The 57671-nt window shown below is 65.3% G+C and carries 45 protein-coding genes (1 of these 45 running past the window's edge); 27 read left to right on the top strand and 18 right to left on the bottom strand.

Going from position 1 to position 57671, the window contains the following annotated elements:
• The 3 genes in view from HOP58_RS15735 to HOP58_RS15725 are tightly spaced (at most 11 nt apart) and all read right to left on the bottom strand, a layout consistent with a single transcriptional unit that may run on beyond the window.
• Positions 1 to 646 carry the 5' portion of an ABC transporter permease gene (locus HOP58_RS15735; protein WP_010629431.1) on the bottom strand. Its footprint begins 194 nt before the window's first position, so the window shows 646 of its 840 coding nt (coding positions 1-646); the start codon lies at positions 644 to 646; its stop codon lies off the left edge, out of view.
• Entirely contained in the window at positions 646 to 1665 is a 1020-nt protein-coding gene (locus HOP58_RS15730) for an ABC transporter substrate-binding protein (protein WP_234260835.1), read from the bottom strand. Before HOP58_RS15730 ends, HOP58_RS15735 begins: the two co-directional genes overlap by 1 nt.
• Positions 1666 to 1676: 11 nt before the next feature.
• Positions 1677 to 2705, bottom strand: a complete 1029-nt coding sequence (locus HOP58_RS15725; RefSeq protein ID WP_234260834.1) for a substrate-binding domain-containing protein — start codon at positions 2703 to 2705, stop codon at positions 1677 to 1679.
• Between the two features lie 509 nt (positions 2706 to 3214).
• On the opposite strand from HOP58_RS15725, the gene HOP58_RS15720 reads away from it, so the two are divergent.
• Positions 3215 to 4930, top strand: a complete 1716-nt coding sequence (locus tag HOP58_RS15720; protein ID WP_010629428.1) for a DEAD/DEAH box helicase — start codon at positions 3215 to 3217, stop codon at positions 4928 to 4930.
• 121 nt (positions 4931 to 5051) lie between these two features.
• Here the strand turns inward: HOP58_RS15720 and araD1 are convergent, their stop codons facing one another.
• Entirely contained in the window at positions 5052 to 6038 is a 987-nt protein-coding gene (gene araD1 / locus HOP58_RS15715; protein ID WP_234260833.1) for an AraD1 family protein, read from the bottom strand.
• Between the two features lie 160 nt (positions 6039 to 6198).
• Between araD1 and HOP58_RS15710 the strand changes: the two genes are divergently transcribed.
• Positions 6199 to 7125: a Gfo/Idh/MocA family oxidoreductase gene (locus HOP58_RS15710; RefSeq protein WP_234260832.1), complete on the top strand. Its 927-nt coding sequence runs from the start codon at positions 6199 to 6201 to the stop codon at positions 7123 to 7125.
• A 1-nt stretch (position 7126) separates the two neighbouring features.
• Here the strand turns inward: HOP58_RS15710 and HOP58_RS15705 are convergent, their stop codons facing one another.
• Entirely contained in the window at positions 7127 to 8083 is a 957-nt protein-coding gene (locus HOP58_RS15705) for a LysR substrate-binding domain-containing protein (protein ID WP_234260831.1), read from the bottom strand.
• Between the two features lie 157 nt (positions 8084 to 8240).
• Between HOP58_RS15705 and HOP58_RS15700 the strand changes: the two genes are divergently transcribed.
• Genes HOP58_RS15700 through HOP58_RS15680 form a run of 5 tightly spaced genes read left to right on the top strand, consistent with a single transcriptional unit; the run spans position 8241 to position 14397 of the window.
• The gene (locus tag HOP58_RS15700; RefSeq protein WP_010629424.1) at positions 8241 to 9233 is read left to right on the top strand and encodes an arabinose ABC transporter substrate-binding protein; all 993 of its coding nucleotides are present in this window, start codon (positions 8241 to 8243) and stop codon (positions 9231 to 9233) included.
• 31 nt (positions 9234 to 9264) lie between these two features.
• The gene (gene araG / locus HOP58_RS15695) at positions 9265 to 10758 is read left to right on the top strand and encodes an L-arabinose ABC transporter ATP-binding protein AraG (RefSeq protein WP_010629423.1); all 1494 of its coding nucleotides are present in this window, start codon (positions 9265 to 9267) and stop codon (positions 10756 to 10758) included.
• Between the two features lie 37 nt (positions 10759 to 10795).
• Entirely contained in the window at positions 10796 to 11806 is a 1011-nt protein-coding gene (araH, locus tag HOP58_RS15690) for an L-arabinose ABC transporter permease AraH (protein WP_010629422.1), read from the top strand.
• A gap of 24 nt (positions 11807 to 11830) precedes the next feature.
• The gene (locus HOP58_RS15685; protein WP_234260830.1) at positions 11831 to 13576 is read left to right on the top strand and encodes an IlvD/Edd family dehydratase; all 1746 of its coding nucleotides are present in this window, start codon (positions 11831 to 11833) and stop codon (positions 13574 to 13576) included.
• Between the two features lie 38 nt (positions 13577 to 13614).
• The gene (locus HOP58_RS15680; protein WP_234260829.1) at positions 13615 to 14397 is read left to right on the top strand and encodes an SMP-30/gluconolactonase/LRE family protein; all 783 of its coding nucleotides are present in this window, start codon (positions 13615 to 13617) and stop codon (positions 14395 to 14397) included.
• On the opposite strand, the gene HOP58_RS15675 is transcribed toward HOP58_RS15680, so the two are convergent.
• The 4 genes from HOP58_RS15675 to HOP58_RS15660 form a co-directional block, all read right to left on the bottom strand.
• Positions 14394 to 15164: an FCD domain-containing protein gene (locus tag HOP58_RS15675; RefSeq protein ID WP_234260828.1), complete on the bottom strand. Its 771-nt coding sequence runs from the start codon at positions 15162 to 15164 to the stop codon at positions 14394 to 14396. The genes HOP58_RS15680 and HOP58_RS15675 overlap by 4 nt on opposite strands.
• Before the next feature lie 127 nt (positions 15165 to 15291).
• Positions 15292 to 16443: a fumarylacetoacetate hydrolase family protein gene (locus HOP58_RS15670; RefSeq protein WP_234260827.1), complete on the bottom strand. Its 1152-nt coding sequence runs from the start codon at positions 16441 to 16443 to the stop codon at positions 15292 to 15294.
• 3 nt (positions 16444 to 16446) lie between these two features.
• Positions 16447 to 18024, bottom strand: coding sequence for an aldehyde dehydrogenase (NADP(+)) (locus tag HOP58_RS15665; RefSeq protein WP_234260826.1), 1578 nt, complete (start codon positions 18022 to 18024; stop codon positions 16447 to 16449).
• 154 nt (positions 18025 to 18178) lie between these two features.
• Positions 18179 to 19393: an ROK family protein gene (locus tag HOP58_RS15660; RefSeq protein WP_010629416.1), complete on the bottom strand. Its 1215-nt coding sequence runs from the start codon at positions 19391 to 19393 to the stop codon at positions 18179 to 18181.
• A 291-nt stretch (positions 19394 to 19684) separates the two neighbouring features.
• Between HOP58_RS15660 and HOP58_RS15655 the strand changes: the two genes are divergently transcribed.
• The 13 genes from HOP58_RS15655 (at position 19685) to HOP58_RS15595 (ending at position 35454) form a co-directional block, all read left to right on the top strand.
• Positions 19685 to 20455 (top strand): SDR family oxidoreductase, encoded by a 771-nt coding sequence (locus tag HOP58_RS15655; RefSeq protein WP_010629415.1) that lies wholly within the window; start codon positions 19685 to 19687, stop codon positions 20453 to 20455.
• 40 nt (positions 20456 to 20495) lie between these two features.
• Positions 20496 to 21818, top strand: a complete 1323-nt coding sequence (locus tag HOP58_RS15650) for an extracellular solute-binding protein (protein WP_234260825.1) — start codon at positions 20496 to 20498, stop codon at positions 21816 to 21818.
• An 89-nt stretch (positions 21819 to 21907) separates the two neighbouring features.
• Entirely contained in the window at positions 21908 to 22840 is a 933-nt protein-coding gene (locus tag HOP58_RS15645; protein WP_010629413.1) for a sugar ABC transporter permease, read from the top strand.
• On the top strand, positions 22837 to 23664 hold the full coding sequence (locus HOP58_RS15640; RefSeq protein ID WP_010629412.1) for a carbohydrate ABC transporter permease: 828 nt from the start codon (positions 22837 to 22839) through the stop codon (positions 23662 to 23664). The genes HOP58_RS15645 and HOP58_RS15640 overlap by 4 nt, the downstream gene beginning before the upstream one ends.
• A gap of 5 nt (positions 23665 to 23669) precedes the next feature.
• A complete protein-coding gene (locus tag HOP58_RS15635; RefSeq protein WP_010629411.1) occupies positions 23670 to 25286 on the top strand; it encodes a glycoside hydrolase family 43 protein in 1617 nt (538 codons plus the stop codon).
• 51 nt (positions 25287 to 25337) lie between these two features.
• Positions 25338 to 26378 carry a sn-glycerol-3-phosphate ABC transporter ATP-binding protein UgpC gene (ugpC, locus tag HOP58_RS15630; RefSeq protein ID WP_010629410.1) on the top strand — a complete coding sequence of 347 codons (1041 nt, stop codon included), beginning with the start codon at positions 25338 to 25340 and terminating at the stop codon, positions 26376 to 26378.
• A gap of 19 nt (positions 26379 to 26397) precedes the next feature.
• Positions 26398 to 27276, top strand: coding sequence for an aldose 1-epimerase (locus HOP58_RS15625; RefSeq protein ID WP_010629409.1), 879 nt, complete (start codon positions 26398 to 26400; stop codon positions 27274 to 27276).
• Positions 27277 to 27389: 113 nt separating this feature from the next.
• A complete protein-coding gene (locus tag HOP58_RS15620) occupies positions 27390 to 28712 on the top strand; it encodes a maltoporin (protein WP_010629408.1) in 1323 nt (440 codons plus the stop codon).
• Between the two features lie 79 nt (positions 28713 to 28791).
• Entirely contained in the window at positions 28792 to 30198 is a 1407-nt protein-coding gene (locus tag HOP58_RS15615) for a sugar porter family MFS transporter (RefSeq protein WP_010629407.1), read from the top strand.
• A 48-nt stretch (positions 30199 to 30246) separates the two neighbouring features.
• Entirely contained in the window at positions 30247 to 31386 is a 1140-nt protein-coding gene (locus tag HOP58_RS15610) for an endo-1,4-beta-xylanase (RefSeq protein WP_010629406.1), read from the top strand.
• Between the two features lie 73 nt (positions 31387 to 31459).
• Positions 31460 to 33259: an IlvD/Edd family dehydratase gene (locus tag HOP58_RS15605; RefSeq protein WP_234260824.1), complete on the top strand. Its 1800-nt coding sequence runs from the start codon at positions 31460 to 31462 to the stop codon at positions 33257 to 33259.
• A gap of 38 nt (positions 33260 to 33297) precedes the next feature.
• Positions 33298 to 34197, top strand: a complete 900-nt coding sequence (locus HOP58_RS15600) for an SMP-30/gluconolactonase/LRE family protein (RefSeq protein ID WP_234260823.1) — start codon at positions 33298 to 33300, stop codon at positions 34195 to 34197.
• Between the two features lie 138 nt (positions 34198 to 34335).
• Entirely contained in the window at positions 34336 to 35454 is a 1119-nt protein-coding gene (locus HOP58_RS15595) for an alkene reductase (protein ID WP_234260822.1), read from the top strand.
• Positions 35455 to 35478: 24 nt separating this feature from the next.
• On the opposite strand, the gene argE is transcribed toward HOP58_RS15595, so the two are convergent.
• Together argE and HOP58_RS15585 are read right to left on the bottom strand one after the other, a co-directional pair.
• Entirely contained in the window at positions 35479 to 36630 is a 1152-nt protein-coding gene (argE, locus tag HOP58_RS15590) for an acetylornithine deacetylase (protein WP_234260821.1), read from the bottom strand.
• 80 nt (positions 36631 to 36710) lie between these two features.
• Entirely contained in the window at positions 36711 to 37289 is a 579-nt protein-coding gene (locus tag HOP58_RS15585) for an antibiotic biosynthesis monooxygenase (protein ID WP_010629401.1), read from the bottom strand.
• Between the two features lie 442 nt (positions 37290 to 37731).
• Here HOP58_RS15585 and katG point away from each other — a divergent pair, with 442 nt between their 5' ends.
• Both katG and HOP58_RS15575 read left to right on the top strand, forming a co-directional pair.
• The gene (katG, locus tag HOP58_RS15580; RefSeq protein ID WP_267963469.1) at positions 37732 to 39957 is read left to right on the top strand and encodes a catalase/peroxidase HPI; all 2226 of its coding nucleotides are present in this window, start codon (positions 37732 to 37734) and stop codon (positions 39955 to 39957) included.
• A gap of 139 nt (positions 39958 to 40096) precedes the next feature.
• Complete coding sequence (locus HOP58_RS15575; RefSeq protein WP_234252945.1) at positions 40097 to 42601, top strand: EAL domain-containing protein; 2505 nt, start codon at positions 40097 to 40099, stop codon at positions 42599 to 42601.
• Positions 42602 to 42604: 3 nt separating this feature from the next.
• Here the strand turns inward: HOP58_RS15575 and HOP58_RS15570 are convergent, their stop codons facing one another.
• The 4 genes from HOP58_RS15570 to HOP58_RS15555 form a co-directional block, all read right to left on the bottom strand.
• The gene (locus HOP58_RS15570) at positions 42605 to 43483 is read right to left on the bottom strand and encodes an alpha/beta hydrolase (RefSeq protein WP_234260820.1); all 879 of its coding nucleotides are present in this window, start codon (positions 43481 to 43483) and stop codon (positions 42605 to 42607) included.
• A gap of 98 nt (positions 43484 to 43581) precedes the next feature.
• Positions 43582 to 43950, bottom strand: a complete 369-nt coding sequence (locus HOP58_RS15565; RefSeq protein ID WP_234260819.1) for a YciI family protein — start codon at positions 43948 to 43950, stop codon at positions 43582 to 43584.
• A gap of 81 nt (positions 43951 to 44031) precedes the next feature.
• Positions 44032 to 47328, bottom strand: coding sequence for an AAA family ATPase (locus tag HOP58_RS15560; protein WP_234260818.1), 3297 nt, complete (start codon positions 47326 to 47328; stop codon positions 44032 to 44034).
• Complete coding sequence (locus HOP58_RS15555; protein WP_234260817.1) at positions 47325 to 48620, bottom strand: exonuclease SbcCD subunit D C-terminal domain-containing protein; 1296 nt, start codon at positions 48618 to 48620, stop codon at positions 47325 to 47327. The genes HOP58_RS15560 and HOP58_RS15555 overlap by 4 nt, the downstream gene beginning before the upstream one ends.
• Positions 48621 to 48751: 131 nt before the next feature.
• On the opposite strand from HOP58_RS15555, the gene nfi reads away from it, so the two are divergent.
• Positions 48752 to 49447, top strand: coding sequence for a deoxyribonuclease V (gene nfi / locus HOP58_RS15550; RefSeq protein ID WP_234260816.1), 696 nt, complete (start codon positions 48752 to 48754; stop codon positions 49445 to 49447).
• A gap of 60 nt (positions 49448 to 49507) precedes the next feature.
• Positions 49508 to 50074 carry a DUF1415 domain-containing protein gene (locus tag HOP58_RS15545; protein WP_234260815.1) on the top strand — a complete coding sequence of 189 codons (567 nt, stop codon included), beginning with the start codon at positions 49508 to 49510 and terminating at the stop codon, positions 50072 to 50074.
• Here HOP58_RS15545 and HOP58_RS15540 read toward each other — a convergent pair.
• On the bottom strand, positions 50071 to 50961 hold the full coding sequence (locus HOP58_RS15540; protein ID WP_234260814.1) for an aldo/keto reductase: 891 nt from the start codon (positions 50959 to 50961) through the stop codon (positions 50071 to 50073). The two genes, HOP58_RS15545 and HOP58_RS15540, sit on opposite strands and share 4 nt — an antisense overlap.
• Positions 50962 to 51118: 157 nt before the next feature.
• Between HOP58_RS15540 and HOP58_RS15535 the strand changes: the two genes are divergently transcribed.
• Entirely contained in the window at positions 51119 to 51550 is a 432-nt protein-coding gene (locus HOP58_RS15535) for an OsmC family protein (RefSeq protein WP_035591632.1), read from the top strand.
• Positions 51551 to 51599: 49 nt separating this feature from the next.
• Here HOP58_RS15535 and HOP58_RS15530 read toward each other — a convergent pair whose 3' ends face one another.
• Together HOP58_RS15530 and HOP58_RS15525 are read right to left on the bottom strand one after the other, a co-directional pair.
• Positions 51600 to 52271, bottom strand: coding sequence for a type 1 glutamine amidotransferase (locus tag HOP58_RS15530; protein WP_234260813.1), 672 nt, complete (start codon positions 52269 to 52271; stop codon positions 51600 to 51602).
• Positions 52268 to 53287, bottom strand: a complete 1020-nt coding sequence (locus HOP58_RS15525) for an amidoligase family protein (protein WP_010629385.1) — start codon at positions 53285 to 53287, stop codon at positions 52268 to 52270. The genes HOP58_RS15530 and HOP58_RS15525 overlap by 4 nt, the downstream gene beginning before the upstream one ends.
• Positions 53288 to 53429: 142 nt before the next feature.
• On the opposite strand from HOP58_RS15525, the gene HOP58_RS15520 reads away from it, so the two are divergent.
• Positions 53430 to 55778 (top strand): mechanosensitive ion channel domain-containing protein, encoded by a 2349-nt coding sequence (locus HOP58_RS15520; RefSeq protein ID WP_234260812.1) that lies wholly within the window; start codon positions 53430 to 53432, stop codon positions 55776 to 55778.
• A 118-nt stretch (positions 55779 to 55896) separates the two neighbouring features.
• Entirely contained in the window at positions 55897 to 57423 is a 1527-nt protein-coding gene (locus HOP58_RS15515) for a hypothetical protein (protein ID WP_234260811.1), read from the top strand.
• The last annotated feature ends 248 nt before the right edge of the window (positions 57424 to 57671 follow it).

Below are 57671 nucleotides of genomic sequence, written 5' to 3'. Positions count from 1 at the left end.
TGCTGGTGGCGAAGCAGATCGCCGCAGTGGAGAGCAGGGCCGGAGCGATGCCGGGTACTATCACGTCTCGAGTGACCCGCCAAGGGCTGGCGCCCAGTGAGCGTGCGGCCTCCTCCAAGCTACGGTCCAGGGTTTCACAGGCGGCCATGACGGTCGTGATGACGCGAGGGATGGAGAAGTAGAGATAGCCGACGAATAACCCTGTGAGGGAGTAGGCGAACATCCATCGCTCGTCGAACAGCCACATGCTGAATTGCGCCAAGGCGCCCTGACGACCGCCCAGCATGATGACGAGAAAACCCACCACCACACCGGGAAAGGCCAATGGGAAGGTGAGAATAGCGACTAATACCGCCTTGCCGGGAAAGTGGTGGCGGGCAAGGAAGAAACCCGCCACACCCGCAATCAGTACTGCCAGGGCCGAAACGGTCAGCGAGATGCCTAGAGTGGTACCCAGGCTGATGAGGTACTGGCGCTGGGTGAGGATGGCGAAGTAAGCGCTCATGCCGCTGGCCCGGTCAAGTTCCGTGCCCATTGCCACCAAGCGAGTGAAGGGCAGTAGCCAGAAGGCGCCGAACACTGCCATTGCCGGGGCCAGGGTGAAAAGCGCCAGCTTTTGCTGGCGCCGGTTTACCTGCTGGAGCATCAGCGCACCTCGGCCTGATAACGCTCGGAGAAGCTTCGCTGCGCAGCGGCCATGGCGTCGTAATCCACGGTCTTGGCACGGGCATAGTCGCTGTCGGGAAGGAAGACTTCGCGAGCCTCTTCGGAGATGGCGCTTTCGCGCACCGGGCGTAGATAGGCGTTCGCCCACACTGCCTGCCCCTGATCGGAGAGCACGAAGTCCAGTACCGCACGGCCGTTGTCGGGGTTGGGGCCGTTCTTCACCAGACTCATCACGTAGGGCACTACCACGCTGCCTTCCTCGGGAATCACGAACTCCACGTTAGCGCCGTCGCTGTGGCGTGCTCGGTAGGCGTTGAAATCGTAGTCGAGCAGGATGGGAATCTCACCGGAGAGCACCCGTGCGTAACTGGTCTGCTGCGGCACGATGGGCTGGTTGGCGGCGAGTTCGTTGAAATAGTCGATGGCCGGAGAGAAGTCATCCATGTCGCCGCCCAAGGCCAGGTTGATTGCCACTGCGCCGACATAGCCAACGAAGGCACTGGCAGGATCGAGGTAGCCGACCATGCCGCGATACTCTGGCTTGAGCAGGTCGGACCAGGAGGTAGGAACTGGAGCGCCATCCAGGGCGTCGACGTTGACCATCAGCCCCATGGTGCCGGAGTGGATGGTGAACCAATGGCCTTCGGGATCCTTGAGCCCCTCGGGGATCTCGTCCCAGTGCGCAGGTTGGTAGGGCTCGATGACGTTCTCATCCGCAGCCTGGATGCCAAAGCTGACACCGTAGTAGACGACATCCGCCACGGGATTGCTGCGCTCGGCGACGAGTTGAGCCAGTGACTGGCCGGAGTTCTTGTTGTCCTGCGGCACGTTGATGCCGGTTTCCTGTTGGATTAGACGCAGTTGGGAACCCCAGTCGGCCCACTCCGGGGGACAGTTGTAGCAGATCGCATTGCCGCTGGCCTGTGCGGCGGATGCAACCCCGCTGATACCTAGCAAGGCGGCAGCCAGCAGAGTCTGACGAAGACGCGGGAAGGGCATGGTGTGTTCCTCTATGGGGCGGATGGTTCCGGGGCTTGGTAGGGTGCCGGAGGTGATCCGGCGCTTTCGCCCTCACGCAAGACGTGGGGCAGGGGGCGAGGCTGTGGATCCTCTCCCCGTATCAGGGCAAGCAATGTTTCTACCGCCACGCGACCGAACTCGGCGCGGGGCTGTACTACCGTGGAAAGCGAAGGGTAGAGATGACGACCAAGCTCGATACCGTCGAAGCCCATCACCGACAGGTCTCCCGGCACTGAGCGTCCGCTGCGTCGTAACTCGCCGATCAGACTGATGGCGAGCAAGTCGTTGGTGCAGAGTACGGCCGTCAGCCCGTCTGCCCCACCCAAGGCGGGTTCCAGTTGGGAGAGGGCGACCTGGGTGTGGCGGGGCATTTCAATCAGTGCAAGGGGAGTGAGGCCTGCGGCCTGCATGGCCTCGCGGTAGCCCTCATGGCGCAGGCGGGCGCGATCCGACTGCAGTAACGGGCCACCAATCATGCCGATGCGCCGATGACCCTGAGCGATGAGGTAGTGGGTCGCATCGGCCATGGCGGCGTGATTATCCACTCCCACAGAAGGAAAACACGGGGCGACGGGGGGGTTGTGCACCAGCAGGCAAGGCGTGTTCTCCCGGCGTAGCTTGTCGAGTATCGTGCTGCGCTCTGCCTCTGCCACGGTTAGGGCCAGCCCGTCGACCCGCTGACGCAGCATCTCCTCGACGATGGCTTCCTCGCGACCAGGGTTGTAACCGCTCGTGGTGACAAGCAAGGAATAGCCAGCGGCCCGGGCCGCCTGCTCCATTGCCTGCAACTGCTCGGCGAACACAGGGTTGTCGAGACTGGGAACCATCACACCTAGCATCAGGGTGGCTCGGGTGCGAAGCTGTTGTGCCACCTTGTTGGGGCGAAACCCAAGATCGCGGGCCGCTTTCATCACCCGCCGGTGGGTTTCGGGGCGCAGGCTTTCCGGTGAGGAAAACGCTCGGGCTGCCGTGGCCCGGGAGACTCCCGCCAGTCTTGCCACGCTGAGTAGGTTTGCCACTCACCACCTCGACTTGTTCGTGAACGCAATGAGATCGATCTCATTGCGTCACTCTAGGTGTGCTCAATGACGGAATGATGATGTTCGGGTGGCAGTTCGGTGGCAGCCATAGCGACGGTGATAATGCTGGCAAGGCGGCATGCAGCGTGATAGCATGCGCGCTCCTCGCATGTGTTGACCCCGCCATCATGACGATTCGCTCCGAGCGCCGCGCGTTCGAGAGGCAATCACCGAGACCGACAGCGATCCGCTGCAACGTCCGAGATGTGAAGATGGAGCGCTACAGGATGCCGCCAACCGGGCGACATCGGCGCAAAAAGGTCGCCACAGCGGTTCCCGCCGATGGCGCGAACCGGATGCCAGGTGCGACCGGCATCCCACGATAACGTGATCCGCTCTGTCCAGGCCCTATCGGCCAGTGAAGACAGAGCCACCGACCTGCCAAGAGCGGTGTCGGGGATGCCTCAATGTGATTTGCCGGCGAGTGCCGGCCTACCAAGGTGTGATTGATGACCTCGACTTCTGTCGCCTCGCCGAGCTTCGGCGATCTTGCTCTGCTGCCTGCCGTTCTCGCCGCTGTCGAAACACTGGGTTACGAAACTCCTTCACCGATTCAAACACAGACCATTCCTGCGCTGCTGGAAGGTCGTGACATGCTGGGCCAGGCGCAGACCGGCACCGGCAAGACCGCTGCCTTCGCGCTGCCCCTGCTGTCGCGGCTTGAGCTGACTCGCCGCGAGCCCCAGGTGCTGGTGCTGGCACCGACCCGTGAGCTGGCCCAGCAGGTGGCCGTCTCCTTCACCAAGTACGGCCAGAACCTGCAGGGTCTGGAAGTGGCCACCCTGTGCGGTGGCCAGGAATATCGTGAACAGCTGGGTGCTCTGAAGCGCGGCGCCCAGGTAGTCGTGGGTACCCCGGGCCGGGTGATCGATCACCTCGACCGCGGAAGCCTCAAGCTCGACGGCCTCTCCGCCCTGGTGCTGGACGAAGCCGACGAGATGCTGCGCATGGGCTTCATCGACGACGTCAAGCGCGTGGTCGCCGATACCCCCAAGGACGCTCAGCGCGTGTTCTTCTCCGCCACCCTGCCGGCCGAGATCGAGCGCATCGTCAATCGCTACCTAGTCGATCCGGTCAAGGTTGCCATCGAGTCGCGTACCACGACGGGTGAGAACATCGAACAGCGCCTGGTGCGGGTCGACGGCGGGGCCAAGCTGGAAGCGCTGGCACGTATCCTCGAGGTCGAGCCGGTGGATGCCGCCATCGTCTTCGTACGCACCCGTGCCGCCTGTACCACGCTGATGGAGCAGCTCTCCGCCCGTGGCGTGAACGTGGCCAGCCTCTCCGGCGACCTCGATCAGAGCCTGCGTGAGCGCACCATCCAGCGCCTCAAGCGCGGCAAGGTCGACGTGCTGATCGCCACCGACGTGGCCGCTCGTGGCCTCGATGTGCCGCGTATCACCCACGTCTTCAACTACGACCTGCCCCAGGACAGCGAAGCCTATACCCACCGTATCGGCCGTACCGGCCGGGCGGGACGTACCGGCATCTCGATCACCTTCGTGGGCTTCCGTGAAGGCCGCAAGGTGGGCTGGATCGAGCAGGCTACCGGCCAGCGCATGACCGAGATGGCGCTGCCCGACGAAGCGGCCATTCGCGCCCATCGTGACGAGGTGTTCCATCAGCGCATCATCGGTTCCCTGACCGCCGGAGCCGACGAGCAGCGTGCGCTGGTCGAGCGTCTGGTGGCGGAAGGTCATGACCCGGTCGAGCTGGCCTGTGCCTTTGCCGCCCTGGCCCGCGCCGACGAGGCGCCCATCGGCCGCCTGCAGGCGCCGCGCAAGGAGCGTGTCGAGCGTGGCGGCGAGCGTGCCCCGCGTGACGGCAAGGCCCCGCGTCGCGACCGTGCTCCGAGCGAAGGCATGACCCGCTATCGTGTGGCTGTCGGCCACAAGGATGGCGTCAAGCCGGGCCAGCTGGTCGGCGCGTTGGCCAACGAGGGTGGTATCGAAGGTTCGCGGATCGGCCGTATCGACATCCGTAACGCCTTCTCGGTGGTGGAGCTGCCCAGCTCGCTGCCGCCCAGCATCCTGGCCAAGATGGCTCGCGCCCGCGTCGCCGGCCGTGCGCTGGAGATCAGCGAAGACAGCGGTGCCCCCGAGCGTGCCCCGCGCCGCCGCCGTGAAGACGGCGATGCGCCGGTGCGTCGTCGCACCAGCGCTTGATCGCACCCTCGGCCGCTACGGTGGCTGAGGCGAACGACACCCAGGCCGGGTACCGGCCTGGGTTTTTTTATGCTCAAGGGAAGCGATCATGGCCATGGTGCGCGCGGCTTGGGCCGGTTTCTCAGAGCGATTTCACTGCGATGGCGGGGCTGCTTGACTCGAAGCGCAGAGGATTGCGTAGTGGCCTGCCAAATTCGGGAAGGCTGATCTCGAAGCGGTCGCCGTCTTGGGTCTGGATGCCATCGGCGAAGCTCAGGGTCGCTGTGCCGAAGAAGTGCACGTGCACGTCGCCGGGGCGTCGAAAGTTTGGGTACTTGAAGTGGTGATGCTCCAGGTTGGCCAGGCTGTGGGCCATATTGGCCTCGCCGGTGAGGAAGGGCTTCTGCCACACGGTCTCGCTGCCGCGTATGATGCGGCTGGTGCCTTCCAGGTGCGCTGGTAGCTCGCCGATCAACAGCTCGGGGCCGAAACTGCAGGCGCGCAGCTTGGAGTGGGCCAGCCACAGGTAGTTGAAGCGCTCGGTGATGTGATCGGAGAACTCGTTGCCGATGGCGTAGCCCACCCGCCAGGGCTGGCCGTCGTCGCCGATCACGTAGAGCCCGGCCAGCTCAGGTTCCTCGCCGGCATCCTCGGCGAAGTGTGGCACGGCAATCGCTGCCTCGGGGGCGACGACACAGCTACCGTCGCCCTTGTAGAACCACTCCGGCTGGGCGCCGGTCTCGCCGGGGGCGGGCTTGCCGCCCTCTACGCCGAGCTTGAACATGCGCATCGAGTCGGTCAGTTCCGCTTCACTCACCTGTGTTTTCGCATGCATGGCCGCGCGGGTATCGGCGCTGCCCAGGTGAGTGAGGCCGGTGCCGGTGACCAGGCAGTGGGCCGGGTCGGGATGGGTCAGCGGCGGCAGCAGGTGTTTTTCCTCGATCAGCTTCGAATAGTCGAGGCGGGTTTCGGTGAGTGCTGCCTCAGCGGTTTCCACCAATGACCGGCCTGCGGTGATGGCGCGGCGGGTCAGGGTGTAGGTATCGGCATCGAGCAGACGAACCTCCCGGTCGCTTTCGACCTGGGCGGCATGGACCCGGCCCTGGTGCTCGCATTGAATCAAACGCATGGTGAAGCTCTCCTGGGGATGTCGCCTCAATGGCTGGCCAAAGGAAGGCAAGGCTTATATGTTCAACATATAAGTTTCAATGTTCAATTTATACTTTCGTATCTCTATCTCCCAATCGCGCTGAAGCAAGGCAAGCGCTGAGCAAGCAGAAGGAGGCGTCATGTCCGTCACCACACTAGGCCTGGTCGGAGTCGGCAAGATCGTCCGCGACCAGCACTTGCCGGCTCTGGCCGAGAGCCGCGATTTCCGTCTGCTGGCGACAGCGGACCCCAACGCTCGGCTTGCGTCGATGCCCGGCTATGCCGGCCTGACGGCAATGCTCGAAGCGCATCCCGAGCTGGAGGCGGTAGCCATCTGTACGCCGACGCATCTGCGCTACTCCCAGGCACGTATCGCCCTCGAGCGAGGCAGAAACGTGCTGCTGGAGAAGCCGCCCGGTGCGACCCTGAGCGAGGTGGAGGATCTGGTCGAGCTGGCCGGGCGCCAGGGCTGCACGCTGTTTGCGGCCTGGCATTCACGCTTCGCCCCGGCCGTGGCGGAGGCTCGTGACTGGCTGCGCGAGCGGCGTATTCAGCGGGTCGAGATCGACTGGCGGGAAGACGTGCGGGTGTGGCACCCGGGGCAGGCGTGGATCTGGGAGCCGGCCGGCATGGGGGTGTTCGACCCCGGCATCAACGCGCTGTCGATCGCTACCGCGATACTGCCGCGGGCCTTCTTCCTGCGCGATGCGCGGCTGTGGATTCCGAGCAACTGCCAGGCGCCCATTGCCGCCGCGCTGACCTTCAGCGACACCGAGGGAACGCCCATCGTGGCCGACTTCGACTTCCGCCAGCCGAGCCCGCCGATCTGGAGCATTCACGTGGAGACCGAGGCGGGACGGCTCAGTCTGCTGCGGGGCGGCTGCCGGCTGGAGCTCGACGGCCGCTGCCTGCTCGACGCCGAGGAGCGCGAATACCCGAATCTCTATGCCAGGTTCGCCGAACTGATTCGACAGCGACGCAGCGACGTCGATCTGGCGCCTCTCCGCCACGTGGCGGACGCCTGTCTTGCTGCCTGGCGCGAGCCGACCGAGCCCTTCATCGAGTGAACTAGAGTAGGCCTTGCTGGCGCTGATACCCGATCAGTTCTCGCAACATGGTCATCAGTGTCGCCGCGCCTGGGGAGGGGCGTCGACGCCGCAGGCTCACCAGGCCGAACGGCTGCACGCTGAGCCGCTGATGGAAGGGCAGGATGCGAAACCGCGTCGGGGCGCACAGCAGCTCGGCGACCTGACGCGTCATGGCCGTGATCGTATCCGAGCGGTCGATCAGGGCCAGCGCCACCAGGATGTCGGTGGTGTCGACGATCTGCGCCGGAGGTTCGATGGCGTGATAGAGGAACAGCGCGTCGACCCGCTGGCGCATCAGCGCTCCCTCGGGCTGTAGCGCCCACGGATAGGCGGCCATGGCCTCGAGCGTCAGCGGGTCGACGCCCGTGAGCGGATGGCCCTCGCGACAGACGAAGCAGATCTCCTCCTCGCCGATCTCCTCGAACACGAACGGCTCGGACGGGAAGCCGGCCGGTATCCGGGTGATGGCAAAGTCCAGCTCTCCCTCCAGCAGCCTTGGCACCAGCCGCTTGCTGACGTCGACCTCGACGCTGACCTTGAGTCTGGGGTGGCTGCGGTGCACCCGCTCGATGGCACTGGCCACCAGCGTCACCGCCGGTGCCATCACGGTGCCGATGGCTACCTTGCCGGCGTTGCCCTCGAACAGGGCGTTGAGCTCCTCGCCGGCGTTGTGCAGCTCCGAGAGCATGGTCTGCGCATGCCGCACCATGACCTCCCCGTACCAGTTCGGGTCGAGCCCACGGGAATGCCGATCGAACAGCTTGACCCCCAGTTGGGCTTCGACGTCTCCCAGCAGTTTCGAGGCGGCCGGTTGGCTGATGCCCAACTGTGCCGCGGCACGATGTAGATTGCGCTGCTCGTCGAGGGCGAGAAATAGCTGGAGGTGGCGCAACTTTAGTCGTGCTTCCAGGAACCAGTCGTCGTTCAGGGTGCGCATGGCGCCTCTCCGCTTCGCCTGTCGATATCCATTTTTATATTACTCGATCGATAAATGCATATTGGTTGGTTATGTCAGGCCTGTCTACTGTAGCGGCTGTATCTGCGACACCCCCGTCGCGGCAACAACAACAATCCTCCGCAGCAGGAGACGACACATGCCAATCACGACCACGCTTTCCCGACTGGCGCTGGGCGGCGCCCTGGCTCTGGCAACGCTGGGTGGCGCCCAGGCCCAGGACGACGTGCGCATCGGTTTCATCGTCAAGCAGCCCGAGCAGGCCTGGTTCATCAATGAGCAGCGGGCCGCCACCGAACGCGGCGAGGAGCTCGGCTTCCGCGTGGTGCGCCTGGCCGGCAGAGATGGCCAGGAGGTGCTCAGCGCCATCGACAACCTCTACTCCCAGGGCGCTCAGGGCTTCGTCATCTGTCCGCCCGATGTGCGCCTGGGGCCGGCCGTGATGAACCGCGCCAATCAGTACGGCATGAAGGTGATCACGGTCGACGATCAGTTCGTCGACGGCAGCGGCGAACCGCTCGAAGGCGTGCCTCACCTGGGCATGTCCGGCTACCAGATCGGCCGCCAGGTGGGCGAGGCGCTAGCCGCAGAGATCGAGGCGCGCGGCTGGGATCCGCAGCAGGTCGCCGCGCTGCGCATCACCAACAACGAACTGCCCACCGCCCGGGAACGTACCGACGGCGCCAGCGACGTGCTACTCGAGTGGGGCTTCCCCGAGGCCAACATCTTCGATGCCCCGCAGCAGAGCACCGATACCAACAGCGCCTTTTCTGCCGCTTCGCCCGTGCTCTCCCAGCGCAGCGAGTTCCAGCACTGGATCATCTACGCCCTCAACGAGGAGAGCGTGCTGGGCGGTGTGCGTGCCACCGAGCAGTACGGCCTCGGCGCCGCCGACGTGATCGGCGTGGGCATCAACGGCTCCGGGGCGGCCTTCGCCGAGTTCTCGCGCAGCAACCCGACCGGCTTCCACGGTACCGTGGCGGTGAGCTCCACCCAGCACGGGCGCCAGACGGCGGAGAATCTCTATCGCTGGATCACCGAAAGCGTGGAGCCCCCGGCCAACACCGAAACCACCGGTACCCTGATGACGCGCGACAACTGGCAGGACGTGCGCGCCGAACTCGGGCTGTGAACGTGACGGCTCACGCTGGCGGGAGAACGCCATGACCGAACCCTACCTCCGCTTCGATGGCATCAGCATGGTCTTTCCCGGCGTGCGGGCGCTGGACGGGGTCAGCTTCGGTGCCCATGCCGGCCAGGTGCATGCACTGATGGGCGAGAACGGCGCCGGCAAGTCGACGCTGCTCAAGGTGCTCAGCGGCATCAACCGAGTGACCGAGGGCGGTCTGTGGATCGATGGCCAACGGCATGTCTTCGCCAACGCCCGCGAGGCGCTGGCTCAGGGCATCGCCATCATCTACCAGGAGCTGACCCTGTCGCCGAACATGACGGTGGCCGAGAACCTGCTGCTGGGCCAGCTGCCCACCCGCCATGGCTTCATCAAGCGCCGCCAGCTGCGCGAGCGGGCGCTGGCGATCCTTGCCGATCTCGGCGAGGGCGACATTCACCCTTCGACCAAGGTGCGCGATCTCTCCATCGGCCAGCAGCAGATGATCGAGATCGGCCGCGCGCTGCTGCGTGATGCCCGCATCATCGCCTTCGATGAGCCCACCAGCAGCCTGTCCGTTCAGGAGACGCGTCAGCTCAAGCGCATCATTGCCCGGCTGCGCGAAGAGGGCCGTGTGGTGCTCTACGTCACCCACCGCATGGAGGAGGTCTTCGACATGTGCGATGCCGTCACCGTGTTCCGCGACGGTAAGCACATCCGCACCCATGCCAGCCTCGCCGCCCTGGATCACGACACCTTGGTCAGCGAGATGGTCGGCCGCGACATCGAGGACGTCTACGGCTACCGGGAGCGCGAGCGGGGCGAGGTGATCCTCGAGATCGATGCGATAGAGGGACGCGGACTGAAGGCGCCGGTGAGCTTCGAGGTGAGGCGTGGCGAAGTATTCGGCCTGTTCGGCCTGGTCGGGGCGGGGCGCAGCGAGCTGATGCGGCTGGTATGCGGCGCCGAGAGAGCCCGCTCGGGCGAGGTGCGCTTCCAGGGTCAGACGCGATGCTTCGCCAGCCCCGGCGAGGCGATCCGCATGGGGATCGCCATGTGTCCCGAGGACCGCAAGTCCCAGGGCATCTTCCCGGTGGCCAGCGTGGCCGACAACCTCAACATCAGCTGCCGGCGCTTCTTCAAGCGCTGGGGCGTGTTGCGCGACACCCGCCGCGAGCGCGCCAACGCCGAGGAGTACATTCGGCGGCTCAGCATCAAGACCCCGGGGCCGCGCACGGCCATCGGCACGCTCTCGGGCGGTAACCAGCAGAAGGTGATCCTGGCCCGCTGGCTGGCCGAGGAGATCGAGCTGTTCGTGGTCGACGAGCCGACCCGCGGCATCGACGTGGGCGCGCGCCGCGACATCTACACCCTGCTCTTCGACCTGACCGAGCAGGGCAAGAGCGTGGTGGTGATCTCCAGCGACCTGGCCGAGGTGAGCTCGATCTGCGACCGCATCGGCGTGATGCGCGACGGTGCCCTGATCGAGATCGTGCCGCGCCATGAGGCCACCCAGGAGCGCCTGCTGGGGCTGGCCCTGCCCGCCTGACGACTCGCCCGACAACATCAACGAAGAGAGAGACGCCATGACAACCCACAAGTTTGCCGGGAGGGGCGGTAGCGTGGCTGCCGCTCCCCCGCGCCGGGGGCTGCCCAAGCCCCTGCGCACCCTGCTCGACACCTCCGGCCTGATCGCCATCTTCGTGATCCTGTTCGTGGCGCTGTCCGTGTTCATCCCCGGCTTTCTCACCGGACGCAACATGGTAGGGCTGCTGCTCTCGATCACCCTGATCGGCACCATCGCCACCACCATGATGATGGTACTGGCGCTAGGCGAGGTCGACCTCTCGGTAGCTTCCACCGTCGCTTTCGCCGGTGTCGTCGCCGCCGTGGTCACCTCGACCTCGGGCAGCGTGGTGATCGGCGTGCTTGGCGGCGTGCTCGCCGGCGGTGCGGTAGGGGCCTTCAACGGCTTCGTGGTGGCGAAGTTCGGCATCAATTCGTTGATCGCCACTCTCGCCTCCATGGAGTTCGTGCGCGGCCTGGCCTACATCACCTCCCGTGGCGATGCGGTGATGATCACCGTGCCGGAGTTCTTCGATCTGGGCAGCGCCTCCTTTCTTGGCCTGACCCTGCCGGTATGGACCATGATCGCCTGCTTCGTGATCTTCGGCGTGTTGCTCAACATGACCGCCTTCGGGCGCAACGTGCTGGCCACCGGTGGCAACTCCGAGGCGGCAGCCCTGGCCGGTGTCAACGTGCGTCGGCTCAAGGTCATCGTCTTCGGCCTGCAGGGGGTGGTGGCCGGCATTGCCGGGGTGCTGCTCGCCTCGCGCATGGGGCTCGGCGATCCCAACACCTCGATGGGCCTGGAGCTGGCGGTGATCTCGGCCTGCGTGCTGGGCGGCGTGGCGCTCTCCGGCGGCGTGGCCACCATCACCGGGGTGCTGGTAGGCGTGCTGATCATGGGCTGCGTGCAGAACGCCATGGGCCTGCTCAACGTGCCCACCTTCTATCAATACCTGGTGCGCGGCGCGATTCTGCTGCTGGCGGTGATGTTCGACCGCTGGAAGCAGACCCGACGCCAGCGTGCGTGATCCTTCGGTTTCAGGAGAGCTCGTATGACCGACCGCAAGCGTCCCTTGCGCAGCGCCCAGTGGTTCGGCAGTGCCGACAAGAACGGCTTCATGTACCGCAGCTGGATGAAGAACCAGGGCATCCCGGACCATGAGTTCGAGGGCAAGCCGATCATCGGCATTTGCAACACTTGGTCGGAGCTTACGCCCTGCAACGCGCACTTTCGCAAGCTGGCCGAGCACGTCAAGAAGGGGGTGCTGGAGGAGGGCGGCTTTCCGGTGGAGTTCCCGGTGTTCTCCAACGGCGAGTCGCTGCTACGGCCCACGGCCATGTTCACTCGCAACTTGGCCAGTATGGACGTGGAGGAGTCGATCCGCGGCAACCCGCTCGACGCCGTGGTGCTGCTGGTGGGTTGTGACAAGACCACGCCCGCGCTGCTGATGGGGGCGGCGAGCTGTGACATTCCTACCATCGTGGTCAGCGGCGGGCCGATGCTCAACGGCAAGCACGAGGGCCGGGACATCGGCTCGGGCACCGTGGTCTGGCAGCTCTCCGAACAGGTCAAGGCGGGCAAGATCTCGATTCACGAGTTCATGGCCGCCGAGGCCGGTATGTCGCGCTCGGCGGGTACCTGCAACACCATGGGCACGGCCTCGACCATGGCCTGCATGGCCGAGGCGCTGGGCACCTCTCTACCGCATAACGCGGCGATCCCCGCGGTGGATGCAAGGCGCTACGTGCTGGCGCACCTCTCCGGCAACCGCATCGTCGAGATGGTCGAGGAGGACCTGCGGCTTTCCCGGGTGCTCACCCGGCAGGCCTTCGAGAACGCCATTCGCACCAACGCCGCCATCGGCGGCTCGACCAACGCAGTGATTCACCTCAAGGCAATCGCCGGGCGCATCGGTGTCGAGCTCGACCTCGACGACTGGAGCCGTATCGGTCGCGGTATGCCGACCATCGTCGACCTGCAGCCCTCGGGGCGTTACCTGATGGAGGAATTCTACTATGCCGGCGGACTGCCCGCGGTGCTGCGCCGGCTGGGCGAGGCCGACCGTCTGCCGCACAAGGAGGCGCTGACGGTCAACGGCAGGACGCTGTGGGAGAACGTCAAGGAGGCTCCGCTCTACAACGACGAAGTGATTCGCCCGCTGGAGCGGCCACTGCGCGAGGATGGCGGCATGTGCGTGCTGCGCGGCAACTTGGCGCCGCGCGGGGCGGTGCTCAAGCCCTCGGCGGCGAGCCCCGAGCTGATGACCCACCGCGGTCGGGCGGTGGTGTTCGAGGACTTCGACGACTATAAGACGCGCATCAACGATCCTAGCCTCGAGGTCGATGCCGACAGCGTGCTGGTGATGAAGAACTGCGGGCCGCGCGGCTATCACGGCATGGCTGAGGTCGGCAACATGGGGCTGCCGGCGAAGCTGCTCGAGCAAGGCGTGACCGACATGGTGCGTATCTCCGATGCGCGCATGAGCGGCACCGCCTACGGTACCGTGGTGCTGCACGTGGCGCCCGAGTCTGCCGCCGGCGGGCCGCTCGCGGCGGTGCGCGACGGCGACTGGATCGAGCTCGACTGCAACGCCGGCATCCTACACTTGGAGGTCGACGATGCCGAGCTGCAGGCGCGGCTGGCCGAGCGCGATCCCACCGCCGAGTCGCGCCGGATCGCCAGCGACGGCGGCTATCGCCAGCTCTACATCGAGCGGGTGTTGCAGGCCGACGAGGGCTGCGACTTCGACTTCCTGCTCGGCTCTCGCGGTGCCGACGTGCCGAGGCACTCCCATTGATGCGGCTGGCGGGAGAGAGGCGCCTGGTGGAAGGGGCGATGATCCAGTGCGTATGGCGGGGCAGGGCGCGGCTGGGCAAAGGGCCATTGTGGTGCCCTGAGCAGGGCGAAGCGGGGAGGCTGCTGTTCGTCGACATTCTGCGGCGCGCGCTGCATGTGCATGACTTCGCCAGCGGCAGGACGTGGGGCTGGTCGTTCGAGGAGGCGTGCAGCTGGCTGGTGCCGCGCGCCGACGGCGACGGCTTCATTGCCGGGCTCGCCTCGCGGCTGGTGCACCTGCGCCTCGACGAGAACGGGCCGCGCATCGTGGGAGACTGGGTCACCCCCGAGGAGCCGGGACGGGGCGGCCTCGCTCGCCTCGTCGATGCCGAGTTGCGCCAAGTCGACTGCGGCCCTGGTGTGACCAGCGAGACCGCCGTGAGTCCCGATGGCAGGACGCTCTACCGCAGCGATAGGACAGCCGGCGTCGTCTATGCCTACGACCTCTCCCCGGGAGGCGAGCTGAGCGACAAGCGCGAGCACCTGCGCTTCCACGGTGCCCAGGGCTATCCCGACGGCATGACCTGCGACGCGGAGGGAGGCCTGTGGGTCGCCCACTGGGGCGGTGGGCGCGTCAGCCGCTTCCTGCCCGACGGCACCCTGGACGAGACCCTGATTCTGCCCGCCTCGCGGGTGACCTCCTGCGCCTTCGGCGGGCCCGAGCTGGACCAGCTCTACATCACCACCGCCGCCGATGGCCGCGATCAGGAGGTGCTGGCGGGCAGCCTGTTTCGCGTGGCGCCTGGGGTTCGGGGGCTGGCCGCGCCCGTGCTCGTCGCCTAGTCCGTCGCCTGGCTCAATTCCAGCCAGCTGCCCAGCGTGCTATCTCCCGGCTCGATTCCCAGCGCCTCGGCGGTGCCCCGCAGTACTTCCCTGGCGGCCAGAAAAGCTTCGCGAGGCTGGCGGGTACGAATTGCCTCCATCACCCGGCGATGGCGCTCGAAACTGGCCACCGGGTCGGCGGTGCTGTCGTTGGAGGTTTCCACCAGCAGGTGAATCGAAGGGCGCAGGATGTGCGAGAGCTGCGCCCAGACGATATTGTGGCTGGCCTTGAAGATGGCCACATGAAAGGCGACGTCATGCTCACTGTAGCGTTGACGCTCTTCGGCACTTGCGCCGTGCAGATGGCCGCTCATGCCCTCCAGGGCCGTCTCGATGGCGACCAGGTCGAGCGCCTTGGCACGGCTTGCCGCCATCATCGCCACGTAGGGCTCGACATCCAGGCGGAAGGCGAGGATCTCACGCTGGATGCGTGGGTTGGGGGAGGCGTAGCGGGTCATCCAGGCGGTTACCGTGGGATCGAGGATGTTCCACTCCTCGTAGTCGCGCACCTTGGAGCCATGACCTGAGATTCGCGCGATGATGCCGAGGTCCACCAACTGGCGCAGGTCGCTTCTCACCGCCGAACGGTTGATGGCGAACTGCTCGCAGAGGTCGATCTCCTTCGGCACGAAGTCACCGGGCTGGTAGCGCCCGGAAAAGATGGCTTCGGCGAGGTATTCCGCCACGCTGGGGCGGGCGGGCCTTGCGCTGCGCTTGGGCGAGGTCATGGCATCCCATGTCGATGATTTGCCTCGCAAAGTGCCATATGTTGAACATATTGGCAATGCGGCCTAGGTCGCAACGCCAGGGCGGTAATGCCGCCTTGACGTTGCGCAGCCTATTGAGCAGCGCCACCTAGCGACGACGGTGGGCCATCCACTGGCGTATGCCAAAGGTCCAGGGCGGCAGCTTGTCGGAGCGATCGACTCGATTGACCAGCGCACCCAGCGCCGGAGTGGCGATGGTTACTCTGTCGCCGACGTGATGGGTGAAGCCCTGGCCCTCGCCGTCGCGATCCTGGATCGGTGAGAACATGGTGCCGAGGAACAGCATGAAGCCATCCGGATACTGGTGATGGGCGCCGACGGTCTGGCGCACCAGATCCAGCGGGTCGCGGCTGATCTCGCGCATGTCGCTCTCGCCTTCGAGCAGGAAGTCGTCGTCCTCGCCCTCGATGCGCAGCGTCACCCGAGCCTGGCGCACGCTGCCGAGGGTAAAGTCCCGGTCGAACAGGCGGATGAACGGGCCGATGGCGCAGGAGGCGTTGTTGTCCTTGGCCTTGCCCAGCAGCAGGGCGCTGCGGCCCTCGATGTCGCGCAGGTTGACGTCGTTGCCCAGGGTGGCGCCCTTGGGCTCGCCCTTGGCGTCCACCGCCAGCACGATCTCCGGCTCGGGATTGTTCCACTTTGATGCCGGATGCAGACCCACGCGGGCGCCAAAGCCCACCGATGAGAACGGCTGCGCCTTGGTGAACACCTCGGCGTCGGGCCCGAGGCCCACCTCCATGTACTGAGACCAGGCGCCACGGGCCTGCAGTGCCGCCTTGAGTGACATGGCCTCGTCGGAGCCCGGCGCGATGCGCGACAGGTCCTGGCCGATCATCTCCTTGAGCTCGGCGCGCAACTGGCTGGCCTTGGCGGCGTCGCCGCCGGCCTGCTCCTCGATCACCCGCTCCAGCAGGCTCACGGCGAAGGTCACGCCGCAGGCCTTGATCGCCTGCACGTCGCAGGGGGCGAGCAGGTAAGGGGCGACCTGCGGTTCGGCCAGGGAGTTCTGCAGCAGCGCAGTGACTGAGCCCAGCGATTCGCCTTTTGCACTACGTGCGAAATCGGCGACATCGTCACGGTCGAGCAGGTCGGCCATGCAGTCGCAGTGGGAGGTGATATCGATCACCTCGCCCTGGCGAATGACCACCAGGGCCGGGCCATCCTCACGCCAGACGCGTCCCACCAGCAGAGCCTGATCAACATCCTCGGGAAGATAAGCAGTCGTCTTGTTGTCGTTCACGTCTCATGCCTCGCGTTTGCCATCCACCAGGCGTGACACCCCCCAGGGGTTGCCGTCGCGCAGCGGTTCGGGCAAGAGTCCCTGCGGCAACGCCTGGTAGCACACCGGGCGCAGGAAGCGGAAGATCGCCGCGCTGCCTACCGAGGTGGTGCGTGAGTCGGAGGTGGCCGGGAAGGGGCCGCCATGAACCATGGCGTGACACACCTCGACCCCGGTAGGCCAGCCGTTGGCGAGTATCCGCCCCGCCTTGCGTTCGAGGATCGGCAGCAGCTGTTTCGCCGCGTCGAGATCGCCGTCGTCCATCTGCAGGGTGGCAGTGAGCTGACCTTCCAGGTGGGCCGCGACGCGCTTCACTTCTTCCAGGGCGGCGCACTCGATCACCAGCGAGGTGGCACCGAATACCTCTTCCTGCAGCTCAGGCTCGGCGAGGAAGTCAGCCGCCGTGGTGACATACAGCCCGGCCTGACAGGCATGGGCGGTCTCGCCGGCCTGGCCGCGGGCCGCTTCGCGTACCTTGCCGTTGGAGGCGAGCCGGTCCACGCCCTGCTCGTAGGCGCTGTGAATGCCCGGGGTGAGCATGGTCTGACCGGCGCTCTGCTTAACGGCGGCGCCTGCGGCCTCAACGAAGGCGGAAAGCTCGGCGCCCTTCACGCCGATCACCAGCCCGGGGTTGGTGCAGAACTGCCCGGCGCCCATGTTGAGCGAGGCGACGAAGCCCTCGGCGAGCTGGGCGCCGCGCGCCTTGAGCGCCTCGGGCAGCAGGAACACCGGGTTGATCGAGCTCATCTCGGCGTAGACCGGGATCGGCTGGGAACGGTCCTGGGCGGTTCTCATCAGCGCGGTGCCGCCACTGCGGGAGCCGGTGAAGCCGACGGCTTGAATGCGCGGGTCGGCCACCAGTGCCTGGCCCACCTCACGGCCGGAGCCGAACAGCAGCGAGAACACCCCTTCGGGCAGGCCGCTCTTCTCCACCGCTCGCTGCACCGCACGGCCCACTAGCTCCGAGGTGCCGGGGTGGGCGGAGTGCGCCTTGACGATCACCGGACAGCCGGCGGCCAGCGCCGAGGCGGTGTCGCCGCCGGCCACGGAGAAGGCCAGCGGGAAGTTGGAGGCGCCGAACACGGCCACCGGGCCCAGCGGAATGTGGCGCTGGCGCAGGTCGGCACGGGGCAGCGGCTGACGCTCGGGCAGCGCCGGATCGAGACGCAGGTCGAGCCACTCGCCGGCGCGTACCACCGAGGCGAACAGGCGCAGCTGGCCGCAGGTACGGCCGCGCTCGCCCTCGAGGCGGGCGCGGGGCAGGCCGGTCTCGGCCATGGCGCGCTCGATCAGCTCGTCGCCGATGGCCTCGATCTCGCCGGCCACGCTTTCGAGAAAGGCGGCGCGTGCTTCGAGGGTCGTCTCGCGATAGACACCGAACGCCGCCTCGGCGAGTTCGCAGGCGCGCGCCACCTCGGCGTGGGTGCCACCGGCGTAGGCGGGCGCCAGCCGCTCGCCGGTGGCGGGGTCGACGGCGTGAATGGGCGTGGAACTGCCGCTGACGGCTTCACGGCCGATCAGCATCTTGCCTTCCAGGGACATGATTGGGCTCCTGCGGTTGTCATCGATGATGGATTCGGTCCGACGGATGCACGGCTAGGTGTGTCCAGTTTCATCGTGGGTGATGAAGCGACTAAGTTCAATCTTTTAACTTAGTTGTTGGCATCGACTTTGGTCGCAAGCGCTGGTGGGTGAATCAGAAAAAGGTGTCGCCCAGATCGCTTGGACCATGAATGATACTGGCCAGAACCTGGGCGGCGGCGCCTCTGGCGGCGATGAAGGTGGAGTCCTTGACTACCCGCAGCGGTACCTGCTGAGTGGTGCCGAGCAGTCGGTTCTGGTTGGCCTTGAAGAAGTCGAGGGCAGGGCCGAGCAGAGGCGCACCCAACTGGGTGAGGGAACCGCCCAGCACGATTTCGGAGGGGTTCTGAGTGTGGTGGAGGTTGAGCAGCAGGACCCCCAACGCTTCGCCTGCTCGGCGCAGCGTGACCTGCACGTCGGGCTCATCCAGCCTTGGCAGCAAGCTCTCGATCAGGTCTTCCTCTTCCGCAATACCCAGGGCGGCGCGGATCGACCAGCCACTGACCAGGGTTTCGGCACAGCCGCGATTGCCACAGTGGCAATAGAGCCCCCCAGGTTGCAGGACGGTATGGCCGATCTCGCCGGCCAGACCCTGGATGCCGCGAGTGACCAGCGGTAGATGGCTGCCTTCCACCATGCCGCTGCCGATGCCGGTGCCGGCGCTGACGTAAACCAGCGACTCGGGAATGTTGCCGGTACGGAAGTAGAGTTCGCCGAAGGCGGCCGACTTCGCTTCGTTGTCCATCAGCCAGGTGCCCTCCAGGTGGGGCAGGTGGGGACGAAGCAGCTCGAGGAAACGCACGTCTCGCCAGCCCAGGTTGGGAGCGAGCCGCAGTACCGGCTTGTTGGGTGCGATAGGGCCGGGCAGGGCAATGCCGAGGCCCAGACAACGGCGATTCTTGATCCGGGCGTCTTGCATCAGCGCGTGCAACAGCTCCCCAAGCAGCTCGGCAGTGACTTCGGGCGTGGTGGGAACGAGGTGCTCGTGGTGTGAAACCAGCACCTGGCCCGCCAGCGTACAGGCCACCAGACGTAGACCATGTACGCCAACCTCTGCGCCGAGCAGGACGTGCTGCTCTTCGTTGAGGTGCAGGGCACGACCCGGGCGACCGCCGCTGCTCTTCTGCAGTTCCCCTTCCCGCAACCAACCTTGATTCAGCAAGGATTGCACGCCGGCGCCCACGGTGGCCTTGGTCAACTGCGCCTGGGTGGCGATGTCGGCACGAGTGAGGCCGGGGGTACGACGCACGAGTTCGAGAATGGCGCTGCGGTTGAGCCGCTTGAGGAAGTGGAGATCGCCCGCCTTGTGCTGCTGATTGCTGGTAGACATAGAGTAAGGAGGCCCTGCGGTCCGCGCGCAGCGGAAAAGCGGATGAAGCGAAGCCCATGCGTAGTGTACCGATGTGCGTCTTGGTGCGATGCGATAGGCTGGTTGGTTCCAAGAATAAACGAATTGAAATGCATCGGCCATGCTCGGCAAGGGCTATCCAATACCGCATTCTGCGGCAATCTATCTGATTTAGATAAATAAACACCGATTGTCGACTAACGTCGCATTGCTGATCCAGCCTAGGGTGTCCACTCTCCGCTTAGTAAATAGAAAAAACTAAGTGGAGAGAGCATGAGCAACGACGCGGCGCGTTACCCCAGCCTCGAACAGCGGGTGGTTTTCATTACTGGCGGCGGTAGCGGCATTGGCGCAGAGCTGACCCGGGCCTTTCACCGACAGGGGGCTCGTGTTGCTTTCGTCGATATCGATGATGCCGCCAGCCAGGCGCTGGTGGAGCGGCTCAAGGCAGAGACCGGCCAGGCGCCGCACTATCGTCACTGCGACATACGTGACGTCGCGGCCCTGCAAACGGCCATTGCCGAGGTCGGTCGCGAGCTTGGGCCCATCCATACCCTGGTCAACAACGCTGCCAACGACGATCGCCATACCTGGCAAGAGGTCGACGTTGCCTATTGGGACGAGCGCATGTCGCTCAATCTGCGGCCGATGTTCTTTGCCGCCCAGGCAGCGGCGCACCAGATGATCGAGGCCGGCGGCGGCGCGATCATCAACTTCGGCTCGATCAGCGTACAGATGGCCATCCCCGAGCTGTCGACCTACGTCACCGCCAAGGCGGCGGTGCATGGCCTGACCCGCAGCCTGGCGCGCGACCTGGGACGCTACGGTATCCGCGTCAACACGCTGGTGCCCGGCTCGATCCTGACCGAGCGTCAGCTGCAGAAGTGGATCGGCCCCGAAGAGGAGGCATCGATCCAGGCCCATCAGTGCTTGAAGCTACGGCTCGAGCCCAGGCACATCGCCCCTACCGTCCTGTTCCTGGCCAGCGCCGATAGCGTCGCGATAACGGGCCAGGAGATAGCCGTGGATGGCGGCTGGGGCTGATTTTTCATTGCAATGATTTTCTCAAAACAAGAGGTGCAACATGCGCTTACAACAAGACAAGGAGCTCGCCATGCACATTTCAGGACAACGCTCGGCACAGTCGATGCGCGGTAAGCGCTGGCTGGCCGCTGCCGTTGCGCTCACTTCGGGTCTGGCTGCATTCGCTGCGGCAGCCGATACCACCGTACGCGTGCTGAGAGTCGAGATCAGTGACGTCGAAAAACGCTATTACGACAACATCATTGCCGAGTACGAGGCACAGAATCCGGGCGTCAACGTGGTTTTCGAGTACATCGCCAACGAGGCCTACAAGACGCGCCTACCGACACTTCTGCAGTCCAACCAGCGCCCCGACATTTTCTACAGCTGGGGTGGCGAGGGGCTGCGCGATCAGGTCGAGGCCGGCTTCGTGCGCGACCTCACCGAGGAGATGCAGGACGGTTGGCAGGATCTATATCCCGAGTCGGCCGTACGCGCCTTCACGCTGGACGATCGGGTCTACGGTGCGCCGCTCTACGCTACCGTGGTGGGCTTCTGGGCCAACACCGCACTGACCGAACAGGCCGGCGTCGACATCGAAGCCATCGAGACCTGGGAGGACCTGCAGGAGGCGGTGGTCGCCCTGCGCGAAAGCGGCATCACCCCTGCAGTGGTGGGTGGCCAGGATGGCTGGCCGATGCACTTCTACTGGGGTTACCTGGCTACGCGCCTGGCCGGCGGCGAGGGCATCGAGGCGGCCAGTGAGGGCGAGAACGGCGGCTTCGAGGGTGAGCCCTTCGTGCGCGCCGGCGAACTGCTGCAGTCCTTCGTCGAGCTCAATCCCTTTCAGTCGGGTTTCATGGCGACCTCCTACGAGCGCGCCAGCGCCATGTTCGGCGATGGTGAGGCGGCCCTGCACCTGATGGGCGACTGGGACTACATTCCCTCCAAGGAGCGCTCGATGACGGGCGAGGGCGTGCCCGACGAGGATCTCGAGTTCATTCGTTTTCCCCGAGTGGACGATGGTGCCGGCAACGATGACAGCTTCGGCGGCATGAACGGCTTTGCCGTGACCCGCGATGCCTCCGACGAGGCGGTGGACTTCCTGCGCTTCCTGCTCAACGAGGAGAACCAGCGCGAGGCGGCGCGGCTCGGCATCTTCGTGCCGGTGGCGCACGGCTCCGAGGAGGAGCTCGACACGCCCTATGCGCGCAAGGTGGCGCAGATCCTCAGCGAGTCGAACTTCCACCAGGTGTTCCTCGACCAGGCGCTGGGCACTTCCGTCGGCGCCACGGTGAACGATATCAGCGGCGACCTGGCTCTGGGCGAGATCACGCCCGAGGAGGCGGCTGCCCAGGTCGAAGAGGCCTGGATGTTCCGCTGAGCCGTTCGTCGGACGCATCCACGATCTCTGAGCATGCCCGGTGCCGCGCTCACGCCGCGCCGGGCCCCGTTCTCCGAAGGGAATCCGTCATGAGTACCCTGACCCGACCTGCCGTGCACAGGAGAAGCAACGCCGATCGTCTGCGGCAGGGGCTGGCCAACGGCAAGTTCACCGCCGTGCTGATCCTGCTGCCGCCGGCGCTGATCCTGTTCTCGTTGTTCGTCATCCTGCCGCTGGCCGACGCGGCCTATTACAGCGCCTTCTCCTGGAACGGCTACGGCACGCCGACCAACTTCGTCGGCACCCAGAACTACGAGCGCCTGCTCGACCACTCGGTGTTCCACACTGCGCTATGGAATACCGCCAAGCTGATCCTCGTCTCCTTGATCATCCAGATGCCGCTGGCGCTTGGCCTGGCGCTGCTGGTGTATCGCAAGACACCGACCAACACGTTATTCCGGCTGGTGTTCTTCCTACCCTACATTCTTGCCGAAGTGGCCGCCGGGTTGATCTGGAGCTTCGTCTTCGACGGCGACTACGGCATCACCGCCCTCATGTTCCAGACCCTGGGGCAGGAGTCGGTCTATGTGCTGGCCGACCGTCAGTGGGCTTTTCCGGCGATCATGACGGTCATCGTGTGGAAGTACTTCGGCTTCCACATGATGATCTATATCGCCGCGCTGCAGAGCGTGCCCAAGGACCTGATCGAGGCGGCCAAGCTCGAGGGGGCCAAGCCGCGCCAGGTGGCACTGTTCGTACAGATTCCCATGATCAAGCACGCCATCGTGGTGAGCGGCTTCTTCGCCATCATCGGTTCGCTGCAGATCTTCGACATCATCATCCCGATGACCAACGGCGGGCCATCCAACTCGACCCATACCATCGTCACCTATCTCTACACCTTCGGCCTGTCTCGGCTCAACATCGGCTTCGGTAGTGCCGCCGCCGTGGTGTTGTTCGTGCTCGCCATCGGCATTGCGCTGTTCTACCAGCGCGCCACGGCGAAGGAGGAGCGCCCATGAACAGCGCGACTTTCCGCAACACCCTGCGCGTGATCGTATTGATCCTGGTGGCCAGCCTGGTCATCGGCCCGCTGCTGGCGTCCTTCTTCGGTGGCTTCAAGACCAACGCCGAGCTGCGCACCAATCCGCTGTGGCTGCCTGACGCCTGGAATCCGCAGAACTACGTCGCGATCTTCCTCGACGGCAACTTCTGGCGCTACATGGGCAACTCGTTCTTCATCTCGTCGATGACGGTGCTGCTGACCCTGGTGGTGGGTGCGGCGGCGGCCTACGTGTTCTCGCAGATCCGCTTCTTCGGCTCGCGGATGATCCACTCCTATCTGCTGCTGGGACTGATGTTCCCCTTCGCCGCGGCGATTCTGCCGTTGTTCATCAAGGTGCGCGACCTGGGTCTGCTGGATACCTACTGGGCGGTGATCCTGCCGCAGACCGCCTTCGGACTGTCGCTGGCGATCCTGCTGTTCAAGGCGTTCTTCGATCAGCTGCCCAAGGAGCTGTTCGAGGCCGCCTACGTCGACGGCTGCAGCTACCTGCGCTTCTTCTGGTCGTTCACCCTGCCGCTGTCGACGCCGATCCTGGCCACCGTGGGGGTGTTCGTCTTCGTGCAGAGCTGGAACAACTTCCTGCTGCCGCTGGTGGTGCTCAACGACCGCTCCATCTACACCTGGCCGCTGGGCATGATGCAGTTCCAGGGCGAGTACCTGACCCAGTGGAACATGATCCTGGCGTTCGTGACGCTGACCATCACGCCGGCGGTGATTTTCTTCCTCGCCGCGCAGAAATACATCGTGGCCGGGCTGACCGGCGGCTCCGTCAAGGGATGACACCGATGACCGATACCATCCGCAATCCGATTCTTCCTGGCTTCAACCCCGATCCCTCGATCTGCCGGGTGGGCGAGGACTACTACATTGCCACCTCCACCTTCGAGTGGTACCCGGGGGTGCAGATCCACCATTCGCGAGATATGGCCAACTGGCGGTTGGTGAGCCGGCCGTTGGCCCGGGCCGCCCAGCTCGACATGCGCGGCAATCCCGATTCCTGCGGCATTTGGGCGCCTTGCCTGTCCCATGCCGACGGCCTGTTCTGGCTGATCTACACCGACATGAAGCGCTACGAGGGCAACTTCAAGGACGGCCACAACTACCTGGTCACCGCGCCCGCCATCGAGGGGCCCTGGAGCGACCCGGTATATCTCAACTCCAGCGGCTTCGACCCCTCGCTGTTCCACGACGACGACGGCCGCAAGTGGCTGGTCAACCTCAAGTGGGACTATCGTCAGCGCGAGGGCGGCGACCGTTTCGGCGGCATCCTGCTACAGGAGTACGACGTCGAGCGTAGGCAGTTGGTCGGTCCGATCCGCAACATCTTTGCTGGCACCGGCATGAAGCTCACCGAGGGGCCGCACCTCTATCGCCGCGACGGCTGGTACCACCTGCTGGTGGCCGAGGGTGGTACCGGCTACGACCACGCCGTGACCATGGCGCGCTCGCGAGAGATCGCCGGCCCCTATGAGGTACACCCGGACAATCCGGTGCTGACCACACGCCAGGATCCAGACAATCCGCTGCAGCGCGCCGGCCACGCCGATCTGGTGGAAACGCCAGCCGGCGAGACCTGGATGGTGCATCTGTGCAGCCGCCCGCTGCCCGGCACGCGGCGTTCGCCGCTGGGGCGCGAGACGGCGATCCAGAAGGTCGAGTGGGGAGAGGACGGCTGGCTGCGCCTGGCTCATGGTGGCAACGTCCCGGCGCTGGAGGTGGCCATCTCTGGTGACAAGAATGGTGTGACGCAGCAGGCCCCGGCCGAGGAGGAGCGCTACACCTTCGCGTCCGGTGAGCTGCCGGCGGCGTTCCAGTGGCTGCGTACACCCGAGCCCGAGCGGCTCTTCTCGCTCGACGCGCGGCCCGGCTACCTGCGCCTGTTCGGCCGCGAATCGGTGGGCTCCTGGTTCGAGCAGGCGCTGGTGGCAAGGCGCCAGGACGGCTGGCACTGCAGCGCCGAGACCGAGCTTGAGTTCGAGCCCGACGACATCCAGCAGTTCGCCGGGCTGATCGCCTACTACAACCGCTTCAAGTTCCACTATCTCGCGGTGAGCCTGAACGACGAGGGTGACAAGGTGCTCAGCGTGATGAGCTGCCACGACGAGTGGCCCAGCGGGCAGCTCGACATCGCCGAGCCCGGCCTAGTGCTCGAGCCCGGCCTGCCGGTGCGCCTCGGCCTCGACATTCGCGAGCGCGAGCTGCAGTTCCGCTTCGCCCAGGGCAGCGCCGAGTGGCGACCGATCGGCCCGGTGCTGGACGCCGGTTTGCTCTCCGACGAAGGCAGCGGCCGCGCCCACGGCTACTTCACCGGCAACTTCCTGGGTATGGCGGCGCACGATATCAGCGGACGCGCCACGCCGGCCGACTTCGCCGGGTTCCGCTATCGCCGCAACACCCGTTGAACCTGATTACGCCATAACCAAACACAACAGGCGCCAAGATGAGAGCACGCTATGGCTGACGTAACATTGGTCGACATCGAGAAGACCTTCCGTGGCAAGACCACGGTGATCCCCAACCTCAACCTGCGCATCGAGGACGGCTCCTTCACCGTGCTGGTGGGTCCCTCCGGCTGCGGCAAGTCGACCCTGCTGCGCATGATCGCCGGGCTCGAAACGGTGACCCGCGGCGCGATTTCCATCGGCGGGCGCGATGTCACCACCGCCGAGCCCAGCGAGCGCAACATCGCCATGGTGTTCCAGTCCTATGCGCTCTATCCGCACATGACGGTGGCGCGCAACATCGACTTCGGCATGCGCCTGGCCAAGGTGCCCGCCGAGGAGCGCAAGGCAAAGGTGGCCGAAGCGGCGCGTCTGCTCAACCTGGAAGAGCTGCTCGAGCGCAAGCCGGCCGAGCTCTCCGGCGGCCAGCGCCAGCGCGTGGCCATTGGTCGCGCCATCGTGCGCAACCCCGGGGTATTCCTGTTCGACGAACCGCTCTCCAACCTCGATGCGGCGCTGCGCAATCGCATGCGCGTGGAGCTGGCCGAGCTGCACCAGCGGCTCGACGCTACCATGATCTACGTCACCCACGATCAGGTCGAGGCGATGACCCTGGCCGACTGCATCGTGGTGATGAACGCCGGGCAGATCGAACAGGTCGGCACGCCGATGAATCTCTACCAGCGGCCCGAGACGCTGTTCGTGGCCGGCTTCATCGGCTCGCCGAAGATGAATCTGATCGAAGGCGACGTGGCCAAGGCCCATGGCGCCACCACGCTGGGCATTCGCCCGGAACACCTCGAGGTGAGCCGCGAAGCGGGGGAGTGGCGCACCAGGGTGAGGGTGGTCGAGATGCTCGGTGCCGACGCCTTTGCCTATGTCGACAGCGATGCCACCGGCCCGCTCACCGTACGTCTACCCGGCGATGCCGAGGTGCGCAGCGGTGACATTCTCTACCTGACGCCGCGTTACGAGCTGCTGCACGCTTTTGGCCTCGATGGGCGACGACTGCCGGACGAGGCCCTGGCCAGGCCTCGGGCCAGCATGGCTTGAGCCGGGAGAGAGTAGTGCAATGACGACGATCACTCTCGACAACGGCAGGCTGCGGCTGGTGGTCAACCCGCTGGTCGGCGGCTCCGTGGTGCGCTACGACAGGCTCACCGAGCACGGCCCCGAGCCGCTGATGCGCCCGGGCAGCGACACCGAGCGCGACCCCAACCGGCTGGCCATGTATCCGCTGGTGCCGTGGTCCAACCGTATCGGCGGGGGCGGCTTCACCTGGCAGGGTCACTACTACCCGCTAGCGGCCAATCTGGAAGGTGAATCCCTGCCGATCCACGGCGACGGCTGGCAGAGGGCATGGCGGGTGGAGTGGCAAGCACAGCACGAACTGCGCCTGACGCTGCGCTCGTATGAGCAGCCGCCGTTCGATTACCGGGCGGAGCTCACTTATCGCCTGGTGGATGACACCCTCGAGGTGACCCTCGCCGTGACCCATCTGGGAGAAACACCGGCTCCCTATGGCCTGGGCCTGCATCCCTGGTTCCCGCGCAGCGCCGAGGTACGTCTCGAGGCTATCGCCGAGGGCGTGTGGGAGGTCGACGCCGACCAGTTACCCACCGAGTGGCACCGGCTCGAAGCGATCGAGAGCTGGAATTTCTCGCGAGGCAAGAGGCTGCCGAGCGGCAGGATCGACAACCTCTTCACCGGTTGGAATGGCCGTGCCGAGCTGCATTGGCCCGAGCGCGGCGTGACGCTCGAGGTGTGTGCCGATACCTCGCGCTACCTGGTGTTCTCGCCGGGCGAGCAGGCGGATTTCTTCTGCTTCGAGCCGGTTTCCCACGAGGTTGACGCGCACCGCCGTAGCGATCCGCAGCGCCAAGGGATAGTTGAGCTGTGCACCGGGGAGTCTCTTTCGATGCGCTGCCGTTTCCGCTGCCGCGCCAGCTAAATCCACCCCTATCGATATCAAGGAGCTATCTACCGTCACATTCCGACCACTTAGTTCAAAGAAATTACCAATAACAAGCCATACCGATGCAATCATTCTCGAGGAGCACAACAATGAAAACGCCACGACACTCAGCATACTCCCTGGCCCGTCTGGGGCTAATCGGGCTTGGCTGCCTTGCTTTAGGCACCGCCCAGGCTCAGGAAGACTTTATCTCAGGCATTGATTTCACCGGCTATGCTCGGTCCGGCGTCGGCAACACCGCAGGCGGCGGCGACCAGGCCTGCTTTCGAGCCAGCGGCGCGGGAGCCAAGTATCGCCTGGGCAACGAGTGTGAGACCTATGCCGAGCTGGGCCTGGGTGCCACTCTGTTCGAAGAGGGCGACAGGTCGTTCTATTTCAACAGCATGGTGGGGTACTTCACGAATCAGCTGAACGACTCCGAGGATACCGAGGTCTCCCTCCGGCAGCTGTACGTGCAGGGCAACAACGTGGTCGACGCCTTGCCCGGCGCCACCCTGTGGGCGGGTAAGCGCTTCTACCGCCGCCACGACATACACATCAACGACTTCTTCTACTGGGACTCCACCGGCCCCGGTGGCGGTATCGAGAACATCGACGTGGGTACCGGCAGGCTGCATTTGGCGTGGATGCGCGCCACCGGCACCGACGACACGGAATATCCCGATGCCGACAACCGTATCTCCAACGACACCCTGGACATCCGCTGGTCGGACATTCCCGTCAATCCCGGCGGCAGCCTGGTGCTGGGCTACAACTACGGTCGCGCCCAGCTCAGCGAAGCCCAGGAGGCGTATTACCAGGGCAGCGAGGCCAAGCGGGGCCACATGGTGACCCTGCAGCATGAGCAGAGCAATTGGTTCGGCGGCACCAACAAGCTGGCGCTGCAGTATGCCACCGACGGCATCATCAACGCTGGCACCGGCCAGGGGCGCATGAATGCCGGGGTCTCTCCGGACGTGCCCGGTGGCGAGATGTGGCGCGTGATCAATCACGGCAACGTCTGGCTCGCGCCCGACAGGTTCGACTTGCTGTATGCCGCCATCTATGAGGAGAAGCGTTTCGACGACGACTCCGGGGCCACCTGGATGTCGGTCGGCGTTCGTCCGACCTACTACTGGACCGGCAATCTCAGCACGGCTGTGGAGATAGGCCATGACTACGTCGATCCCGAGAACGGCGATCCCAGCCGCCGCTTGACCAAGGCCACCCTGGCGCAGCAGTGGTCGGCAGGCGTGGGTGGTTTCGCGCGACCGGTGATTCGCGCTTTCGTCACCTATGCAGACTGGAACGGCGACGCTTTCCTGGCGGATCGTACCAGCCGCTCCATCGATGCGGGCGCGGCGGGCGACGCCATCAACATCGACGACAGCGACGGTGTGACCTTTGGCCTCCAGATGGACGTGTGGTGGTAACGCGCACCAGGACACCCTTCATCGCGGGGTTTCCTCCCCTTGGCGCCCGCACGGGCGCCCTTTTTGCGGAGTACGTGTGATGCAGGAACGCAAGGTAATGAGCCGCTCGGCCTATATCTTCATGATCTGCTGTATCGCTGCCATCGGCGGCTTCTTGTTCGGCTTCGACAGTGGCGTCATCAACGGCACGGTCGACGGCCTGCAGGCCGCCTTCGGTTCCGACAGTGTGGGCACCGGCTTCAACGTCGCTTCGATGCTGCTCGGCTGTGCCGTGGGTGCCTTCTTTGCCGGACGCCTGGCGGATCGCTTCGGTCGCCGCACGCTGCTGATCGTGGCAGCGGTGTTCTTCCTCGTCAGCGCCTGGGGCTCGGGCGTTGCCGGAAGCTCCATGGAGTTCGTCTTCTATCGGGTCCTGGGCGGTATGGCGGTAGGGGCGGCCAGCGTGATGACCCCGGCCTATATCAGCGAAGTGGCGCCTGCCGCCTATCGCGGGCGGCTCGCTACCATCCAGCAGGTAGCGATCATCTCGGGGCTGTTCGTGGCCTTTCTCAGCAACTACGTGCTGGCCCATGTATCGGGCTCGGCCATGGCCGAGCTGTGGCTGGGCTTCGCCACCTGGCGCTGGATGTTCTGGATCGAGCTGCTGCCGGCGGCGGTGTTCCTGCTGGCGCTGCTGTTCATTCCCGAGAGCCCGCGCTACCTGATCAGCAGCGGTAAACAGGGTGAGGCGCGCCGCGTGCTGGGCCTGGTGATGCCCGAGGGCGAGGTGAGCGCCAAGATGGCGGAGATCGATGCGACCCTGGCTCGCGATCACAAGCCGCGTCTGCGCGACGTACTCGACCGTACCACCGGCAAGGTGCACGGCATCGTCTGGGTGGGCATCGGGCTGGCCGTGTTCCAGCAGCTGGTGGGCATCAACGTGGTGTTCTACTACGGCGCCGTGTTGTGGCAGTCGGTGGGCTTCTCCGAGGCCGATGCGCTGCTGATCAACGTCATCTCGGGAGCGGTAAGCATTGGCGCCTGCCTGCTCGCCATCGCCCTGATCGACAAGATCGGGCGCAAGCCGCTGCTGTGGGCGGGCTCGGTGGGCATGGCCCTGACCCTGGCCTGCATGGCCTTCGCCTTCTCCACGGCGACCCTGGTCGATGGCCGCCTGCGCCTCGGCGACGACATGGGTGTGTTCGCCCTGCTGGCGGCCAATGCCTACGTGTTCTTCTTCAACGTCTCCTGGGGCCCGGTGATGTGGGTGATGCTCGGCGAGATGTTCCCTAACCAGATGCGCGGCTCGGGCCTGGCCATCGCCGGGCTGTTCCAGTGGCTGGCCAACTTCGGCATCACCATGACCTTTCCCATCATGCTGGCCACGATCGGCCTGGCCGGTGCCTACGGCTTCTACGCCCTGTGCGCGGTGATATCGGTGTTCTTCGTGTTGCGCCTGGTCAAGGAGACGCGGGGCAAGGAGCTCGAAGAGATGGCTTACGAGTGAGCGGGGCAAACGCTCGCTGAATGACGACGAATAAAAAGGAGCAATATTATGTCGCTTTCACGACGTCGGTTTCTGCAGAGCAGCGTCGCCCTGGCCGGTCTTGCCCAACTCAAGGGAGTGGCCATGGCGCGTGCACTCGAGACGACCGGGCTCAAGCAGGTATTCCAGGATGACTTCTTGATCGGCACGGCCATCAGCAACCGCACGCTGGCCACCCGCGATCAGACGTTGCTCGACATCATCGCCCATGAGTTCAATGCCATCACCGCCGAGAACTGCATGAAGTCCGGTGAGATCCAGCCAGCCCAGGGCGAATGGGACTGGGAACTGGCCGACCGCTTCGTGGCGTTCGGGCGTGAGCAGGACATGACGCTGGTCGGCCATGCTCTGGTGTGGCACTCCCAGACGCCTGACGATCTGTTCGTCCATACCGATGGACGGCAGGTGTCGCGTGCCGAGCTCGAGCGCCGTATGGAGACCCATATCGCTACCCTGATGGAGCGTTACCGGGGCCAGGTGCCTATCTGGGACGTGGTCAACGAGGCGATCGATGAGGATCGGGGCTGGCGGCGCAGCCCCTGGTTTGAGATCTTCGGCGGCGCTGACTACATGGAAAGGGCCTTTCACCTGGCGCACGAGATCGACCCCAGGGCGCAATTGCTCTACAACGATTACAACATGCACGATCCGGGGAAACGCGAGTTCCTGGTCGAGGTGTTACGCGACTATCGTCGGCGGGGCGTACCGATACAGGGTGTCGGCCTGCAGGGGCATGTGGGGCTCGACTTTCCCGACCTCGTGGAGTTCGAGCGCAGTATCGAAGCCTATGCGGCTGAGGGCATGCGCATCCACATCACCGAGATGGAGGTCGATGTGCTGCCGGTCGCCTGGGAGCACACTGGAGCTGATATTGCCACGGACTTCGATTATGCCGATGAGCTCGACCCCTTCACCGAGGGCTTGCCGGCGGAGGTCGAGGCACGGCTCACCGAGCGCTATGTCGAAATGTTCGAGCTCTTTCTGCGCCATCGCGACAAGATCGACCGCGTCAGTACCTGGGGAACCTACGATGCCGAGTCCTGGAAGAACGACTTCCCGGTGCGGGGGCGTACCAACTACCCGCTGCTGTTCGACCGCCAGCGGCGGCGCAAGCCCGCCTATCACGCGGTGGCGGCACTGGGCGGATGATTCCTGAAGCATTAGGGTTGTCATCACGCATACGAGTTCCAGGCTGCGGCCCGGCAATTTAAGGATCATTGACATGACCCAACGCAAGATCACGCCCGACCAGCTTCGCTCGCGCTGGTGGTTCGACAACCCCGAATCGCCCGGCACCACGGCGCTGTGCATCGAGCGCTACATGAACTACGGCATCACGCTGGAGGAGCTCGCCGGCGGCAAGCCGATCATCGGCATCTGCCAGTCGGGCTCCGACCTGACGCCGTGCAACCGCCACCACATCGAGCTGGTCAAGCGGGTCAAGGAGGGCATTCGTGCCGCCGGCGGGGTGCCGTTCGAGTTCCCGCTACACCCGATCCACGAGAACGCGCGGCGGCCCACCGCCGCGCTGGATCGCAACCTGGCCTACCTGGGCCTGGTCGAGGTGCTGCACGGCTACCCGCTCGACGGCGTGGTGCTTACCACCGGCTGCGACAAGACGACCCCGGCGAGCCTGATGGCGGCGGCCACGGTCAACATTCCCGCCATCGTGCTTTCTGGTGGGCCGATGCTCAACGGCTGGCGCGGTCCTGATCGGGTCGGCTCCGGTACCATCATCTGGGAGCTGCGCAAGCGTCTCGCGGCGGGTGACATCGATTACGCCGAGTTCCTCGCCCGGGCCACCGATTCGGCGCCCTCGGTGGGGCACTGCAACACCATGGGTACCGCTTCGACCATGAACTCCATGGCCGAGGCGCTGGGCATGAGCCTGCCCGGCTCGGCAATGATTCCCGCGCCCTACAAGGAGCGCGCCATGGTGGCCTACGACACCGGCGCGCGTATCGTCGACATGGTGTGGCAGGACCTGCGCCCCAGCGACATTCTCACCCGCCAGGCGTTCGAGAACGCCATCGTGGTGTGCTCGGCGCTGGGCGGCTCCTCCAACGCACCGATCCACATCAACGCCATTGCCCGTCACTCGGGCATCGAACTGACCAACGATGACTGGCAGACGCTGGGCCATGCGATCCCGCTGCTGGCCAACGTGATGCCCGCCGGGGCCTATCTCTCCGAGGAGTTCCATCGCGCCGGAGGCGTGCCGGCGGTGGTCAGCGAGCTGCTCGGCGCCGGCAAGCTCCATGGCGAAGTCCTTACCGTCAATGGCCGCATGCTGGCCGACAACGTGGCGGGCTGCGAGACCCGCGACCCCGAGGTGATCCGCCGCTACGACAATCCGCTGGTCGAGCATGCCGGCTTCCTCAACCTCAAGGGCAACCTGTTCGATTCGGCGCTGATGAAGACCAGCGTGATCTCCGCCGACTTCCGCGCGCGCTTCCTCTCCAACCCCGACGATCCCAACGCCTTCGAGGGCAAGGTGGTGGTGTTCGACGGCTCGGAGGACTACCACGCGCGTATCGACGACCCGGCCCTGGACATCGACGAGCGCACCATTCTGGTGATGCGCGGGGCCGGTCCGGTGGGCCACCCCGGCGGCGCCGAGGTGGTCAACATGCAGCCCCCCGAAGCGCTGATCAAGCGTGGCATCGAGTCGCTGCCGTGCCTGGGCGACGGGCGCCAGTCGGGTACCTCCGGTTCGCCGTCGATCCTCAACGCGGCCCCCGAGGCGGCCACCGGCGGCGGCCTGGCGCTGCTCGAGGACGGTGATCGCCTGCGCGTCGATCTGAATCGCGGCGAAGTGCGCCTGCTGGTCGAGGACGCCGAGATCGAGGCGCGCCGCGAGCGTCTGCAGAGCCAGGGCGGCTACCGCTATCCCGGCCACCAGACGCCGTGGCAGGAGATCCAGCGCACCTTGGTCGAACCGCTGGATCGCGGCATGACGCTGGAGGGAGCCACCAAGTACCGTGACGTGGCACGTCGCACCCCCCCGCGGGACAACCATTGAGGCCAAAAGGGAATTCACCGAGCGAACGGAGACGAGCGATGCAAGACGGTGTGATCGAAGTGGCGGTGAAGCTCGACATGAGCCTGGGCGAGAGCCCGGTGTGGTCGGTGGCTCGCCAGACCCTCTACTGGACCGACATCAACAACGGCCACGTCTATGCCTGGCGTCCGCAGGAGGGTGGGGCGCCGACGCGCGCCGAGCTGGGCGAGAAGGTGGGCTGCGTGGCCCTCGACGAGACAGGGCTGGTGGCCGCTGCGGCCTCGGGCATCCTGCGCCTGCCCGAAAATGGCGAGCCCGAGCGGCTGGCCAACAACCCGGAGTGGGTGAAAGAACGACGGCAGGCGGGGCAGGGCAACCGCTTCAACGACGGTCGCTGCGACCCCGCCGGGCGCCTGTGGGTGGGCACCATCGATGCCGACGAGTCGAGCCCCAGCGCGGCGCTCTACTGTCTCGACAAGGGTGAACTCAGCCGTCGCCTGACGGGCCTTGGTATCTCCAACGGCCTGGCCTTCAGCCCCGACCGGCGCTGGCTCTACCACACCGACTCGCTGAGCCGGCGAATCCTGCGCTACCCCTTCGACGTCGAAAGCGGCACCTTGGGCGAGGGCGAGACCTGGGTCGACCTGGAAAGGCTGGGACTGACCGGCGTGCCCGACGGTGCGGCGGTGGACAGTGAGGGCTGCTACTGGAGCGCGCTATACGACGGCGGGCGCATCGTGCGCTTCTCGCCCGAGGGCGAACTGGTGGCGGAGCACCCGGTGCCGTGCCCGCACCCGACCATGGTGGCCTTCGGTGGGGCCGATCTGTGCACGCTTTACATCACCACTGCCACCCAGCACCTGGACGCCGAGGGCAAGGCGCGCTGGCCGCAGGCCGGCAACTTGCTGCAGATGAGAACCGGCGTGGCGGGGATTGCCGAGCCCGGCTTCAAGGGCTAGTCCCTCACCGGCTGCTATGACTCCGCGTGCGAGTTGGTCGGCGCTTTGTTGCAATTTGTATTAGCGGGGTTGGAGAAGATCGTTAGCGTCCTCATAAAGGCAGGGAAGGTCAATTTCGTTCGCCAAAGGAGTCGGCAAATGTCGCAAACCACGCTATTCACCCCGCTTCATCTGGGTGACCTGAATCTCCCCAATCGCGTGATCATGGCCCCGCTGACCCGCTCGCGCACCCCGGACAGCGTGCCCGGTAAGTTGCAGCAGATCTACTACGGCCAGCGTGCCGGTTCGGGGCTGATCATCAGCGAGGCCACCAATATTTCCCCCACCGCTCGCGGTTACGTCTACACGCCGGGCATCTGGACCGACGAGCAGGAAGCCGGCTGGAAGGGCGTGGTCGAGGCCGTGCATGCAAAGGGCGGTCGTATGGCGCTGCAGCTGTGGCATGTGGGGCGCGTCTCCCACGAGATGGTTCAGCCCGACGGTCAGCCGCCCGTAGCGCCCAGCGCCCTAAAGGGAGAAGGCGCCGAGTGCTTCGTCGAGTTCGAGGACGGCAGTGCAGGGCCACACCCCACCAGTACGCCGCGGGCGCTGGAGACTCATGAGATCCCCGGCATCGTCGAGGACTACCGCCAGGCCGCCGTGCGTGCCAAGCGCGCCGGGTTCGACATGGTCGAAGTGCACGCTGCCAACGCCTACCTGCTCAACCAGTTTCTGGCGACCGGTACCAACCGGCGTACCGATCAGTACGGTGGTTCCCTCGAGAATCGCGCGCGTTTCCCGCTGGAGGTGATCGATGCGGTTGCCGAAGTGTTCGACCCTGCACGAGTCGGCGTTCGCCTGACCCCGTTCATCGAGTTGTTCGGCCTTACCGACGACGAGCCCGAGGAGATGGCCTACTACCTGGCCGAGCAGTTCTCCAAGCGTGGTTTGGCCTACATCCATCTCAACGAACCCAACTGGGCCGGTGGCAGCATTACCTTCCCCGAGGGCTTCCGCCAGGGGATGCGTCAACGCTTCCGCGGTGCGTTGATTTACTGCGGCAACTACGATGGCGAGCGTGCACGCCGGCGCCTGGAAGATGGTACTGCCGACGCCGTGGCTTTCGGCCGTTCCTTCCTCGCCAACCCCGACCTGCCCGAGCGGCTGCGTGTGGGTGCCAAGCTCAATGAGCCCGATTCGAGCACCTTCTACGGCGGTGCCGAAAAAGGCTACACCGACTATCCCTTCCTGAATAACGGCCACGACCGCCTGGACTAGCCAGCGCGGGCGGCGGCTCTGTTGCTACTGGCCGAGCCGCTGCCCCAGCGCCTGCATGAAGCGCGTGCCCGCCGCGAGCTGTTCGATCTCGATGTATTCGTCGGGCTGGTGGGCCTGGCGAATGCTGCCGGGACCGCAGATCACGGTGGGCAGCCCCACGCGCTGGAACTGGCCGGCCTCGGTGGCGTAGGCGACCGCGCCGCTGGGCTGTTCGCCGAGCAGCTCGCGGCACAGGTCGAGTACTGCGACATTGTTGTCATCGGCCAGTGCCGGCACCGTGAGGTTGAGTGCCTCGGTGACGATGCTCGTCTCGGGGGCGCGGCGCTGCATCTCGGCCTCCAGTTCGGCGGCATAGGCATTCACGCGTTCGAACAGCACCTCGAAGCGGTCTCTGGGCAGGTGGCGAATCTCCCACTCGAAGGTGCACTCCCGGGCCATGATGTTGATCGCGGTACCGCCGGCGATCTTGCCCACGTGCAGGCTGGAGTGGGCGACGTTGAAGGCTTCATCGATGCGCCCCTCGGCGCGCAGCTCGGCCATGACATCTTCGATCTTCGTCACCAGCCGTGCGGCTACGTGGATTGCCGACACGCCCTGGTCGATCTGGCTGGAGTGCGAGGCGCGACCGGTCACGGTGGTACGCAGGTTGGTGGCGCCCTTGTGAGCCACCACCGGTTGCATCAAGGTCGGTTCGCCGACGATCACTGCGGCCGGGCGTGGGTGGTCGGCCATCAGCCGCTCGATCATGCGCGGCGCGCCGATGCAGCCCACTTCCTCGTCGTAGGAGAGCGCCAGGTAGATCGGCTTGTCCAGGCCGCGCTTCAGCCACTCGGGCAGTTCGGCCAGGGCGCAGGCGATGAAGCCCTTCATGTCGCAGGTGCCGCGTCCGTAAAGCTTGCCGTCGCCCTTGTCGACCAGAGTGAACGGGTCGGTGGACCAGGGTTGGCCGTCGACCGGCACCACGTCGGTATGCCCCGAGAGCACCACACCGCCCTGTACGTCAGGCCCGATGCGCGCTAGCAGGTTGGCCTTCCTGCCGTCGTCGCTTTCCACCCGCCAATGCTCGACCCCGTGCTCGTCGAGGTAGCTCTCGACGAAGGCGATCAGATCGAGGTTGGAATCGCGGGAAACGGTGGCAAAGCCAACCAGGCGTTCGAGCATCTCGGCGGCGGTCATGATTCTCTCCTTCAGGGTATTGCCTGAAGCCTATCACGCTAGTGGCGAGCGAGCAGAGCGCCTGCTGTCATGAGGGCTTATCAGGCCCTGCGCTGGTGCAGCCGACGCTCCAGTTGTTCCAAAAGGGTGGTCTCACCTCGCAGCCACGGACCGAGCAGGCGCATGGAGAGCGGAATGAACAGGAACACCATTAGCGGGGTCAGCGCCAACGTGCTGAACATGACCTTGGGTAACAAAGGCAAGTGCACAAGAAAAGGGCCTGCAAGCCACTGGAACGCAAGTGATACCGGAAAGAAGGCCAGCCAGATGGCAATCGCCTGCTTCCAGCGCGGCGGCGTCTTGCCGGTGGCCTCCTGGAACCATCCATCGAGGCCAATGGCGCGGTGAGCATGCGGTGCCTCATAAAGGCCTCGTCCGCGAGCAAGCCAGGCTCGACGCGAGGCGGAGTGCTCCCAGGCGGCCATCGTCTCGGCGTCCTTGAAGCGAAAGATGAGCTGATATTCATCGTCACCGGGTGGAGGGGCTAGCACGCCGGAGCCCAGGTAGCCGGTGAAGTCGGCTGCCAGCTCGCGGCCCTCTTCGAGCCAGGCGATGAAATCGAGGTAACGCCCACTCGCCACGCGGCGCGCCACCATCAGAGTGACAGGGGAGGATGACATTGTGTATCTCCTTGGCTTATGGCTCGGCGCCCGGGTAGGGGCCGATATCACTCGAGCCGGGTAGGCCCTCATGAATTTATAGCAAGAAGTATACCATGCTTGATCTTTCCGCTACTGAAGGCGTCGGTTTGTAGGCAAATGTTCGGCGAAGGGAGGCTCGAGTCATCATCAGAAAGAGGCAAAAGCAATGACTCGACATGTTTTCATTGATTGTGACTATCGATCCGGTGCATAAAAACAAGTCCCTTCTAATTTATCTTGCCTGGTATACCTATCTTCACGTTGATGGCTGGCAAGGAAACATGCGCCTCGGGAAACCTCTCGGCAACAAAGAGGTGGCAGTGCAGGCCGGTGATGAGCCGGGCCTCACTACGGCAAGACTCCATCAGCTCAACGATTTTGCACTTGATACAACACAGCGCGTCACCGAAGGGAGAGCATCATGGATAAAAAAGTCGACAGCAGCGCGGGCAAATGCCCCGTCATGCATGGGTCACGCACCAAGCGTGGAGATACCGGCAACTCCAATCAGGATTGGTGGCCCAACCAACTGAATCTCGGCATTCTTCACCAGCATGCTCCCAAGTCCAATCCGCTGGGCGAGGCGTTCGACTACGCCGAGGCGTTCAAGTCCCTCGATCTTGCCGCCGTCAAGCAGGACCTCGAAGCGCTGATGACCGACTCCCAGGAGTGGTGGCCGGCGGACTACGGCCATTACGGTCCGCTGTTCATCCGCATGGCCTGGCACAGTGCCGGCAGCTACCGGGTGGGCGACGGGCGTGGCGGCGCCGGTACCGGCACCCAGCGCTTCGCGCCGCTCAACAGCTGGCCCGATAACGGCAACCTGGACAAGGCGCGGCGCCTGCTGTGGCCAGTCAAGCGCAAGTACGGCAACAAGCTCTCCTGGGCCGACCTCTACATTCTGGCGGGCAATGTCGCGCTGGAGTCCATGGGCTTCAAGACCTTCGGCTTTGCCGGTGGACGTGAGGACGTCTACCAGCCGGAAGAGGACATCTACTGGGGCGCCGAGGACGAGTGGCTGGCCGACAGCGGCCATGCCAAGAGCCGTTACTCGGGTGAACGCGAGCTGGAGAATCCGCTGGCCGCGGTGCAGATGGGCCTGATCTACGTCAACCCGGAAGGGCCGGATGGCAACCCGGACCCGCTGGCCTCGGCCAAGGACATCCGTGAAACCTTCGCCCGCATGGCGATGAACGACTACGAGACCGTGGCGCTGACCGCCGGCGGCCACACCTTCGGCAAGACCCATGGCGCCGGCGATCCGGTCAACGTGGGCCCCGAGCCGGAGGCCGCGCCCATGGAAGAGATGGGCTTCGGCTGGAAGAGCCGCTACAAGAGTGGCAAGGGCCGCGACACCATCACCAGCGGCCTGGAAGGTGCCTGGACGCCGACGCCGACGAAGTGGGACATGAGCTACTTCGACGTGCTGTTCGGCTACGAGTGGGAGCTGACCACGAGCCCAGCAGGCGCCAAGCAGTGGGTCCCCAAGAACCTGGCCGAGAAGGACATGGCACCGGATGCCGAAGATGCCTCGAAGCGTGTAGGCATCATGATGTCCACCGCCGACATGGCGATGCGCGAGGATCCGGAATACCGCAAGATCTCCGAGCACTTCCACAACAACCCGGACGAGTTCGCCGATGCCTTCGCCCGCGCCTGGTTCAAGCTGACCCACCGCGACATGGGGCCGAAGGCGCGCTACCTGGGCCCGGAAGTGCCGGCCGAAGACCTGATATGGCAGGATCCGGTGCCCGCCGTGGACCATGAGCTGATCGATGTTCAGGACATCGCCAGCCTCAAGAGCAAGATTCTCGGCTCGGGCCTGAGCGTTGCCGAGCTGGTGTATACCGCTTGGTCTTCGGCTTCCACCTACCGCGGCTCCGACATCCGCGGCGGGGCCAACGGAGCGCGCATTCGCCTGGCGCCGCAGAAAGATTGGGAAGCCAACCAGCCGGAGCAACTGGCCAAGGTGCTGACGACGTTGGAGAGCATCCAGAATGACTTCAACGCCACCCAATCGGGCAACAAGAAGGTATCGCTTGCCGACCTGATCGTGCTGGGCGGTGCTGCTGCCATCGAGAAGGCAGCCAGGGGTGCCGGCCACGATATCGAGGTGCCGTTCACGCCGGGCCGCACCGACGCCAGCGAGGCGCAGACCGACGCTGAGTCCTTCGAGTGGCTGCGCCCCGAAGCCGATGGTTTCCGCAACTACCGCCGCGCTCGCTTCACCGTCTCCGACGAGGAGATGCTGATCGACAAGGCCCAGCTGCTGGGGCTCAGCGCGCCGCAGATGAGCGTGCTGGTGGGCGGGCTGCGGGTGCTCGAGGCCAACTACGGCAACTCGCGCCACGGCGTGTTCACCGAGCGCCCCGGGACGTTGACCAATGACTTCTTCGTCAACTTGGTCGACATGGGTACCCAGTGGCAGCCCGCCTCGGTGGATGCCGACGTGTTCGAAGGCCGCGACCGCAAGAGCGGCGAAGTGAAGTGGACCGGTACTCGGGTGGACCTGGTGTTCGGCTCCAACTCGCAGCTGCGTGCCATCGCCGAGGTCTACGCCCAGGACGATGCCAAGGAGAAGTTCGTCAGCGACTTCATCGCCGCCTGGAACAAGGTAATGAACGCGGATCGCTTCGACCTGGTGTGATCCAGCGAGCTAGCGAGAAGAGAGAGGCGCCCCGGCAACGGGGCGTTTTTTCTCATTGGCCAATGCTCGGCTAACGAGGGTTCAACGTTCTTGGGCAGGCCTTCCTCAAGAAAGCAGGCTCGCTGCCGAAGATCAGTTCATGACGACACTGACCCTTCTCATTTTCGATCCACATGCCCTGGATGCCGTGCAGGGGGAACATCACCTCCCTTTGGTACTGGTCTCTTGGGCGATCGCGCTGGCGGCCTCCTATGCCGGCCTGGATCTGATCAAACTGGTCAGTAAAGCCAAGCACGCTGGCTGGCGCAGGCTCTGGTTGCTCGCTGGGGCCGGCATCATGGGGTTGGGCGTATGGAGCATGCACTTCACCGGTATGCATGCCTATCGGCTTGCCTTCCCCGTGCAGCATGACCCGATCCTGACGCTCTTATCCATCGTGCCCGCCGTGGCGGGGAGCCTGGCGGCCATCTTGCTACTTTCGCGTGAGACTTCAACTCACCGAGAGCTGATGCTGGCCGGCACCAGCCTGGGGCTGGGGATCGGCATGATGCACTATGTCGGCATGGCCGCCATGCATATGCCGGCATCGCTTTATCATGAATTCTGGCTGTTCCTCCTGTCGCTATTCGTGGCCGTCGGTCTCGGCGTCGCTAGCGCCTATGCGTATCGCCTATGCCGCCAGGAGTGGGGTATGCGACGCGCCAAGACCTGCGCCTTCATCAGCGCCTTGTTCGTTTCCCTGGCCATCTGCAGCATGCATTACGTGGCCATGGGGGCTGCCTGGTTCGTTCCCCATCCAGGCGCGGCTTCGCTGCCGCCAATGGCGGAATCGCACTGGATGATCTATCTCATTGGCGGCTGTGTCGTTCTGGTCGCTTTGCTGACTGTGGTGGCGACACAGGCCCAGCGCCGTTTGCACCTCAGCGAGCAGCATGAACACATGACCCGCACGCGACTGCTGGAGGTGATCTCCGCGCTTCGCGACGGTGTCGCGCTCTTCGACGGCAAGGGACGTGTGCGGCTCAGCAATGCTGCTCTCGAGCAGCTGCTGGGGTGGGAGGTCGAGCAGAGTATCGGCAAGTCGGTGTGGAAGCTGGGTTTCGCGGTCAATAGCCGGGAACTGAGAGACATCATCAGGCAAGCGCTGGAGCAACAGGGAGAATGGAATGGCCTGATCGAAGCTCAGCATGAGAATGGCTGGCGCTTTCCCGCCTGGCTCAGCGTCAGCAGGGTGATCTATGCCGATAGCAATGAGCGGGACTATGTGGCGTTGATATCCGATCGCTCCGCTGAACAGGAGGCTCAGCAGCGGATACGCTACCTCGCCTACCATGACACCCTGACCGAGTTACCCAATCGGCGTGCTCTGCAGGAGCGGTTGAATGGGTGTGAACGTCATCTGGGTAGCGGAACGGCCTTGTCGCTGTTGGTGCTGTTCGACATCGACCGTTTCAAGATCCTCAACGACAGCTTGGGTCAGGACATCGGCGATGAGCTGCTGCGCCAACTGGCGACACGTCTGCGCCAATGGGCTAATGACGATCTTCATGTCGCTCGTCTGGACGGCAACGAGTTCGCTCTGCTGGCGCGCTTGAGTGCCACCCACAGGTCGGCCGCCGGGCGTGAAGCGCGCGGGCTTACCGAACGTGTGCTGGCGTCACTCTCCGCCGATTATCTTCTGCACGGCCATACCTACCCCTGCCGACTCAGTGTCGGCATGCTGGTGTTCGATCCTTACATGGGTACGACTCCGGCAATGCTGTTCAAGCGTGCCGGTCTGGCGCTCCTCGAGGCCAAGCGACAGCGCGATGCGGTTCCTCAGCTGTTTTCTCCGGAGCTGGAGCAGGAGCGGGAGGCGAGGCTTACGCTCGAGCGTGAGCTGCGACATGCCATCGACAACGGTGAGTTGCGATTGCATCTCCAGCCCCAGGTTGATGCCGACCGGCACGTCATCGGTGCAGAAGCGCTGGTGCGTTGGCAGCATCCAGCTCGGGGCTTCGTCTCGCCAGGGGAGTTCATTCCGCTGGCGGAAGAGAGCGGGTTGATCCTGCCCTTGGGCAGTTGGGTCCTTCAGGAGGGCTGCCGTCTCTTGGGGGAGTGGCGGCGCCGTTCCGAATTCAGCGATCTCAAGCTCTCCCTGAACGTCAGCGTGCGTCAGTTCCAGCAGCCCGACTTCGTCGACCAGGTGCTCACGGCCATCTATCGTCACTCGGCGGCACCGGGCAGCCTGACTCTCGAGCTCACCGAGTCGCTGCTGCTCAAGGATCCGGAAGGTACCATCGAAAAGATGTTGCTGCTGCGTCGCATAGGCGTCAGCTTCGCGTTGGACGACTTCGGCACCGGCTACTCTTCCATGGTCTATCTCAAGGCACTGCCTCTGGATACCTTGAAGATCGACATTGCCTTCGTCCGTGACCTTAGCCATGACACCCAATCCACCCCCATTGCCGCAGCCATCGTGGCCCTGGCTCAGAGTCTGGAGCTAGGCGTCATCGCCGAGGGCGTCGAAACCGAGACACAGCGCGCCGTGCTTGCCGGGTTGGGTTGCCACCAATACCAAGGCTACCTGTTCGGCCGACCGCTGCCGGTCGAGGAGTTCCACCCTACGCCGGTTGCCCAGAGAGAGGCGCCGCCGGCCGCTTAGCAATCATGGCGGCGTGCCGATTACCCGGTCCAGCTCCCGGTTGAATTCTGCAGGTTTGGCCATGTGCAGGAAGTGGTCGGTGCCTTCTACGATCACGGCATCGAATTCGGGTAGCAGCTGCCGGTTGGCTTCGATATCGGTCGGCCACAGGTCGGCATTGATGGCCACCACTGGTACCGTCAGCTCCTCGAAGTGCTGCGCTGCCTCGCCCTCGGCATGCCGGGTAAACATGTCTTGCATGGCACTGGTAGCCACCTGAGGCGGCGCTGCCGCCATGTCCTGCACGATCCAGTCGCGCAGGCTGGCATCGGTCTCTTCCACGAACATCGAGGCGACGAAGTGGCGGGTAGCGGAGACGAAGTCCTGCTGGATCGGCCCCAGCATTTCGTCGATCTGGGCCTCGGTGATTTCCTCTGCGACGTTGTGGAAGGTATCGACGCCCACGATCCCGATGACGCGTTCCGGCATGAGTCGCGCCGCTTCCACGGCGACCGGTCCGCCCATGGAGTGCCCGATCAGAAGGGCCTGATCCACCTCCAGCTCCTCCAGCACCGCCTTCACGTCCTCGCCGAAGGCCGGCATGGTGAAGTCTTCACGTTCCTGGCCGGAATGGCCGTGCCCGGCGAGATCGATCGTCACCACCCGATGTTGCTGAGAGAAATGCGGCACCTGCCCGCGCCAGTAGCGCCCGTCGCAGCTCCAGCCGTGGATGAACACGAGCGTGGGTTCGCCGCTGCCGTGAACCTCATAGGCGATTGGTACGCCGTCTGCCGACTCGGTCATTCGCGGCCAGTTCACCTCGGCTGCCAGCGCCTGGCCCGCAAGCCCCAACAGCAGTGTCAGGCCCAGGTAACGTATGCCGTGCAACGCCAACTCCTTCATGCTGCCTCCCTCAATCTCTCCATGACTCATGCAGCATAGCCGAGCCAGGCCGCCTATCGATGTCTCTTCGAGCGGCTAGACACTCACCAACCTCCCGCTCAGTAACGGCTTTCGGCTCTCAATTCCTCCTCGACGGGCCTTACCTCGATGGTGCCAAGTCGCGCTGACGGCCAGCCGGCAGCAATCTCCAGGGCTTCCTCTTCTGACGCGACCTCGATCAGGAAGAAACCGCCTAGCTGCTCCTTGGTCTCGGCAAAGGGCCCATCGGTCATGGTGAGTTCGTCATTACGAACTCTCAGAGTGTGAGCCTTGGTGGCGCTCTGCAAGGCGTTGGTCAGGACCAGCTTGCCTCGTTTCTGCAGGTCGTCCACATAATCCAGGGTTTCCTGTAGTAGCTCATGCCACTGGGCTTCCGTCATTTCGCTGAATATTCGCTCTTCCTCATAGGCGAGACAGAGGTACTTCATGGGAGACCCTCATGTTGGGAATGCCGACCCGTAGAAGATGGCGCACGGGCTGGACCGGCGCAATGGAAGGACGAAGAGACCTCAAAGGCTGACCAACCTAGCCCGGCTGGTGCCGTTGCCGAGCGGCTCGACTTGAATCTGCACAGGGATTCTTTCATGCATTTCCTGCACGTGGGAGATCACCCCGACGCGGCGGCCCAGGGCTTGCAGGCCGTCGAGCGCTTCCATGGCCAGCGCCAGCGACTGCGGGTCGAGGCTGCCGAAGCCTTCGTCGATGAACAGCGACTCGATGGTGAGTTCGCCCGAGGCCATGGAGGCGAGTCCCAGGGCCAGGGCCAGCGAGACGAGGAAGGTCTCGCCGCCGGAGAGCGAGTGTACCGAGCGGCGCTCGTCGCCCATGTCGTGGTCCACCACCAGCAGGCCCAGCTCGCTGCCGCCGCGGGCCAGCCGGTAGCGGCGGCTGAGATTGGCCAGATGGGCGTTGGCGTGCTCCAGCAGCTGCTCCAGGTTGTAGGCCTGGGCAATGCGGCGAAACGCCTTACCGTCTGCGGAGCCGATCAGTTCGCTGATGCGCCCCCAGCGGACCTGTTCGGCACGGGCGGCTTCCAGCTCGGCCTGGCCCTGCTGCTGGCGCAGACGCCGACGGTCGTCGTCGCGCAGGGCGTGAACGGCATCGTCACGCACCTGCTGCGCTTCCGCCAGCTCGGGCTGTAGCGCCGTTTGCTGGGCGTCCAGCGTTTCCCTTAGGCCGGCGATGCGGGCTTCGACCGCTTCGCTCAGCAGTTCGGCCTCGCTGTCGGCCAGTGCCCGCTCGCGGCGGTGTTCGAGCAGGGAATGACGGCGCTCGGTGAGACTGGCCTCAGTGCGCTGGCGTGCCTCGTCGGCATCGGCAAGCTCACGCTCCTGGCGGGCGGTCTCGTCCTCGGGTTGCGCCAACAGCCGCGCCAGGGTGGCGTCGTCCAACTGTGGATGCGCGTGGCGCCACTCGGCCAGCCGAGCATCCAGCGTGACCCGCTCCTGACGGAGCCCTTCGATGCGCTCGGCCTCGTGGCTGGCCTGCTGGGTGAGCCGGGCCTGCTCGCGTTCGGCGCCGTGGCAGCGCTCGATGGCCTGGTCGCGCTCACGGCGGGCGGACTCCTGGCTGGCTTCCAGCCGCTGCTGCCAGGCGTCGGCCGAGGCGTGCTCGCCGAGCAGGGCCTGGAGCCGCTCGGTAAGTGTCTTTCGCTCCTGGCGCAGGGGCGGTAGCTGGGCGTCGAGCTGGGCCTGCGTTTCTTTCAGCGTGGCGCTGCGGGCCTCGTGCTGGGCGCGTTCGAGCTCGCCCTGGCGCAGGGCCTCTTCCAGCGGGTTCAGCTCCGCCTCGGCGCGGGCCAGCTCCTGGAGCGCATGCTCGGCCCGTTCACGCTCGGTGGCGCTATGCCGCCGCTGGTGAGCGAGCCATGCCTCACGCTCCTCAGGCGCAACGTCGGCCAGCTCTGCGTGCAGGGAATGTCCGCTCAAGGCCTGCCGGGCCTGGGTCAGTCTCTCGTCTGCCTGCTGTAGCTCCTGTCGGCCGCGTGTGATCGACGCCAGCGCGGCGCGGTACTCGCCCTCGAGCTCGCTGCGTGCCAGTTGGGCCTGCTCGAAGGCCTGTCTGGCCTCGGCCAGCTGTGCGTCTTCCTGCTCCTGCTGGGCGGCGAGCTGGGCCGCCTCTGGGGTGGCTGGCGGCCGCTGGCGGAAGGGGTGGTCGTGGCCGCCGCAAACTGGGCAGGGCTCGCCTTCCCGCAGCGTTTCGCGCAGCCGTGCCACGCTCTCGCTGCGAGCGGCACGGCTGCGCTCGATGAAATCGCGCAGGGTGGCGTAACGCCGCTCGCTGTCGTCGAGCCGCTCACGGGCGGCCTTGCCCTGAATGGTCAGTTCGGCCTGCCGCTTCTCATCCGCGGCCAGGCGCTCGTTAAAGTGGCGCTGGGCAAGCTCGGCCCGCAGCGACTCCTGCCAGCGGCTGGCCAGTTCATCCAGTTCCAGCCCGCGGCGGGCGGCGTGGTCGTGGGTCTGTTGTGCCGCCTGGCGGGCAGCATCGAGCCGCTCATGGCTGCCCATCAGTTGGCGCAGGGTGGTCTGCCATTCGTCGCGCCGGCGTTGCAGTTCGTGCAGCCTGGCCGCGGTGGCCCGATGCTGCTGGTCAAGAGTCTTTGCCTGCTGGCGGCAGCTCTGATGACGGGATTCGAGCTCGGCCAGCTGGCGCTCCAGGGTAGCCAGCGCCTGGGCGTGTTCGCGCGCCTCGCGCAGGCTCGGTTCGGCCTGCTGGCGGGCCTGGCTGGCGGCTTCCAACTGGCGAGCGGCCTGATCCCGGGACTGCTCTGCCTGGGTTTGCAGGGTGCGGGCCTGCTCGAGGGCTGCCTGCGTCTGCCGGTGGGCCTGCTCCAAGGCGGCGATTTCATCCGGCAGCGCGGCCTGGCGCAGCAGGTGATGGCGCTGGGGCGCAAGCAGGCGGCGGCAGTCGCGGTCGGCCCGGGCTGCGGCCATTGCCTGCCAGCGTGTTTCGGCATCGCGCTGCTGGCGAATCCCCTCGGCGTAGGCCTGGCGCAGCCGTTCGTCGGCGCCATGCCACTGTCGCTGGGCGTCGAGCTCCTTGGCCTGTTGCTGCAGGCCGTTCAAGGCCTGTTCGGCGTTTTCGGCCTGGCGTTCCAGCGCGCTGCGGGCCTCGGGCTCGGCGGGCAGGTCATCGGCGAGCTTCGTCTGCAGGGCATCGACGTGTCGCTTGGCCGTGATCGCCCGCCGGTAGGCGGCTTCGGAGATTCGCGAATACTCGGCGGTGCCGGTGAGCCGTTCCAGCAGGTCGCTGCGCTCGTTGTCATCGGCCTTGAGGAAGGCGGCGAACTCGCTCTGGGCCAGCAGCACGGCGCGGGTGAACTGATCGAAGGTCAGCCCCAGGCGTTCCGGCAGCAGCTCGGCGAACTCGCGCTTCTGGGCGGTGAGCAGGCGCTCGTCGTCGAGATCGGTGAGCGACTGTTCTACCGCTTGTAGACGGCCGCTGGCCTTCTCGCGGGCACGGCGCACGGCCCAGCGCGCGCGGTAACGACGCCCATCGCGACCGAGAAAGTCGACTTCGGCGTAGCCGCCGGCAGTGCCGCGGCGCAGCAGGGTGCGCGGGTCGGCGGTGCTCACCGTCTCGCCTTCCACGTCGGGCAGCGGTGCATCGCGACCGGGAGCCTGGCGCAGCCGTGGGGTGCTGCCGTAGAGGGCCAGGCACAGGGCGTCGAGCAGGGTGCTCTTGCCGGCGCCGGTGGGGCCGGTAATGGCGAACAGGCCGGCATCGCTGAGCGGTGGCGCGGTGAAGTCGAGCTCCAGCGGGCCGGGCATGGAGGCGAGGTTGGCCAGGCGCAGGGCGAGAATCTTCATGGGCGAGGCTCCCCGCTACGCGGCTCTTCATGGGTGTCGAGCACGTCCTGCAGCAGCTGATCGAAGTCGGCCAGCACATCGTCGCCGGGGGGCTCGCCCCACTGTTTTTCCCAGGTGCGCTGGAAGAGCTTTCTCGGCCCCAGCTGTTCCAGATCGACTCGCTCCGGCATGCCATCGGCAGCCTGCTGAGGCAGGCGCCGCTCCAGGCGCAGCAGACGCACGGTCTTGCCGTCGAGGGCCGCTTCCACCCGGGCGCGCAGGTCGGGCACCGGGGCGGTGAGCGCAACGCGCACTTCCAGCCAGGGCCACCGTTCGCGCGGCAGGGAGGGGGCGTGGGGCAGTGCTTCGAGTTCGGCCAGTACCTCGTCGAGCTCGCCGGGGCCGACACGATTCATGGCCACGGGGCGTGGCACGGCAATCGCTTCCACCTGGGCGGGGCTTTCGCCTTCCAGTACCGCCTCCACCACCTGATGAGGGTAATTCACCTCGCTGAAGTCCAGCGGCAGAGGACTGCCGCTGTAGCGGATGCGCGCCTCGCCCACCTGCTGGGCGCGATGCAGATGACCCAGCGCCACGTAGGCGATGTCGGCGGGAAAGAGCCCGGCGGAGATCGACTCCTCGCCGCCAATGACGATGGGCCGCTCGCTGGCCTCGGAAACGGCGGCACCGTGCAGGTGGGCGTGGCTCATGGCCACCAGCGCCTGACCGGGCGCGCGCCGCTTGCGGGCGGCGTCGATCAACTGCTCGTGCACCCGGGAAATGCCGGCAACGTAGTCGTTGCGTGGCTTGTCGCTGAGCGGTTCGCCTTCGTTGGCTTCTGCAGGGGCCAGGCCATGGCCGGTGACCTCGGCGGGGCGCAGGAAGGGCAGCGCCAGGCACCAGGCGCGGGTTTCGCCATGGGCGTCGGTGAGCGGTACCAGCAGGCGTTCGGCGTCGAGGCTGCCGTCGTCGAGCCAGCACACCCGGCCCAGGGCGTGGGTGCGCAGCCGGCGCATCAGCGGCGCCGGTAGCTCGATCCGATTGCCGCTGTCGTGGTTGCCGGCAATCAGCACGATGTCCAGTGCCGGCAGGCGCTCGTGGGCGCTGACGATGAAGTCGTAGAGCAGTGCCTGGGCGGCAAGCGAGGGATTGACCACGTCGAAGACGTCGCCGGCGACGAGCAGGGCGTCGGCCTCGCGTGCGACGAGGGTGTCGAGCAGCCAGTCGAGAAAGAGCCGGTGTTCGGCATGACGCTCCTGGCCGTGGAAGGTCTGGCCCAGATGCCAGTCGGCGGTGTGGATCAGCTTGAGCACGGTATCCCTCGTCGTCGGTTCTGCGCCGATGATACACGAAGCCATCGCCGCGCCGTCGTACCGCCTGGTCTTGGGAAGTGCCCTGTGACCGCCTACACTGCGGAACAGTTTACGTTGCAAGGATGCCAAGGATGACGCCACTGCATGAATGGACCCCCACGCCGGAGAAGGCCATCGCGCTGCAGCGCGAGCTGGCCCCACGCATCGAGCGCGAGGACCGCCTGGTTCCGGTGTGCCATATCGCCGGGGTCGACATCGGCTTCGAGGAGAACGGTGAGATCACCCGGGCGGCGGTGGTGGTGCTGGCCTGGCCCGGCGATCCCATGGTCGGCTTTGAGGTGGTGGAGCAAGTGGTGCACCGCGAGCCGACCCGCATGCCCTACATTCCGGGGCTGCTCTCCTTCCGCGAGATTCCCGCGGCGCTGGCGGCCTTCGACAGACTCGCCACACGGCCCGAGCTGGTGATGGTCGACGGCCAGGGCATCGCCCATCCGCGCCGTCTCGGCGTGGCCTCGCACCTGGGGCTGTGGCTCGACCTGCCCACCATCGGCGTGGCCAAGTCGCGACTCTGTGGTGTGCATGACGAGGTACCGGAGGCGCGCGGCGAATGGACGCCGCTGCGCCATCGCGGCGAGACGATCGGCGCGGTGCTGCGCACCCGGTTGGGCGTCAAGCCGGTGTTCGTCTCACTGGGGCATCGCATCAGCCTCGCGACCTCGCTCGACTGGGTGGCGAAGTGCCTGGGCCGCACCAAGCTGCCGGAGCCCACGCGGCTGGCCGACAGGCTCGCCTCGCGACGCGGGCCCATGCTGCGACCGGCGGATTGAGCCACGCTGCGTGCGGGCTCGGGTATACTGCCAGGCCATTTTTTGCCGACGAGGCCCATCATGCCCGACACCCTGACGCCCGCCTGCGCTGCCACTCGTGATTGGGTCGAGGGCTTCGTCGTGGCCCACAACGTCTGCCCCTTCGCCCGCCGCGAGCTGGTGGGGGAGACCATCCGTTTCGTCGAGGTGGTGGCAAGCGAATGGGAGCCCGCCCTCGAGGCGTTCATCGCAGAGTGCCGCCGTCTCGACGCCTCGGCTGCCATCGAGACGACGCTGCTGGTGCTGCGCCCGGGCCTCGAGGACTTCGACGACTATCTCGACTTTCTCGCCGTGGCCGAGGCGCTGCTGGTCGAGCAGGGCTATGAAGGCACCTACCAGCTGGCCAGCTTCCACCCCGACTACTGCTTCGACGGCGCCGAAGAGAGCGACCCGGCCAATTTCACCAATCGCTCGCCCTGGCCGATGCTGCACCTGCTGCGTGAGGCGGGGCTGGAGCACGCCCTGACCCACTACCCCGACCCCGAGGCGATTCCCGAACGCAATATCGAACGGATGCGCCAGCTCGGCAGCGAACGCCTGGCCGCCGGGTTGGCGGCGCTGCGTGGCCAGATCCCCGACCGAGACTAGACGATATCCAGCGGCACCTTGCGCCCTGGCGCCGGAAAGGCTTCATCGAGCCGGGCCAGGGCCTCGTCGCTGAGATCGACCTGGAGAGCGGCGGCATTCTGTTCGACGTGCTGCGGCTGCACCGCCTTGGGAATGGCGATGACGTCGCGCCGACCGTTCAGCGGGCGAATGGTCCAGGCCAGCAGCAGCTGGGCGGGGGTGATGCCGAGCTCGTCGGCCACTTCTCTCACCACCGGATGGCCGAACAGATCCTGGCGCAGCTGGCCGGCCTGGGCCAGCGGGCAGTAGGCCATCAGCGGCATGCCGAGGCGCTGCATCAGCGGGCGCAGGGCGTATTCGATGCCCCGCGAACCCAGGTGGTAGAGCACCTGGTTCACCGCACACTCGCTGCCGTCGGGCAGGGCGTTCAGCGTCTCGAGTTCGTCCACGTCGAAGTTGGAAACGCCATAGCGGCGGATCTTGCCCTGTTCGCGCAGCCGTTCGAAGGTTTCCAGGGTCTCCTCCAAGGGGATGCTGCCGGGCCAGTGGAGCAGGTAGAGGTCGAGATGATCGGTGCCCAGGCGCTTCAGGCTGCGCTCGCAGGCGGCCATGGCGCTGTCGCGTCCGGCGTTCCAGGGGTAGACCTTGGAGACCAGGAAGGCCTGGTCGCGACGACCGACCAGGGCTTCGCCGACGACTTCCTCGGCGCCGCCATCGGCATACATCTCGGCGGTGTCGATCAACGTCAGGCCCAGCTCCAGGCCCTGTTGCAGGGCGCGCACCTCGTCGCTTCGCGGTACCAGGCCCTCGCCCATGTACCAGGTACCCTGGCCGATGGCGGGCAGCTCGAGAGCGGGAGCATGGGCGGTGGCGGGCAAGGTCGCGTGAGGGGGACGGTGGTCGGTCATGGTGGGCTCGTAAGTATGTTTTGGAAAATATTTTCAAAAATATTCGCCAAAGAGATGGCGAAGACAAGTCGATGCGCTATGGTGAGGGAGTGGCAGCGTCCCCTGGCGCTGCCGCCGAAGGTATTGCCAGTTCTCCCATCGCAAGGAGTCGACCGAGATGAGCATCAAGAAAACCGGTAGCGCTGTGTGGCAGGGTAGCCTGAAAGAGGGCAAGGGTCAGGTCTCCACCGAGAGCGGTGTACTGAATGACGTGCCCTACAGTTTCGCCAAGCGCTTCGAAGGTGAAGCCGGCTCCAACCCGGAGGAGCTGATCGGCGCGGCACACGCCAGCTGCTACTCCATGGCGCTCTCCATGATCATGGGCGAAGCGGGGCTGACGCCCGAGCGCATTGCCACCGAGGCGGCCGTCACCCTCGAGCAGGACGCCGGCGGCTTCAGCATCAGCAAGATCCACCTCACCACCCGGGTACGCAGCCCGGGGGCCGATGAGCAGGCGTTCCAGGACGCCGCCAACAAGGCCAAGGAGGGGTGCCCGGTGTCCAAGCTGTTCAAGGCCGAGATCACGCTGGACGCCTCATTGGAAAGTTGAGTCGTGCTTCGTGCTGCCGGCGGCCACCCAAGGGTGGCCGCTGTCATGTTCAGGGCATGGTGCGCCGCGCAGCAACGACCAGGGCACGAACCAGTCGCTGCTGAGGGCGGTTGAAGATCAGCCACTCCGGATGCCACTGCACGCCGATCAGGAATTCGTGGTCGCGGGATTCGATTCCCTGCACCAGTCCGTCGCGGTCGCGGGCGACGATCTCGATGCCGCGCCCTGCTTCCTGCACGGCCTGGTGGTGCAGGCTATTGATGCGGCACCAGCTCACCTTGAGGATACGGCGCAGCTGGCTGTTGTCTAGGATGTCCACGGTCTTGCGCGGCAGCACGGTGCGGCGGCGCTTGAGCCCCTCATGGGTGGTGTAGATATCGGGGTCCAGAGTGCCGCCCAGGTGGACGTTGAGCATCTGGGCGCCACGACAGATGCCCAGCACCGGCTTGCCCTGGGGAATGAAGCGCTCCATCAGCTCCAGCTCCAGCTCGTCGCGCTGCGGGTCGAAGCGCACGTCGAGCTGAACCTCGCCGCCGTAGAGATGGGCCTGGATGTCGTCGCCGCCGCCGATGATCAGCCCATCCAGGGCTTCCGGCAGCGGCCGTGAGGGAGAGAGTCGCAGTGGCCGTCCGCCGTGTCGCCACACGGCGAACCAATCGAACCACCAGGCGATGCGACTCTTGTAGTCCGACGTGGTGATGCCGATGAGGGGGCGTGTCATGAGGGTGAGCGGACCTCCTTGATCCAGGTGCGCAACTTCCCTGCCATGCGCGTCATGAGCGATTGCGTGTTGAGACTGACGAAGCGACCGGCTCGCTCGTGCAGCTCCCTGCGGTCGGCGGCGAGCCGTTCGACGGCGACCCAGCGGTTCCATTCCACCACCGCTCCCCAGCCGCGCTGCGAGAGCTGGGCATTGGGCAATCGATAGTGAAAGGTCGGCCTGGGCTTGATCAGAGTGTTGTGAATCAGCGGATCGGGGTAATCGGGGCGCAGGAAGGCGAACAGCGGGTAGAGGTCCAGCTCGCGATTGCGTGTCGGGTTGAAGCCGATGTAATCCGCGATCAGCGTATCCAGATCGGGTGCGTAGTCGGGCGACAGCACCTGGATGGCATAGTGCTTGGGGAAGGGGTTGGCATGCGGCAGCACCTCGCGGGTGATGTCGATGTCGATCTCCTTGCGCAGCCAGGCGGCCATCAGCAGATAGGCCTGCAGCTGACGCAGCAGGTAATCGGTCTCCAGGCTTGCCACCTCGGGGTTGAGATGCAGGCCGAAGCCGTAGAGCAGGCTGGCATCGGTGCCCTTGGCGCCATGGGCATGTAGCGCCGTGAACAGGTTGTCGAGCTTGTCCAGCTCGTTCCATGGCACCGGCGGACAGACGATCTCGGTCGGCACCAGCCCCATGACCACGTCGCCGATCAGCTCGCGAGTCTTGTGATGGAACTCCATGCGCATCTGGTGCCGCTGCCGCTCCCATTCAGTATCGCTGTGTGGGGCCTGTTTGGTCACTCGGGTGTCGGGATGGGCATACTGGGTATCGAGCTCGATGATGAACTCGCCCCAATGGGTATTCACGACCTTGAGACGATGAGGGCTGACCTGCTGTAGCTCGCCGCCGAACAGGTCGCGCACCAGTTCGCCCGTCTGCTGAGGGGGGAGCCCGGCAAACTCGATTTCGACACCGATCCGGCGGGGTTTGCCCTGAACGTTCAGCGGCTCGGGTGGTGATTGCGGCAGCATGAAGGCATCCTGTGCGACTCGAGAGTCTGAACGCCAGCCTAGCACAGAGCGGTGAGAAGCCGTCAGGGACCGATCCTTGTTCTACTGTTGTCCCTAGGCTTGAGTCCCAAGGCTTGGCAGAACGGACAAGGGAGTGTAAGCAATGCCAGTTGGTTTTATCCGAGCGGGGCTTGCCGGTGCCGTGCCGGTCATGATCCGTTTCGGGCTGTTGTTGAGTCTGCTGCTTGCGGCGGGAACGTTGCATGCTCAGACATTGGCCTTCGGCGGGCTGGGCCAGGAAGACCAGGCCCCGGAGGAGACCCACGATGCCGAGTCGTTCCAGCAGTCGCTCAATGAAGTGATCGCGACGCTGGAGGACGAGGAGCGCCGCGGTGCGCTGCTCAGTGAACTGCGCGACATCCAGCAGGCCCACGGTGAGCACGCTGCCGACGACGGTGCCATCCAGCGCCAGGGGCTGCTCGGCGCCTTGGCTGAGACGATCAGCGAGTTCGGTGAGCAGGCCGAGGCGGGTGAGTCGCCGATCGACGACTGGCAGCGTCAACTGGAGCAGGGTTGGGCGGAGTTCAGCGAGCTGATGGTGGATACCGGTACCAATACGCTGGTGCGTTTCGCCATCGACAGCGCCGTGATGCTCGGCATCTGGGCCGGCCTGCTGGTGATCCTGATCGCCCTGGGCAGGCTGCTGTTCAAGCGACGCGAGCTGCCGCTCGACCTGCCGCGCGAGCCGCGTGGCTGGCTGCTGGCGCTGCACTTTTTGCGGCGTATGCTGCCGTGGGCCCTCGCGTTCCTGCTGGTGATGGGTCTGGTGCAGGTGTTGCCACCCAGTCCGGGACGCACCTTGGCCCTGATCGTGGCCTATCTGGCGCTGTGCGGCCGCACGCTCTCCGTGGTGGTGGAGTGCGTGGTCTCGGTCTTCACACGCGGACATCGCTTCCCCGCCGTGTTGCTCCTGCAGCGCAAGGGGCTCAGGATGCTGTTCGTGATCGGCGCCCTGATCGCCCTTGGCGATGCGCTCAATGCGGCACGTCTGTCGCTCATCGTGGGCGAGGAGCTGGCAGCGCTGGGCTCGGTGCTGACCAACATGCTGGCTGCACTGCTCAGCATCCGCTTCATCTTCAAGTTCAAACGCGCCATCCGGCACCTTATCCGCAATCGCTCCTGGCGCGTACGCCGTGAAGGGGGCACCGGCATCGAGCTGGCGCGCATCGTCGGCGAGCTGTGGCACGTGCCGGCGCTGTTGGTCGTGGTGGGGTCGCTGCTGGCCATCTTCGTCACCGTGGGCGACGTGGGGGGCGCCCTGGCGCGCTCGATCGTCTCCGCGGCACTGCTGGTACTGACGCTGGTGATCACCGGGCTGATCCAGCGTCACGGCGAGCGGCGCGGCAAGCGCCGCCGGCTCAGCGAATATCGCCGGCGTCTGGAGCGCTTCGGCTACGCACTCTCCCACGTGGTGGCGTGGATCGTCTTCGCCGAACTGTCGCTGCAGGTGTGGGGCGGCTCGCTGTTCGGCCTGGGCCGCGAGGGGGTGGCCGGCGTTCGGATCGGTCAGGCGCTGCTGGCGCTGGGCTTCACGGTATTGCTGGCCTGGCTGGTATGGATCTTTGCCGATACCGCCATTCAGCGCGCCCTGATGTCTTCCGCCCGCTCGCGAGGGCGGCGCGTCAATCAGGCGCGGGCCCAGACCATCACGCCGATGATTCGCAACGTGATGTTCGCCACCATCGTGATCATCGCCGCCATCGTGGGGCTGGCCAATCTCGGCGTGAACGTCACGCCGCTGCTGGCCGGCGCCGGCGTGATCGGCCTGGCGGTGGGCTTCGGCGCCCAGACCCTGGTGCAGGATCTGATCACCGGCATCTTCATCATCATCGAGGATTCGCTGGCGGTGGACGACTTCGTGCAGATCAACGGCCACATGGGCACCGTCGAGGGGCTGACCCTGCGCACCGTGCGGCTGCGCGACCTGGACGGCATCCTGCACATCATCACCTTCAGTGCCATCCAGTCGATCCACAACATGTCGCGTCATTTCGGCATCGCGCTGATGCGCATCCGCATCCCCCACACCATGAAGATCGACGATGCCATCACCCTGATGCAGGAGACCGCCCAGGAGCTGCGCCAGGACCCGATGATGCGACATCACATCTGGTCGCCGCTGGAGATGCAGGGCATCGACCGCTTCGACGAGGGGGCCGCCGTGCTGCGCATGCGTTTCCGCACCGCACCGGTGATGCAGTGGGACGTGGCGCGCGCCTTCAACCTGCTGCTCAAGCAGCGCATGGAGGCCCAAGGCATCGACCTGGGCATGCCGCGCCTGAGCGTGAGCATGGAGGGCCAGCCGGGCGACCCCATGACGGACGAGCCAGGGCAGAACGATGGCGACCCGACCACCTTGCGCGATGCCAAGGGGCGGGCGCCGGGCGAGGCCGGCATCGCCGATCCCGAGGGGGCGACCAATCCGCTGCGCTCGTCGCCTGACTCCTCATAGCAATGGTCGAGTTTCTCGGCTATCGGGCCGGTCCGCATTGGCGTGCGGATCGGTTTTCCCCGTACTATGAACGTCATACCGCCTTATCCGGGCCTCTGGCACAAGGAGACGGGGCAGCGTGATCACCGTCGAACGCAAGGACAGCTTCCACCTCAAGATTTCCCGCGTGCTGCAGGAGGAAACCTCGCACCGGTTGGATCTGTTCCTGTTCGTTCCCGGCGAACTCGGGCTCAATGAGCACGTCATCTCCGAAGATGCTTTCTACTACAGCGGCATCCACGTCAAGCGCACCTACTACAGCGACAAGCACCACCTGCCGCTGGTGCTCAGCCGCCTGGCCAGCCGCGGCAAGCTCAGCACCGAGCAGTATCGCCTGAGCCTGAGCCTCTATGCCTATCAGTACGTGGTGGCGCTGGAGCGCGCGACCCAGAGCCTGCTCGACACCGCACGCAAGGTGAAGAAGGCCGAAGGCGAGGAGCGGGACGACGCGGGCGAGCCCAGCACCGAGGAGAACAAGAGCCGTGACGAGGAGAGTCGCGAGACGCTCTCCGACCCCACCTCGGTGGGGCTCGAGGAGCGCCTAGAGGAACTCTGCGAGCTGGCCCAGGGCATTCTGCGTCGACTGCGCCGTAACCGGCCCGGCGAGGACAACCTGCTCAAGTACTACGCCAATATCGACAACTACCTTTCCTGGTTCACCGAGCAGCGGCTGCTGGCGCTGTTGGCCCACCTGCCGCGCGGGCGCAACTACCGGGCCATCCGCGAACGCCTGCTGGAAATCGTTCAGGCCGAGAGCGAATACCGCGATCAGGAGGAGTACAACGCCTCGCGGGTGACGCGCGACCCGACGCGGATGTCCAACAAGATGCGGCTGCTGCGTCGCCTCATCGAGTACCCGGTCACCTTGAAGCAGAAGAGCCAGGAGCTGGGCAGCGCGGAGCAGAAGGCGGTGAAGGGGCTCGCCACTGGGCTGGTCATGATCTTCGTCTCGTTGGGGCTGCTCCAGGCGCGCGATGCCTGGGGCAACATCACCGCGCTGTTCGTGCTGGCCATGGCCGTGCTCTATGCCATGCGCGAGGTGTTCAAGGACGATCTGCGCAATACGTTGTGGCGCTGGCTGCGCAAGGGGCGCCCCAAGTGGCGGCGTCAGTACTTCGATGCCACCAGCAATGCCATGGTCGGGCGCCAGCTCGAGTGGTTCGACTACAAGCGCTTCAGCAAGCTCGACGAGCAGATCCAGCGCGTACGCCAACGCAACGTGGCGCAGCGCGAGGAGGTGGTGCTGCACTATCGCTCCAGCTCACGCATGTCGCCGACCCGGTTCCTGAGCGGCTATGAGCAGACCCGCGAAACGCTGTCGTTCGACCTCTCGCAGCTGACCCGCCTGATGGACAAGGGCAGCCACCATGTCTATCGGCTCAAGGACGGCCAGGTCAACAGGGAGTCGGTGGAGAAGCGGCATCTGCTCAACCTGGTGGTGCGGGAAGAGGTCGCTCATGCCGAGCCGATTCTGCAGCGCTGGAAGATCGTGATGAGTCGTTCGCGGATCGTCGATGTGGTCAAGGTGCACCAGGAGGGTGGGGAAAAGCGTGTGGTCGACACGGAAGCCCTCGCCAAGGAAGCATTGAATCTTCATCGCATATGAAGATTTGTCGCGCCGGGATTGCTGTAAGTCAAGATGGCGGGTTGTCTGCTCTGCTACTTTCGGAAATGTAGAAAATTGTGACGCCGAAAAAGTCGGACTAGATTTTAAGCAGGGACCAGCCAGGAGGAGAGTTATCGTCAAATCTGGTGGATGGCGATCAGGCCGCATTCCTGTCTGATTGATCAACCACTTGCTCCCCGTCCTGGAACTTGACGTTGCTGACGACCAGTTCCAGCTTCTGGAAGTGC

It is taken from the genome of Halomonas sp. MCCC 1A11062, assembly GCF_021404355.1.
Lineage (GTDB): Bacteria > Pseudomonadota > Gammaproteobacteria > Pseudomonadales > Halomonadaceae > Halomonas > Halomonas aerodenitrificans.
The sequence above is the reverse complement of the archived record's forward strand: the minus strand, read 5'-3'. Positions and strand labels throughout refer to the sequence as shown.

Bases quoted from the DNA above. Each gene is read 5' to 3' on its own strand.
- HOP58_RS15730 (WP_234260835.1), bottom strand. From the start codon at position 1,665: ATGCCCTTCCCGCGTCTTCGTCAGACTCTGCTGGCTGCCGCCTTGCTA.
- HOP58_RS15720 (WP_010629428.1), top strand. From the start codon at position 3,215: ATGACCTCGACTTCTGTCGCCTCGCCGAGCTTCGGCGATCTTGCTCTG.
- araD1 (WP_234260833.1), bottom strand. From the start codon at position 6,038: ATGCGTTTGATTCAATGCGAGCACCAGGGCCGGGTCCATGCCGCCCAG.
- HOP58_RS15710 (WP_234260832.1), top strand. From the start codon at position 6,199: ATGTCCGTCACCACACTAGGCCTGGTCGGAGTCGGCAAGATCGTCCGC.
- HOP58_RS15705 (WP_234260831.1), bottom strand. From the start codon at position 8,083: ATGCGCACCCTGAACGACGACTGGTTCCTGGAAGCACGACTAAAGTTG.
- HOP58_RS15700 (WP_010629424.1), top strand. From the start codon at position 8,241: ATGCCAATCACGACCACGCTTTCCCGACTGGCGCTGGGCGGCGCCCTG.
- araG (WP_010629423.1), top strand. From the start codon at position 9,265: ATGACCGAACCCTACCTCCGCTTCGATGGCATCAGCATGGTCTTTCCC.
- araH (WP_010629422.1), top strand. From the start codon at position 10,796: ATGACAACCCACAAGTTTGCCGGGAGGGGCGGTAGCGTGGCTGCCGCT.
- HOP58_RS15685 (WP_234260830.1), top strand. From the start codon at position 11,831: ATGACCGACCGCAAGCGTCCCTTGCGCAGCGCCCAGTGGTTCGGCAGT.
- HOP58_RS15680 (WP_234260829.1), top strand. From the start codon at position 13,615: ATGATCCAGTGCGTATGGCGGGGCAGGGCGCGGCTGGGCAAAGGGCCA.
- HOP58_RS15675 (WP_234260828.1), bottom strand. From the start codon at position 15,164: ATGACCTCGCCCAAGCGCAGCGCAAGGCCCGCCCGCCCCAGCGTGGCG.
- HOP58_RS15665 (WP_234260826.1), bottom strand. From the start codon at position 18,024: ATGTCCCTGGAAGGCAAGATGCTGATCGGCCGTGAAGCCGTCAGCGGC.
- HOP58_RS15660 (WP_010629416.1), bottom strand. From the start codon at position 19,393: ATGTCTACCAGCAATCAGCAGCACAAGGCGGGCGATCTCCACTTCCTC.
- HOP58_RS15655 (WP_010629415.1), top strand. From the start codon at position 19,685: ATGAGCAACGACGCGGCGCGTTACCCCAGCCTCGAACAGCGGGTGGTT.
- HOP58_RS15650 (WP_234260825.1), top strand. From the start codon at position 20,496: ATGCGCTTACAACAAGACAAGGAGCTCGCCATGCACATTTCAGGACAA.
- HOP58_RS15645 (WP_010629413.1), top strand. From the start codon at position 21,908: ATGAGTACCCTGACCCGACCTGCCGTGCACAGGAGAAGCAACGCCGAT.
- HOP58_RS15640 (WP_010629412.1), top strand. From the start codon at position 22,837: ATGAACAGCGCGACTTTCCGCAACACCCTGCGCGTGATCGTATTGATC.
- HOP58_RS15635 (WP_010629411.1), top strand. From the start codon at position 23,670: ATGACCGATACCATCCGCAATCCGATTCTTCCTGGCTTCAACCCCGAT.
- ugpC (WP_010629410.1), top strand. From the start codon at position 25,338: ATGGCTGACGTAACATTGGTCGACATCGAGAAGACCTTCCGTGGCAAG.
- HOP58_RS15625 (WP_010629409.1), top strand. From the start codon at position 26,398: ATGACGACGATCACTCTCGACAACGGCAGGCTGCGGCTGGTGGTCAAC.
- HOP58_RS15620 (WP_010629408.1), top strand. From the start codon at position 27,390: ATGAAAACGCCACGACACTCAGCATACTCCCTGGCCCGTCTGGGGCTA.
- HOP58_RS15615 (WP_010629407.1), top strand. From the start codon at position 28,792: ATGCAGGAACGCAAGGTAATGAGCCGCTCGGCCTATATCTTCATGATC.
- HOP58_RS15610 (WP_010629406.1), top strand. From the start codon at position 30,247: ATGTCGCTTTCACGACGTCGGTTTCTGCAGAGCAGCGTCGCCCTGGCC.
- HOP58_RS15605 (WP_234260824.1), top strand. From the start codon at position 31,460: ATGACCCAACGCAAGATCACGCCCGACCAGCTTCGCTCGCGCTGGTGG.
- HOP58_RS15600 (WP_234260823.1), top strand. From the start codon at position 33,298: ATGCAAGACGGTGTGATCGAAGTGGCGGTGAAGCTCGACATGAGCCTG.
- HOP58_RS15595 (WP_234260822.1), top strand. From the start codon at position 34,336: ATGTCGCAAACCACGCTATTCACCCCGCTTCATCTGGGTGACCTGAAT.
- argE (WP_234260821.1), bottom strand. From the start codon at position 36,630: ATGACCGCCGCCGAGATGCTCGAACGCCTGGTTGGCTTTGCCACCGTT.
- HOP58_RS15585 (WP_010629401.1), bottom strand. From the start codon at position 37,289: ATGTCATCCTCCCCTGTCACTCTGATGGTGGCGCGCCGCGTGGCGAGT.
- katG (WP_267963469.1), top strand. From the start codon at position 37,732: ATGGATAAAAAAGTCGACAGCAGCGCGGGCAAATGCCCCGTCATGCAT.
- HOP58_RS15575 (WP_234252945.1), top strand. From the start codon at position 40,097: ATGACGACACTGACCCTTCTCATTTTCGATCCACATGCCCTGGATGCC.
- HOP58_RS15570 (WP_234260820.1), bottom strand. From the start codon at position 43,483: ATGAAGGAGTTGGCGTTGCACGGCATACGTTACCTGGGCCTGACACTG.
- HOP58_RS15565 (WP_234260819.1), bottom strand. From the start codon at position 43,950: ATGAAGTACCTCTGTCTCGCCTATGAGGAAGAGCGAATATTCAGCGAA.
- HOP58_RS15560 (WP_234260818.1), bottom strand. From the start codon at position 47,328: ATGAAGATTCTCGCCCTGCGCCTGGCCAACCTCGCCTCCATGCCCGGC.
- nfi (WP_234260816.1), top strand. From the start codon at position 48,752: ATGACGCCACTGCATGAATGGACCCCCACGCCGGAGAAGGCCATCGCG.
- HOP58_RS15545 (WP_234260815.1), top strand. From the start codon at position 49,508: ATGCCCGACACCCTGACGCCCGCCTGCGCTGCCACTCGTGATTGGGTC.
- HOP58_RS15540 (WP_234260814.1), bottom strand. From the start codon at position 50,961: ATGACCGACCACCGTCCCCCTCACGCGACCTTGCCCGCCACCGCCCAT.
- HOP58_RS15535 (WP_035591632.1), top strand. From the start codon at position 51,119: ATGAGCATCAAGAAAACCGGTAGCGCTGTGTGGCAGGGTAGCCTGAAA.
- HOP58_RS15530 (WP_234260813.1), bottom strand. From the start codon at position 52,271: ATGACACGCCCCCTCATCGGCATCACCACGTCGGACTACAAGAGTCGC.
- HOP58_RS15525 (WP_010629385.1), bottom strand. From the start codon at position 53,287: ATGCTGCCGCAATCACCACCCGAGCCGCTGAACGTTCAGGGCAAACCC.
- HOP58_RS15520 (WP_234260812.1), top strand. From the start codon at position 53,430: ATGCCAGTTGGTTTTATCCGAGCGGGGCTTGCCGGTGCCGTGCCGGTC.